General features: G+C 40.7%; 49 protein-coding genes and 1 pseudogene (1 of these 50 running past the window's edge). 36 read left to right on the forward strand and 14 right to left on the reverse strand.

All coding sequences use genetic code 11. The annotated features are described in order from the left end of the window. The coding region (locus ACOYVE_RS11965) for a PfkB family carbohydrate kinase (protein ID WP_422882164.1) at positions 1-233 on the forward strand (233 nt) is incomplete at its 5' end. 511 nt (positions 234-744) lie between these two features. After that, positions 745-1,092, forward strand: coding sequence for a GIY-YIG nuclease family protein (locus ACOYVE_RS11970; RefSeq protein WP_014856042.1), 348 nt, complete (start codon positions 745-747; stop codon positions 1,090-1,092). 43 nt (positions 1,093-1,135) lie between these two features. Here the strand turns inward: ACOYVE_RS11970 and pckA are convergent, their stop codons facing one another. The 3 genes from pckA to ACOYVE_RS11985 form a co-directional block, all read right to left on the reverse strand. Continuing rightward, positions 1,136-2,803, reverse strand: a complete 1,668-nt coding sequence (gene pckA / locus ACOYVE_RS11975; RefSeq protein WP_014856043.1) for a phosphoenolpyruvate carboxykinase (ATP) — start codon at positions 2,801-2,803, stop codon at positions 1,136-1,138. Beyond that, a complete protein-coding gene (locus ACOYVE_RS11980) occupies positions 2,800-4,017 on the reverse strand; it encodes a pyridoxal phosphate-dependent aminotransferase (protein WP_422882166.1) in 1,218 nt (405 codons plus the stop codon). Before ACOYVE_RS11980 ends, pckA begins: the two co-directional genes overlap by 4 nt. Before the next feature lie 277 nt (positions 4,018-4,294). Continuing rightward, a complete protein-coding gene (locus ACOYVE_RS11985; protein ID WP_014856045.1) occupies positions 4,295-4,924 on the reverse strand; it encodes a lipoprotein in 630 nt (209 codons plus the stop codon). A gap of 125 nt (positions 4,925-5,049) precedes the next feature. Between ACOYVE_RS11985 and ACOYVE_RS11990 the strand changes: the two genes are divergently transcribed. From ACOYVE_RS11990 to ACOYVE_RS12005, 4 genes are all read left to right on the forward strand, one after another. Then, a complete protein-coding gene (locus tag ACOYVE_RS11990) occupies positions 5,050-5,595 on the forward strand; it encodes a nitroreductase family protein (RefSeq protein WP_014856046.1) in 546 nt (181 codons plus the stop codon). An 89-nt stretch (positions 5,596-5,684) separates the two neighbouring features. Continuing rightward, positions 5,685-6,662: a sugar nucleotidyltransferase gene (locus ACOYVE_RS11995; RefSeq protein ID WP_014856047.1), complete on the forward strand. Its 978-nt coding sequence runs from the start codon at positions 5,685-5,687 to the stop codon at positions 6,660-6,662. A gap of 22 nt (positions 6,663-6,684) precedes the next feature. After that, positions 6,685-7,830 carry a methionine adenosyltransferase gene (metK, locus tag ACOYVE_RS12000; RefSeq protein ID WP_041355975.1) on the forward strand — a complete coding sequence of 382 codons (1,146 nt, stop codon included), beginning with the start codon at positions 6,685-6,687 and terminating at the stop codon, positions 7,828-7,830. Positions 7,831-7,842: 12 nt separating this feature from the next. Further along, on the forward strand, positions 7,843-9,120 hold the full coding sequence (locus tag ACOYVE_RS12005) for an adenosylhomocysteinase (protein WP_014856049.1): 1,278 nt from the start codon (positions 7,843-7,845) through the stop codon (positions 9,118-9,120). Positions 9,121-9,203: 83 nt separating this feature from the next. On the opposite strand, the gene ACOYVE_RS12010 is transcribed toward ACOYVE_RS12005, so the two are convergent. The 7 genes from ACOYVE_RS12010 to ACOYVE_RS12040 form a co-directional block, all read right to left on the reverse strand. Next, positions 9,204-9,635, reverse strand: coding sequence for a response regulator (locus tag ACOYVE_RS12010; RefSeq protein WP_014856050.1), 432 nt, complete (start codon positions 9,633-9,635; stop codon positions 9,204-9,206). Next, entirely contained in the window at positions 9,607-10,863 is a 1,257-nt protein-coding gene (locus ACOYVE_RS12015) for an ATP-binding protein (RefSeq protein WP_422882170.1), read from the reverse strand. Before ACOYVE_RS12015 ends, ACOYVE_RS12010 begins: the two co-directional genes overlap by 29 nt. Continuing rightward, entirely contained in the window at positions 10,805-11,383 is a 579-nt protein-coding gene (locus tag ACOYVE_RS12020; protein ID WP_422882172.1) for a hypothetical protein, read from the reverse strand. The genes ACOYVE_RS12015 and ACOYVE_RS12020 overlap by 59 nt, the downstream gene beginning before the upstream one ends. Positions 11,384-11,395: 12 nt before the next feature. Beyond that, complete coding sequence (locus ACOYVE_RS12025; protein WP_422882174.1) at positions 11,396-11,902, reverse strand: hypothetical protein; 507 nt, start codon at positions 11,900-11,902, stop codon at positions 11,396-11,398. An 84-nt stretch (positions 11,903-11,986) separates the two neighbouring features. Next, entirely contained in the window at positions 11,987-13,027 is a 1,041-nt protein-coding gene (gene amrS, locus ACOYVE_RS12030; protein WP_422882175.1) for an AmmeMemoRadiSam system radical SAM enzyme, read from the reverse strand. A 72-nt stretch (positions 13,028-13,099) separates the two neighbouring features. Then, the gene (gene pyk / locus ACOYVE_RS12035) at positions 13,100-14,524 is read right to left on the reverse strand and encodes a pyruvate kinase (RefSeq protein WP_422882177.1); all 1,425 of its coding nucleotides are present in this window, start codon (positions 14,522-14,524) and stop codon (positions 13,100-13,102) included. An 80-nt stretch (positions 14,525-14,604) separates the two neighbouring features. After that, positions 14,605-17,046: a Lon protease family protein gene (locus tag ACOYVE_RS12040; RefSeq protein WP_422882178.1), complete on the reverse strand. Its 2,442-nt coding sequence runs from the start codon at positions 17,044-17,046 to the stop codon at positions 14,605-14,607. A 110-nt stretch (positions 17,047-17,156) separates the two neighbouring features. Between ACOYVE_RS12040 and lgt the strand changes: the two genes are divergently transcribed. The 4 genes from lgt to ACOYVE_RS12060 are packed head-to-tail and all read left to right on the forward strand — an operon-like array spanning position 17,157 to position 20,953. Next, a complete protein-coding gene (gene lgt, locus ACOYVE_RS12045) occupies positions 17,157-17,954 on the forward strand; it encodes a prolipoprotein diacylglyceryl transferase (protein WP_157867541.1) in 798 nt (265 codons plus the stop codon). 10 nt (positions 17,955-17,964) lie between these two features. Next, positions 17,965-19,092, forward strand: a complete 1,128-nt coding sequence (locus ACOYVE_RS12050; RefSeq protein WP_014856058.1) for a TolB family protein — start codon at positions 17,965-17,967, stop codon at positions 19,090-19,092. A 2-nt stretch (positions 19,093-19,094) separates the two neighbouring features. Beyond that, entirely contained in the window at positions 19,095-19,520 is a 426-nt protein-coding gene (locus ACOYVE_RS12055; protein WP_014856059.1) for a hypothetical protein, read from the forward strand. A gap of 2 nt (positions 19,521-19,522) precedes the next feature. Continuing rightward, on the forward strand, positions 19,523-20,953 hold the full coding sequence (locus ACOYVE_RS12060) for an RsmB/NOP family class I SAM-dependent RNA methyltransferase (protein ID WP_014856060.1): 1,431 nt from the start codon (positions 19,523-19,525) through the stop codon (positions 20,951-20,953). Between the two features lie 4 nt (positions 20,954-20,957). Here the strand turns inward: ACOYVE_RS12060 and ACOYVE_RS12065 are convergent, their stop codons facing one another. Continuing rightward, positions 20,958-21,899, reverse strand: a complete 942-nt coding sequence (locus ACOYVE_RS12065; protein ID WP_014856061.1) for a hydrogen peroxide-inducible genes activator — start codon at positions 21,897-21,899, stop codon at positions 20,958-20,960. Between the two features lie 206 nt (positions 21,900-22,105). Here ACOYVE_RS12065 and katG point away from each other — a divergent pair, with 206 nt between their 5' ends. From katG to ACOYVE_RS12130, 13 genes are all read left to right on the forward strand, one after another. Beyond that, complete coding sequence (katG, locus tag ACOYVE_RS12070; RefSeq protein WP_014856062.1) at positions 22,106-24,298, forward strand: catalase/peroxidase HPI; 2,193 nt, start codon at positions 22,106-22,108, stop codon at positions 24,296-24,298. Between the two features lie 344 nt (positions 24,299-24,642). Further along, entirely contained in the window at positions 24,643-25,548 is a 906-nt protein-coding gene (locus ACOYVE_RS12075; protein WP_014856063.1) for a hypothetical protein, read from the forward strand. 84 nt (positions 25,549-25,632) lie between these two features. After that, the gene (locus ACOYVE_RS12080; RefSeq protein WP_014856064.1) at positions 25,633-26,415 is read left to right on the forward strand and encodes a DUF6090 family protein; all 783 of its coding nucleotides are present in this window, start codon (positions 25,633-25,635) and stop codon (positions 26,413-26,415) included. A 218-nt stretch (positions 26,416-26,633) separates the two neighbouring features. After that, complete coding sequence (locus tag ACOYVE_RS12085; RefSeq protein ID WP_157867332.1) at positions 26,634-27,335, forward strand: DUF6090 family protein; 702 nt, start codon at positions 26,634-26,636, stop codon at positions 27,333-27,335. Between the two features lie 63 nt (positions 27,336-27,398). Continuing rightward, the gene (locus ACOYVE_RS12090) at positions 27,399-27,749 is read left to right on the forward strand and encodes a DUF2200 domain-containing protein (protein ID WP_422882181.1); all 351 of its coding nucleotides are present in this window, start codon (positions 27,399-27,401) and stop codon (positions 27,747-27,749) included. Positions 27,750-27,854: 105 nt separating this feature from the next. After that, the gene (locus ACOYVE_RS12095) at positions 27,855-29,345 is read left to right on the forward strand and encodes a serine hydrolase domain-containing protein (RefSeq protein ID WP_422882183.1); all 1,491 of its coding nucleotides are present in this window, start codon (positions 27,855-27,857) and stop codon (positions 29,343-29,345) included. A 78-nt stretch (positions 29,346-29,423) separates the two neighbouring features. Beyond that, on the forward strand, positions 29,424-30,488 hold the full coding sequence (rsgA, locus tag ACOYVE_RS12100; RefSeq protein WP_014856068.1) for a ribosome small subunit-dependent GTPase A: 1,065 nt from the start codon (positions 29,424-29,426) through the stop codon (positions 30,486-30,488). A 188-nt stretch (positions 30,489-30,676) separates the two neighbouring features. Then, positions 30,677-31,519, forward strand: a complete 843-nt coding sequence (locus ACOYVE_RS12105) for a phytoene/squalene synthase family protein (protein ID WP_014856069.1) — start codon at positions 30,677-30,679, stop codon at positions 31,517-31,519. An 87-nt stretch (positions 31,520-31,606) separates the two neighbouring features. Continuing rightward, the gene (locus tag ACOYVE_RS12110) at positions 31,607-32,176 is read left to right on the forward strand and encodes a carotenoid biosynthesis protein (RefSeq protein ID WP_422882186.1); all 570 of its coding nucleotides are present in this window, start codon (positions 31,607-31,609) and stop codon (positions 32,174-32,176) included. A gap of 6 nt (positions 32,177-32,182) precedes the next feature. Further along, positions 32,183-32,800 (forward strand): lysophospholipid acyltransferase family protein, encoded by a 618-nt coding sequence (locus tag ACOYVE_RS12115; protein WP_422882188.1) that lies wholly within the window; start codon positions 32,183-32,185, stop codon positions 32,798-32,800. Further along, a complete protein-coding gene (locus ACOYVE_RS12120; RefSeq protein ID WP_422882189.1) occupies positions 32,797-33,882 on the forward strand; it encodes a glycosyltransferase in 1,086 nt (361 codons plus the stop codon). Before ACOYVE_RS12115 ends, ACOYVE_RS12120 begins: the two co-directional genes overlap by 4 nt. Further along, on the forward strand, positions 33,861-34,589 hold the full coding sequence (locus ACOYVE_RS12125) for a hypothetical protein (protein ID WP_422882191.1): 729 nt from the start codon (positions 33,861-33,863) through the stop codon (positions 34,587-34,589). The genes ACOYVE_RS12120 and ACOYVE_RS12125 overlap by 22 nt, the downstream gene beginning before the upstream one ends. Before the next feature lies 1 nt (position 34,590). After that, positions 34,591-36,069: a phytoene desaturase family protein gene (locus tag ACOYVE_RS12130; protein WP_422882193.1), complete on the forward strand. Its 1,479-nt coding sequence runs from the start codon at positions 34,591-34,593 to the stop codon at positions 36,067-36,069. A 65-nt stretch (positions 36,070-36,134) separates the two neighbouring features. Here the strand turns inward: ACOYVE_RS12130 and glnA are convergent, their stop codons facing one another. Together glnA and ACOYVE_RS12140 are read right to left on the reverse strand one after the other, a co-directional pair. Beyond that, a complete protein-coding gene (glnA, locus tag ACOYVE_RS12135) occupies positions 36,135-37,565 on the reverse strand; it encodes a type I glutamate--ammonia ligase (RefSeq protein WP_422882194.1) in 1,431 nt (476 codons plus the stop codon). A 9-nt stretch (positions 37,566-37,574) separates the two neighbouring features. Beyond that, a complete protein-coding gene (locus ACOYVE_RS12140) occupies positions 37,575-38,021 on the reverse strand; it encodes an Lrp/AsnC family transcriptional regulator (RefSeq protein ID WP_422882195.1) in 447 nt (148 codons plus the stop codon). Positions 38,022-38,211: 190 nt separating this feature from the next. Here ACOYVE_RS12140 and ACOYVE_RS12145 point away from each other — a divergent pair, with 190 nt between their 5' ends. The 10 genes and pseudogenes from ACOYVE_RS12145 to ACOYVE_RS12190 all read left to right on the forward strand — a co-directional run bounded on the left by ACOYVE_RS12145 (position 38,212) and on the right by ACOYVE_RS12190 (position 50,578). Beyond that, positions 38,212-38,736 carry a TIGR03546 family protein gene (locus tag ACOYVE_RS12145; protein ID WP_422882197.1) on the forward strand — a complete coding sequence of 175 codons (525 nt, stop codon included), beginning with the start codon at positions 38,212-38,214 and terminating at the stop codon, positions 38,734-38,736. Continuing rightward, positions 38,733-40,580: a TIGR03545 family protein gene (locus tag ACOYVE_RS12150; RefSeq protein WP_422882198.1), complete on the forward strand. Its 1,848-nt coding sequence runs from the start codon at positions 38,733-38,735 to the stop codon at positions 40,578-40,580. The genes ACOYVE_RS12145 and ACOYVE_RS12150 overlap by 4 nt, the downstream gene beginning before the upstream one ends. Positions 40,581-40,585: 5 nt before the next feature. Beyond that, positions 40,586-41,320 (forward strand): LytR/AlgR family response regulator transcription factor, encoded by a 735-nt coding sequence (locus ACOYVE_RS12155; protein WP_422882200.1) that lies wholly within the window; start codon positions 40,586-40,588, stop codon positions 41,318-41,320. Between the two features lie 153 nt (positions 41,321-41,473). Further along, positions 41,474-42,652 (forward strand): hypothetical protein, encoded by a 1,179-nt coding sequence (locus ACOYVE_RS12160; RefSeq protein WP_422882202.1) that lies wholly within the window; start codon positions 41,474-41,476, stop codon positions 42,650-42,652. Between the two features lie 26 nt (positions 42,653-42,678). Continuing rightward, the gene (locus tag ACOYVE_RS12165; protein ID WP_422882204.1) at positions 42,679-43,095 is read left to right on the forward strand and encodes a substrate-binding domain-containing protein; all 417 of its coding nucleotides are present in this window, start codon (positions 42,679-42,681) and stop codon (positions 43,093-43,095) included. A 14-nt stretch (positions 43,096-43,109) separates the two neighbouring features. Further along, on the forward strand, positions 43,110-44,924 hold the full coding sequence (locus tag ACOYVE_RS12170) for a methyl-accepting chemotaxis protein (RefSeq protein ID WP_422882206.1): 1,815 nt from the start codon (positions 43,110-43,112) through the stop codon (positions 44,922-44,924). Between the two features lie 176 nt (positions 44,925-45,100). Next, positions 45,101-45,883 (forward strand): transporter, encoded by a 783-nt coding sequence (locus tag ACOYVE_RS12175; RefSeq protein WP_422882207.1) that lies wholly within the window; start codon positions 45,101-45,103, stop codon positions 45,881-45,883. A 12-nt stretch (positions 45,884-45,895) separates the two neighbouring features. Continuing rightward, positions 45,896-47,323, forward strand: coding sequence for a HAMP domain-containing protein (locus ACOYVE_RS12180; RefSeq protein ID WP_422882209.1), 1,428 nt, complete (start codon positions 45,896-45,898; stop codon positions 47,321-47,323). 33 nt (positions 47,324-47,356) lie between these two features. Beyond that, positions 47,357-48,058 (forward strand): annotated as a pseudogene (locus ACOYVE_RS12185) (methyl-accepting chemotaxis protein); the annotation flags it as partial. A 318-nt stretch (positions 48,059-48,376) separates the two neighbouring features. Next, entirely contained in the window at positions 48,377-50,578 is a 2,202-nt protein-coding gene (locus ACOYVE_RS12190; protein ID WP_422882210.1) for an ATP-binding protein, read from the forward strand. 241 nt (positions 50,579-50,819) lie between these two features. On the opposite strand, the gene ACOYVE_RS12195 is transcribed toward ACOYVE_RS12190, so the two are convergent. Further along, a complete protein-coding gene (locus ACOYVE_RS12195; protein WP_422882212.1) occupies positions 50,820-53,042 on the reverse strand; it encodes an NADP-dependent isocitrate dehydrogenase in 2,223 nt (740 codons plus the stop codon). Between the two features lie 432 nt (positions 53,043-53,474). On the opposite strand from ACOYVE_RS12195, the gene ACOYVE_RS12200 reads away from it, so the two are divergent. The 3 genes from ACOYVE_RS12200 to ACOYVE_RS12210 all read left to right on the forward strand — a co-directional run. Beyond that, positions 53,475-54,593 carry a hypothetical protein gene (locus ACOYVE_RS12200; protein WP_157867334.1) on the forward strand — a complete coding sequence of 373 codons (1,119 nt, stop codon included), beginning with the start codon at positions 53,475-53,477 and terminating at the stop codon, positions 54,591-54,593. Between the two features lie 232 nt (positions 54,594-54,825). After that, positions 54,826-57,273, forward strand: coding sequence for a PAS domain S-box protein (locus tag ACOYVE_RS12205; protein ID WP_014856083.1), 2,448 nt, complete (start codon positions 54,826-54,828; stop codon positions 57,271-57,273). Positions 57,274-57,300: 27 nt separating this feature from the next. Beyond that, positions 57,301-57,671, forward strand: the 5' portion of a protein-coding gene (locus ACOYVE_RS12210; RefSeq protein WP_422882214.1) for a response regulator. It continues 25 nt past the right edge of the window; 371 of the gene's 396 nt are visible here — the first part of the coding sequence; it begins with the start codon at positions 57,301-57,303; its stop codon lies off the right edge, out of view.

Raw genomic sequence — 57,671 nt, forward strand, 5'->3', positions numbered from 1 at the left:
ACCGCTCGAGAAGATACGACATCGATATTGTCGACCGTGTGGGCGGCGGAGATTCGTTTGCAAGCGGTTTGATTTACGGTCTGCTTACAAAAGAAAACTCAAAGGAGGCTCTTGAATTTGCAGTCGCTGCCTCTTGTTTGAAACATACGATTCCGGGCGATTTTAATCTTGTAAGCGTCGACGAAGTGGAAAAATTAATTAAGAGCGGCGGCTCGGGCAGAGTGGAAAGATAATTCTATCAAATGAATACCAACAGATAGATCTATTATATATTGTGCTAGGAAGTATACATATAGCTCCGATTAATATCGGAGCTTGTACTAATTAAGTGAATTTTCATTGTTGCAGAAGCGATTATCTTATTCAGTGTTGTATAAATCAGACTAATGACTACATTAGGTTAATTGATATGAGTAAATTGGTTTTATTTTCGGAAACAACAAGATAGAAATTTATGACCTCTTGAATGTCGGATAAGATATCCAAAGCTGAAGTAGTTCTGCTAAAAAAATGCCCTAAAAATGCGCTACCACCTTATTAAAACAACTCAAAAACGCACTTTGGGGGCTTCGGATTTCCCTGCTACCCAGGAGGTCGTCCCGCCGGGGCAGGAAGTCTCGTCGGCCCAAAAAAGTCATTCATTGTTTTACTCGGAAAGGGAAAGGCTAATTCCCAGATAATTCTTAATTTTACCTGCCGCAATAAAATTTTTCATTTACAAACTTATACTACGGAGCAAAACTTATGGACAAATCCGCTTTGAAAAAAGCTTACAAGGAATCTAAAAAGCCGATGGGCGTTTATTCGATCAAAAATAATTATAATCATAAATTATACCTCGGCGCGTCGGTCGATCCGGAAGCCAGAATTAACCGGCATAAAGCGGAATTGAGATTCGGCAGCCATAGGAATGCAGAGCTTCAAAATGCCTGGAAAAACGGCGGCGAATCCGCTCTGGAATTCGAAATTCTCGATCTACTCGAACAGAAAGAAGAAGTGGAAAATAATATTGAAGAAGAATTGCGGCTTCTTACGGAGATGTGGATTCAAAAATTGAAAGACGGCGATTATGAGATAATTCTTATTAATTAAGTATGAAAAAGAGACTGCTTAATTTGAGCAGTCTCTTTTTAATTCATCCTTCCAAACCAGTCCTGTTTAACCTTCTCGGCCCGGCTTCAATTACTTCCTTCGAACAGAATTTTTCGTATAATTTAAAATTATCGATGAATCTTGCTGCAAGTGCGTCGTACTTTTTCCAGAATTCTTCTTTATTGCCCCATGAACTTTCGGGATTTAATATTTCCGAAGGCACTCCGGGACAGCTTGTGGGCACTTCGAACCCGAAGAGTTTATCCTTGCGGTAATTAACATTGTCGAGTATGCCGTCGAGAGCCGCATTCAGCAAGTTGCGGGTGTGACGAATCGAAATTCGTTTGCCGACGCCAAATCTGCCTCCGACCCAGCCGGTATTGATTAGCCACACTTTTGCGTTGTGTTTCAGCATTCTTTGCTTGAGCATTTGAGCGTATTCAAACGGATGCCGTACCATAAACGGAGCCCCGAAACACGCGCTGAACGTCAATTCGGGCTCGATTCCGAGTCCGATTTCAGTGCCGGCAATTTTCGAAGTGTAGCCGCTAATAAAATGATATTGCGCCTGTTCCGGAGAAAGTCTCGCTATGGGAGGCAGAACTCCCGTTGCGTCGCAAGTAAGAAATATGATATTCTTCGGATGGGCATGAACGTACCCTTCGGGTATTACATTTGGAATGAATTCTATCGGATACGAAGCGCGGGTGTTTTCCGTAATCGAATCGTCGTCGAGATCTATTGCTCTCGAGACAGGATCGAAAACTACGTTTTCAAGTATTGTGCCGTACCGGTGAGTTGTCGAATAAATCTCCGGTTCGTTTTCAGCAGAGAGTCGTATTACTTTTGCATAGCAGCCGCCTTCGAAATTGAACACGCCTTTTGAACTCCAGCCGTGTTCGTCGTCGCCAATCAATTTCCTGTTGGGGTCGGCGGACAGTGTGGTCTTGCCGGTTCCGCTCAATCCGAAAAACAACGCCGCGTCGTTTTCTTTGCCTACGTTTGCCGAACAATGCATCGGCAGAACATCCCGGAAAGTTAACAGGTAATTGAGCACCGTAAAGACCGATTTTTTAATTTCGCCCGCGTAGAGAGTGTTTGCGATAATCGCCATCTTGGCGCCGAAATTCAATATTATTCCCGTCTCCGATCTCGTTCCGTCGATTACGGGATTTAGTTTGAATCCGGGCACGGCTATAATTGTAAATTCCGGTACGAATTTTTTCAATTCGTCTTTATTATCGATTGTAATAAACATATTTCTTGCAAACAAACTATGCCATGCCTTCTCGGTTATTATTCTTACGGGCATTCGATATTCGGGATCCGCGCCGGCATATACATCCTGAACGAACAACTCTTCGCCCTGAGCCCATGCCTGCAGACGTCCAAACAGTTCGTTGAATTTAGCCTGACTGTATGGCCTGTTATAGATTCCCCACCAGATATTATTTCCCGTTGATTCTTCCTGAACAATATATTTATCCGCTGCGGCTCGCGCTGTGTGTTTTCCCGTATTTACGAGCAGCGGACCGCCTTTGATTATTTTGCCTTCGTTACGGAAGATTGCTTCTTCATAGAGAGCTTCTTCCGGCAAATTCCAGTATACTCTGTCGAGATACGTCAGTCCCTGATGTTTTAATCTGAAATCCGACGCTAATTCCATCGCTTCTTTCGAAGCGGGGGTATTGAATTCGAGGTATTTGCTCATAACCAGTCCCTCACTAATTTTCTGTCGCCGATATAAAGTTCGTTAGGAGCGTTCGGATCGATTGCCCATTTTATTCTTTCGACTCCTTCCTGAATTTCTTTCATCGAACCCGCAAAACTAAGACGAATAAATCCTTCCATTCCGAATTCAACTCCGGGCACGGTCAACACCATAACTTTGTCGACCAATAACTGAGAGAGTTTATGAGAGCTTTTTTCGTATGCGCTGAAATCGACAAAACAGTAAAATGTTCCATCGGGCACAAAAACTTTTGCGCCTTCCATTGAGCGCAGCAAGTCGACCATTACGTTGCGATTGTTTTCCAGAGTCGCTCTGAGATTTTCCACACTCGATTGAATTCCGTTCAGAGCTCCCACTGCGGCGCGCTGCAAAACAACAGATGGCCCTCCCGATTGGTGGCTCTGTATATTCGTCATTGCTTCGATAAGTTTTTTGTTTGCCACAGCCCAGCCTATCCGAAAACCCGTCATTGCATATTGTTTCGACACTCCGTTGATAATTATCATTTTCGAGTTTTCGTCTTTCTTTTTTGCATACATCCAGGGATTAATCGGTTTCCTGCCGTCGAAAATCAAACGATGATAAATATCGTCCATTATTAAATAGAGGTCGCGTCGCTCGCAAAAATCGACAATGTCGGCAATAAATTCTTCCGAGTAAACGGCTCCGGAAGGATTATTTGGACTGTTGATTATAATTGCTTTCGTATAACTGCCTACCTTCCTTTCGATATCCTGAATTCTGGGATAAAAAGCGCCGTCTTCGGGCGGAACGGGAACTCCGATGCCGCCGCACAATTTTGCCATTTCGGGATAACTTACCCAATAAGGCGCGGGATATAAAACTTCCTCCTGAGGATTGAGAATTGTTTGAAGCGCTACCATTATTGCCTGTTTTGCTCCGCCCGAAACAATTATGTTCTCGGGTTCGACTTTCCGGTCGTAGAATTCCTCGGTATAACGGATAATTGCCTTCTTCAAGTCGGGTATCCCGTCCGGAGGAGTATAACGAACCTCGCCGCTGTTGAGAATTTGAACTGCGGCTAGTATCGAATCGAGAGGCGCGCGGCTGCGCGGTTCGCCCACGCTGAAGTTGATTACCGGTTCCCCTTTCTGGCGCAGTATTTGCGCTTTTTCGTTTAAAGCTAATGTGGGGGACGCCGATATGCTTTTGGCTATTAGACTCAGACTCATATTAGTACCTTAATGATTGGTTTGATTGGATGGGATTTATATGAAATGAAAAAATATATTTGCGACTGCGCATTTAACACGCTCGTATTTTTAGAATTTTTGATTCTAATTTTTATGCGAAATTCTGTTTTGCAGATTCCGCAGACAATAAAGGGGATGTTTTGCATCCCCCGTCTTTTAATGCCAATTGTGCTTTTTTACACTGAGGAAAAATAATAAATAAAGCGAGAATGGCAAAGAATAACCGGAACGTGATTTTGCTTTTACGACAAACGGTTTATCGGATGAATTTAATCTCCCTGATTATGCCTTTGAACCAAGATTTTTTGTTTTGTCTTACTCCTATTGAAATCGTACCGTTGTCGCCGATCGGCTCGAAATCGATTTTCCCTCTCATCCCCTCTCGACCGTTAACAGAATGCTTCATAATACCTTTCGTGTAAGACAGCGCCGCTTTGTACCATTTGCCCGCTTCGTGCCAAATTGAAGTATCGATTAGCGTGCATTTCGAATCCCCGTTTTTAATAAAGGTGTCGAGCGTCCATCTGTTTTTCTTCAAACGGAGTTCGATTAAAATCCTTCTTGAATCGTCGCTGTTTTTGATATGGATAAAACGTTGTTCGTAATTAGAAATGTCCGACGACGAATCCGGCCGGAAAAAAACTTCGATCGTAAAACTGTCCGCATTGCCGAGCGGATTGGCGTTGACCAAGATTCCGTCGTCGACTCCGTCGAAAATGAGAGCCTCTCCGTATTCAGTGTTTATTACGGAAGGGCGATCTGTAAGATACGAAGTTTTGAAATTCCCGACAGTATCCGGATTATTAAGTTTCCAGACCAGAGTGTCCTGAGCAGGAATGAGCGTATAGCCCAAGAATAAAATTAGCAGGCAATAGTTTTTGTTCATTTTAATAAATAGCTAAGTTTAATGAACGCAAGATACTTTTTTTATTAAAAAAGCGCAGAGGCTTTCTTTGTTATGGAACTATTTCTACGTAATATGGATTTATACACTAAAAAAAGGGAATAAAGTTGAACATTGAATGCAGAACAAAAGTATCGGAATTGTTAGCCGAAAGATACAGTCCATACGATTTTTCCGGCGAAGAGGTCCCATCGGAAGATATAAAAGCGCTGCTCGAAGCTGCGCGCCTGGCTCCTTCGTCATACAATGAACAACCGTGGAAATTTTATGTCGGTTTCAAAGGCGATAACATATACAATTCCTTGCTCGACTCGCTTTTCGACAGCAATAAAACGTGGGCGGCAAAAGCTCCCGTTATGATTGGAGTTACGGGCAGAAGGAATCTTTCCCTCAACGGCAAGAAGAATAATTATACTGAATACGATGTCGGCCAGGCGGTCGCATTTTTAACGTTGGAAGCGATGGAACGCGATATCTACTTACATCAAATGGGAGGATTCGACAGGAATAAATTTGCTGAAAGTTTTAATCTCAATGAAGACGAAAAACCCGTCGTAGTTATTGCGCTCGGTTATAAAGACGAAAATAATCCGCGAAGAAAAGGCAGAAAAGAATTAAAAGAAATAGTCGCGACTGAAAGAAACATTTTTTGATTGCAATCATGTCAGCGCTAAATGCAAATAATATAGTTGATAAACGCTGCCTTATTAATTAAATTGACGCTTAAAAAAAAGGATGTTAATTGAGAGCTGTAATTCCGGCAGCGGGTTTCGGAACACGATTAAAACCTCACACGCATTCGCTTCCCAAAGTCATGCTCAATGTGGGCGGAAAGCCTATCATCGGGCATATCGTCGACAAACTGATTCAGGAAGGCATAAATAAAGCCACGTTTATTATCGGCTATATGGGCGAAAAAATAGTCGATTATATCAACGGCGAATATCCTCTGATCGACGCCAGATTTGTAGAACAGGAAGAATTGCTCGGACTCGGACACGCAATTTATGTAGCGCTGAAAGATCAGGGAGACGAAGATATTTTCATTATTCTGGGCGATACGATTTTCGATTTCGATTTGAAAAAAGGATTCGAGAAAAACACAACCGCGCTTGGAGTAAAGCAGGTCGAAGATCCTTCGCGTTTTGGCGTGGCGGTTTGTCAAAACGATACGATCGTTAAACTCATAGAAAAACCTCAAACGCCGATTTCGAAACTGGCTCTCGTCGGATTATACTATATTAAAAACACTCCTCTTCTGAAAAAATGTCTCGCCGAGTTAATCGATAAAAACATCCGCACACGCGGAGAATATCAATTGACTGACGCATTGCAATTGATGATCGACAAAGGCGAGGTTATTAAGACGTTCGATGTAGAAGGCTGGTATGACTGCGGCAAACCCGAAACACTTCTCGAGACCAATCGGTTTCTGCTGTCGAAAAACGGGACGCATAAAAAATTTGACAATGCGGTTGTCATCGAGCCGGTTTATATCGACGATAAAGCTGAAGTGATAAATTCCGTGATTGGTCCGTATGCCACTATTTCCAAAGGCTGTAAAATTACCGACTCGATAATCAGAAATTCGATTATCGGCGAAGGCGCCGTGATCGACAAAAGTATGCTCGAAAACTCAATAATTGGCAGCAATGCAGCGGTTAAAGGAAATTTCAAAAAATTGAATACCGGCGATTCATCCGAAATTGAATATTATTAATAAAAATAAAACAGAGGTATAAATGTCATACTTGTTCACATCCGAATCCGTCTCCGAAGGGCATCCGGATAAAGTGTGCGATGCAATATCGGACGGAGTATTAGACGCAGTAATGAAAAACGACCCGAACGGAAGGGTAGCGTGCGAAACTTTTGTTACGACCGGACTGGTAGTCGTCGGGGGAGAAATTACTACCGACGCATACATCGATATCGAAGACATTGTAAGAACGACAATAAGAAATATCGGTTATACAAAAGCCGAATATAAATTCGACGCGGAATCGTGCGGAGTAATCAATGCAATTCATTCGCAATCCCCGGATATCGCAATGGGAGTAAACAAAGGCGGCGCCGGCGACCAGGGAATAATGTTCGGATACGCCTGCGATCAAACTCCGGAGTTTATGCCGATGCCTTTGATGTTTGCTCATAAACTCGTTAAACGCCTTGCGGACGTCAGAAAAAACAGCCCCGATGAAATGCCTTATCTGAGACCCGATTCTAAATCGCAGGTGACTATCGAATTTGAAGACGACGGAACTCCTAAAAGAGTCGACGCGGTTGTGATTTCGACGCAGCACGATCCCGGCGTTAGCCAGAAAAAAATCAAAGCTGACGTAATTGATAATATCGTTAAAAAAGTTATTCCCGCCGAATTGCTCGACAAGAGAACCAAATATTATGTCAATCCTACGGGACGATTTGAAATCGGCGGACCACACGGCGACACCGGTTTGACCGGCAGAAAAATCATCGTGGATACTTACGGCGGATGGGCTCCTCACGGCGGGGGCGCTTTTTCAGGCAAAGACCCGTCGAAAGTAGACAGGAGCGCCACTTACGCCGCTCGACATATTGCAAAAAATGTTGTGGCTGCAGGTCTTGCAAAAGAATGTCTGTTCCAGATTGCATATGCCATCGGCGTTAAAGAACCCGTTTCGGTGTATGTAAATACGAACGGCACGGGCGTTATTCCGGATAAAGAACTGGCAAAACTAATAAAAAAAGAAATCGACCTTACGCCGAACGGCATAATCGAACGATTGAAACTGAGAAGACCGATTTATCAAAAGACAGCCGCTTACGGCCATTTCGGAAGAAACGAAAAAGAATTTACGTGGGAAAAACTCGATCTGGTATCAACACTAAAAAAACTCGTTAAATAAGGAGCAAAATTTATGGATTTCAAAGAAGGAAAGTATAAAGTACGCGATATTAAATTAGCCGCCGAAGGCAGAAAAAAAATCGAATGGGCGGAATCGAGAATGCCGGTGATGATGGAACTCCGAGAAAAGTATTCGAAGACAAAACCATTGAAAGGATTCAAGATTGCCGGGTGTCTTCACGTGACAAAAGAGACGGCAGTGCTCGTCGAAACGTTGAAAGCCGCCGGAGCTAAAGTCAGCTGGAGCGGCTGCAATCCGTTGTCGACACAGGACGAAATTGCCGCAGCGCTGGCAAAAAGCGGCATCGAAATTTATGCCTGGCACGGACAGAACGTTAAGGAATTCTACTGGTCGATTGAACAAACATTAAAAATGAAACCCAATCTTACGCTCGACGACGGCGCCGATTTGATTTTTACCGTTCATAATAAATATCCTGAACTGGCAAAGAATATTGTCGGCGGAACGGAAGAGACAACAACGGGAGTTCACAGACTGCGCGCAATGGCTGCCGCAAAGAAACTGCTCTATCCGGTTATTGCCGTTAACGACGCCGAAACGAAATGGGATTTCGACAATGTTTACGGAACGGGTCAATCTTCTATCGACGGTATATTAAGAGCCACTTCGGTTTTGCTTGCGGGCAAGAATTTCGTTGTCGCCGGATACGGTCATTGCGGACGAGGCGTAGCAATGAGAGCCGCCGGAATGGGCGCCAATGTGATCGTTACGGAAGTTAAACCGACCGCCGCTCTGAAAGCCGCGCTCGAAGGCTTCCGGGTTATGCCGATGGACGAAGCTGCAAAAATCGGAGATATATTTATAACTGCAACCGGAGTTAAGGATGTAATCGTTTCAAAGCATTTCAAGAGTATGAAAGACGGGGCGATTGTCTGCAATACCGGGCATTACGACTGCGAAATCAATATTCCGCATCTCGAAAAACTGAAGAAATCCAAAAGAACCGTGCGACCGAATAACGAAGAATACACGCTCAAAAACGGTAGACGTATCTATTTACTGGCGCAGGGCAGACTCGTAAACCTTGCAGCCGCCGAAGGACATCCTTCCGAAGTGATGGATATGTCGTTTGCAAATCAGTTTATGTCGCAGCTCCGCTTGGCGGAAGTTAAAATGAAAGGCATTAAACTTGAACCGGATGTAATCGATATTCCTGAAGAACAGGATCAGGAAATAGCAATGATCAAACTGAAAACGATGGGTTACAAAATAGACAAATTGACCAGAGAACAGGTTAAATACATCAACGATTACAGCGCCGGTACGTAATATGATTGATGGTTGAAGGTTTGTTAGTTTGATAAAGACTGGGAAATTGTATAAAAGCCCGCTTATTGCGGGCTTTTTATTTATCAGTATGCAAAGCCGTTGATTACGGGAGCGGTGAAATTTTTCCCTTTCTTCTTCAGTAGAGTAAAAAGGTAATAAAGAAGAGTTTTAATGTCCGTCGGTTTTGTAAGATACATATCGCAACCGGCATTGAGAGCGTTAATCCTGTCGCGGTTCATTGCAAATGTGGTATAGCATAAAATCGGTATTTGCGAATAAGCTTCGTTGTTCTTTAATTCCTGAATTAATTGAATACCGTCCTTGTTGCCTTTTAATGCGATGTCCATCAGTATTATGTCGTAATCGTTTTGCGAAAGGAGTTCATAGAGTCCCTCCGCGGAATCGCATGTGTCTGCCGAGAAATATTTTTTTAAATAGAGCGTCAGAAAATGTCTGTTGTCCTGGTCTCCCTCTGCAATTAAAATTCTAGGTTTTTTTACTTCTTGTTCTTCCATAACTGTTACCCTCAAAAATAACGGTGAATATCGAGCCGGTACCCAGCTCGCTCTTCACTTCTATTTTGGCGTTATTAATGTCCAAAAGATTTTTAACTAAAGCCAAACCCAAGCCGGTACCTTCGAAAGGCTTGGAGTATGACATGTTTGCCTGCGAAAACGGAGTGAATAATTTTTCAATATATTCGGGAGGCATTCCTATGCCGTTGTCTTTAACGTCGACATAGAAATAATTGTCGTCTCTGCGCAATATAATATCCACGTTTCCGTTTTCGGAATATTTGATGGCGTTGTCGATAAGGTGAGAAAAGATCTGATTTACGGAATAATGATCCGCCGTAATAAAAGTATCTTCGGTAAGCGGAACTACTTTTAATATAACCCGTTTCTCTTCAGCGTAGGTCGCAAATTCATTCGTCAAAGATTTTATTATCGGCAGCACGTCAATCCGTTCAAAACGCAAATTGAATGTGCCCGTTTGAATTTGCGACATATTCAACAGTAAGTCGAATGTACGGTAGAGTCGTTTGCTGTTGTTGATAATCGAAAGGTAGATTTCTTTCATATCGGGATCGTTGCTGCTTTTTGCTTCTTCGAACAGCATATTGGAAAATCCGATAATTACGTTCAAAGGCGAACGCACTTCGTGAGATATTTGGGAAAGGAAAAACTCTTTTAACTTTTGCGATTCTTCGGCTTTACGCAATGCGTCCTGCAATTCTTTTTCTGACCTTTTTAAGTCGGTAATGTCGCGTCCGTATATCTGGCAAATTTCGAGACTCGAAATGCCGCTTATCTTGAACTGGAAATAATTTTGATTGATCTGAGTCGTATAATTAATCGTAATATCCCGCTTTATCATTTCGTAGATGTCGAGGTCTTTCGTAAACGGGAGGACTTCCGATATTTTCGTGCCGAGAAGAACCTTGAAAGGAAAGACTTTATGAGCGGCGTCGTTTGCCAGAATTATATTGCTTGCTTTATCCACTCGGAATACCGGGTCGGGGGCAAGGCTCGCAAAGAGAGCCATCAATTCCGCCTGACGCAGCTGCATCGTTTTTTCTTCTTTCTCGTGACGCTTCCGCATCGGCAGAATTACGTACCAGAAAAACATGAAAGAAACCACGAGTATTACAGCTATCAGGAGAATGGCGTAAAAATACGGATTCTCAGCGCTGAATAACGACCCGGGCTCTATCTCCTCTAACGATCGAAAAGAAGAGTCCAAAGGAGATCTGGAAGATTGTTGTAATAATAAAGTAAGCGGTTGCATTTGTAAATCCGAAAGCCACGTTTAAGTATTTGAGTATGGTTGTGAATTCGTAAAAAATGACTATTAAAAGAAATATGTCGAGTTCGCTCTTGAACGAGAAACGTATAATAAATTCCTTGAGAAAAAGAAATACAATAAGAAAATGGAGAATCCCAACCGCAAGCTGGGATTGCTCCATTATTAATGCAAGTACAAAAGTAATAGCCGATACGGTTACCGTAACAGGAAAATAGATTTTTTCGTTTGACTTATCTTTCCTGTAAACTGAAAAAAACAACAATAATGATATAAACGGATAATAAAAATGTATATTACTGCTTAATACATAATTTTTCAAAAGCATAGATACCGGATCAGCTAATGCGAGTATCAGGAAAAAATAGAAGTATTTGGTTTTCCACTGACGTACAGGTGGGAAGAGCCAAATTACTATGCTTATATAAAATAATATTTTAAATAACTCTATATTCTTCATTCCAAATTACCTTTAGGGATCTACGCAATAAGGTGGACAATCAGCCGCAAATTCCAATGTGCTAACAGAGTTGCTTAGGGTCAGTATGGCGTTTGACGAGAAGGAGCCGGAAGCGCGTCTGCCGCCTCCCCATTCGGCGCCTCTAATTTCTATCTCGATGACGGAATCGTTTGTGCTGTTGAGGAATTCTTCAACAACTTCCTTGCTAAAGACGTAGCCTTTTTCGCCAGGGTCCAAAGTAACGTTATCGTCGAGCAGCGGTTTCCTTCTGCTGTTGAACAGTAACGGTCTTTTGCCTTTTATTGCAAAAAGGACATATTTATCCACACGAGAAAGAGCGGCTTTGAGAATATCTTTCTTGATTTTTACCGAAAAGACCACGTTACCGAAAAGCTGATTGGCTTCTTCTTTACCGAAGATTTTTCCGAAACGAACATTATTGTCCTGGGCAACGGTTAAAGAAGAGAATAAAATTACCATAAAGGAAATCATCAGTGTAATACTGAGAGTTTTTTTCATACATACCCCCTTTTTAAGGTTTTTCATTGTTACTCACAGATTATTGGAAAAATTCAATTAAAAATATTGATAAAGTTAGTAAATTCATAATAAAAAAAATCTTCCGTCGATTTTTGTCGAGCAATAGTTACACCGCCCTTCCGTAAGTGAAATTTCAAGAATTGAGTGCCAATCCCTTTTAATAACGGCATTTCCGCATTCGGGACAATATGTCGTTTGCCCTTCGATGTTGTGAACGTTGCCAGTATAGCAGTATTTTATTCCCATATTAAGCGCGATGTTACGGGCATGAACGAGTGTCGAAGCTGGCGTCGGAGGTTTGTTCCTCATTTTGAAATCGGGATGAAACGCCGTGAAATGTAACGGCGCTCGGTCGCTCAGATTTTTTAATATCCACTCGCACATTCTTTTAATTTCGTCGCCGGAGTCGTTTTCGCCCGGGATCAAAAGCGTCGTAATTTCGAACCAGACGTCAGTTTCGTTGTGAAGCCATTGAAGCGTATCGAGCACGGGTTGAAGATGCGAGAATGTCAATTTATGATAGAATTCTTCGGTAAAAGCTTTCAGATCCACGTTGGCTGCGTCGATGTATTGAAAGACTTCCTTGCGCGCTTCCTTGTCGATATATCCTGCGGTAACCATTACGGTTTTAATATTCCTTTCGCGGGCAAGTCTCGAAATGTCGATTACGTATTCGCCGAATATTACCGGATCGTTATAGGTAAAAGCAATCGAGGGAACATTATATTTCAAAGCGATATTTACCACGTCTTCGGGAGATGCTTCAACGGAATTTATTGCGTCGAGTTTTGCTTTGCTTATCGACCAGTTCTGGCAAAATTTACAACCGAGATTACATCCTGCCGTACCGAAACTGAGTATTTTGCTGCCTGGCATAAAATGAAACAGGGGTTTCTTTTCGATCGGGTCGATGGCAAATCCGGTCGGATGTCCGTACCCGAGCGTATAAAGTTTACCGTCTATATTCTGACGAATATAGCAAAAGCCGGCTTGATTGTTCCCGATTGTGCAGTAGCGCGGACAGAGCGTGCAGAGGATTTTGCCCTTATCGTTTAACGACCACCATCTGGCGGGTTTGTATTTTATGCCAGCCGTTCTATCCATTTTTTTATCTACTTTACCCCTTCTCTTTTAATTAAGAGAAAAATTCGGCTGGTAATATTTTTTATTAAAAAATTATACGATCGAATAACGGAGCCAACTGCGTCTTCCGTCGGTTAACGGTTGACCTGCGGCAAAAATAACCACATCTCCGTCTTTAATCAAGTTTTTTTCTTTCAGAAGGTTCATCGATTCTCTTATTGCCGAATCCTCGTCCCTGATGTGCGAAAGGTAAAAAGGTTTTATTCCCCAGTGGAGATTCAATGTGTTCAAAGTTTCGAACTTGTCCGAAATAGCAAAAATCGAGGCGTTCGGTCTGAATTTGGAAATGATATTTGCTTTCGATCCGAAATGGGTAAAAATTACAATTGCAGAGGCGTTCAGCTGGTCGGAAATATGAACTATTCCCGCTCCGGTTGCGTCGACCATATTTTCGAAAATGTTTTCGGGTTTTTCGTACTTTGTCTTTTTTCGCATACCGGGGTCGGATTCCGTAGTCAAAAGAATTTCGTTCATAATTCTAACGGCGTCGACCGGATATTTACCCACCGACGTTTCGCCGCTCAGCATAACAACGTCTGTCCCGTCCCAAACAGCATTTGCAATGTCGGAAGCTTCGGCTCTGGTGGGCACGGGATTGTGAATCATCGATTCGAGCATTTGAGTGGCGGTAATGACGAGTTTTCCGGCTTCGTTGCATCTTCTGATTATCTTTTTCTGTATTACCGGAACAAGATGCGGACCGAGTTCGACGCCGAGATCGCCTCTTGCAACCATAATGCCGTCGGATTCTTTCAGAATTTCTTCGAAGTTGTCGACCGCTTCCTGTTTTTCGATTTTAGCAATCAATGGGATTGTATAGCCTCTGTCTTTTAACCATTTGCGCAAACCCCTTATATCTTCGGCGCTGCGAACGAATGAAAGAGCGATAAAATCGACCCGGTACTGTAGAGCGAATTCGAGATTCTCGTAATCCTTTTCCGTTACCGAAGGAGCGCTCAATTTCATTCCCGGTAAGTTCATCCCTTTGCGAGGCTTTAATATTCCGCCTTCGAGGATTGTGCAGACAAGTCTGTTCTTTTTCTTTTCGGTAACTCTGAGTTTTATAAGTCCGTCGTCGATTAAAATCGTCTCGTCTTTTTTTGCATCTTTGATTAAGTCTTTATAACTGGTGGAAATTATCTCTTTTGTGCCGGGAATATCGTCGGTGGTTATTTCGATTATGTCGCCGGTATTAATTTCAATTTCCGGTTCGGTAAGCTCTCCGATTCTGATTTTGGGTCCCTGCAGATCGACTAAAATCGGAATCGGAAGCGATTTTTCCACGCAAATGTCGTGAATTAAATTGAATAGCCGTGTGAAATATTCTTTGTTTCCGTGTGAAAAATTAAGACGAATACCGTCCGTGCCAGCGTCGATTAATGCTTCAAGCCGCTCTCTGGAATCGGAAGCCGGTCCGAGTGTGGCTAATATTTTTGTCTTTGCAAATAACGGGTTCATGCAGTTAAAAGATTATTTTTGATTACGACAAAAATAATACAATTAACGGAAAGAAATTAATACGAAAGAGGGTAAAAGCATTATTTTTTTAGCTTTTTCCTGCTTTCCTGTTTCGACTTTTTCAGCATCGATTCAAGTTCTTTTTCAACTTTGTTGAAAAGTGTATTAATTTCGTGTTTTCCCGTTTTAAGCAAATTGCCGGCTTTTACTCCCGTCAAAATTTCGACTGCTTCTTCGACGGTTTTTACCGGATAGATGTGAAACCGTTTTGCGCTTACGGCATTTACTACTTCGTCTTTTAGCATCAAATCTTTTACGTTTTGATGTGGAATTACGACGCCTTGAGAGCCGTTAAGTCCGCGTTTTTTGCAGACGTCGAAAAATCCTTCGATTTTTTCGTTGACGCCGCCTATCGGTTGAATTTCGCCTTTTTGATTCACAGATCCGGTAATGGCAATCGACTGTTTAACGGGAACGCCCGAAATAGCCGAAAGGAGAGCGCAGATTTCGGCTGTCGACGCGCTGTCGCCGTCGATCATACTGTAGCCCTGCTCGAATACCAGACTGGCGCTGAAGGAAAGGTTCATATTTCGTCCGAACTTTTCTCTGAAATATCCGGAAATTATCAGCACCGCTTTATTATGCGTCTTGCCGCTCAGTCCGGCTTCTCTTTCCACATTGATTATGCTGCCGTTTCCCAGAGATACGGAAGCGGTTATTCTTGTGGGCTTACCGAATGAATATGCTCCGACATCGTAAACTGCGAGTCCGTTTACCGTTCCGACGCGCGCGCCTTCGGTATCGATTAAAATTGCTCCTTCTTCAATATACTCGGAAATTTTCGACTCGTACAAGCCGTGACGTTCGATATATGAATTGTACGCCTGGTCGACGTGATAAGAGTTTACAATCTTGCTGCCATTGTCTTTTGCCCAAAAATCGGCTTCCCTCACAAGGTCGGCTATATATGCGAACCGCGTGGTGAGTTTATTCTTTTCTCCGGCGTAACGCGCGCCGTATTCGATCAGCCTCGCAATAGCCGTTTTGTCGAATTCGTACAACTTTTCCGATTCTATTAATTTTTTAATCAGTCGGGCGTATTCGTTCAGCGCGCTTTCGGAACGTTTCATTACGTTGTCGAATTCGGCTTTTATCTTGAAAATTTTATTGAAGTCGTCTTCGTAATACGATAGTGACGAATAGACGTAATTATTTCCGATAAGAATTATTTTGGTGTCGATTTCGATCGGTTCGGGTTTCAGAATGGACGGGGAAAATTGATAAACGTTTGCGAAATCCTGAATTTCCAGTTTGCCGTAGAGCAAAGAGCGTTTGAGCGCTTTCCAAACGCCGGGTTCGCCGAGAGCGTCGAGCGCGTTTATAACGAGGAATCCGCCGTTGGCTCTTAATATCGACCCGGCTTTGATGCGCGTAAAATCGGCGTACCATCCGCCCCGTCCGTCGCTAACTTTTTCGATTGTGCCGAACAAATTTGTATATGTGGGAGTAGTCTCGATTATCACTGGAGCGGCTTTTGTAGTCGAATTATCGAGAATTATGTTGACTTCGTATTCTTTGAGGTAATCGATAACGACGCCGTCTTCCGATTCTTCCCGGACCGGATTTTGTCCTTTGAAAATTTCGATATTCAAAAGTATGTTTTCCGTCACCTGTTCAAGATAATGTTTAATCTTGCGCTCTCTGTATTTTTTCTTCAAATCATCTATCGTAACTTTTACTATTGACGAGACCGATTCGGTTTCGAGCTGATTTATCTTCTCCTGATACGATTGCGTAAGTTTAAGGCTTTCTACGAAAACCTGCTGAAGTTCTTCCTGATAAGAGGAATATTTGCTGATAATTTCATTGGCGTTTTCGGAAGAGATTTTGCCTTCGCGTACGAATTCCTGAATCTGCTGTACAAATACCGGTTTGTCGTCAATCAATGCGAGTATTTCGGGTCGAACCATTTCGCCCGATTTAACTTCGCCCAGAGTAAAATTATCTTTCCTTAGTTTTTCTTCGAAGCTTGTCATTAGAGAGCGCTGCTTTTTGCCGTATTCGGAAAGAAGTTGTTTCTTGCGGCTGACAAAGGGTTCGGAATTTAATACTTGAGGAATTCGTTCCTGAAGGAATCGAATCGAGCTTTTCAAATCTTTTCTGAATTTTTTAGCCTGGCCAGCCTTAAATCTCAGCAATACAGGTCTGTCGATATCTTTGAAATTATTTACGTAAGCGTAATCGTATAGTTTCCCGTTGTCCGTAGGCGCAATCGATTCTAACATCTTTTTGATTGTCGTCAATTTCCCGGTGCCGGAAAGTCCGGCAACGAATACATTGTATCCGGGGCTGCGGAGTTCAACTCCTATTTTCAGGGCTTTCAAAGCACGTTCCTGTCCGACAATTCCTTCGATCGGTTTCAGGCTTTTCGTATTTTCGAATTCGAAAACGGAAGTGTCGCAAGTCCATTTTAATTCCGAAGGGGAAAGTTCTTTGTGACGAGGGGCTTTTTTAAGAGGCATAATAAATCCTGTACGAATTTAACGGTTGCTTTAAAATAAACAAAAAAGATTTAAGTTAGGCTTCTAATCTTAATTTTATTAAATTTTAGGTGAACAATTTGAGGCAATGGTTGATTTACTGGGACGTCAATCCTGAAATATTTAAGCTCGGACCCTTCTCGATAAGATGGTACGGTCTGTTGTTTGCGCTCGGATTCATTATCGGATTTCAGATAATGTCGTACATCTTCCGGAAGGAAAAGAGAAACGAAGACGATCTTAACGATTTACTCTGGTATATGATTTTAGGAACCGTCATCGGCGCGCGTTTAGGTCATTGCCTTTTCTATAATCCTTCTTACTATCTTTCCAATCCGCTCGAAATTTTGCAGGTCTGGAAAGGAGGACTTGCCAGCCACGGCGCCGCAATCGGTATTCTTACGGCTATATATTTGTTTACGAAAAAATATAAAGAGTACTCATTCTTCTGGCTGATGGATAGATTGGTAATAACCGTTGCGCTCGGCGGCTCGTTCATCAGGCTGGGCAATCTTTTCAATTCCGAAATTATCGGAGTGCCGACTGGAAGCGACTGGGGATTTGTTTTTACGCACGTCGATAGTCTGCCGAGACATCCCGCTCAATTGTACGAATCGATCGCTTATCTTATCGTGTTTATATTCCTTTTTTCCTATTACAAAAAGAAAGAAGGAAGTTTCAAAGAAGGTCTTCTCTTCGGGTATTTTCTGATACTTGTTTTCACGTTCCGCTTCTTCGTCGAATTCGTTAAAGAAAATCAAACTTATTTCGAAGAAGGGATGATACTTAATATGGGGCAAATTTTGAGCGTCCCGTTAATTATTGCGGGAATTTATTTGCTTACAAGAAAGAACTCCAAATCCATCAAAATTAACCGACGCAATTCCTGAAAGGGCTAAAATGAAAAGAGCATTGGTTTTAATAAATCTGTTGTTTATATCTTCGTTGATTACGGCTCAGGAGTATAACCCGGACGCCGACACGCTCCGTTTCGAAGGAGAACATCATCTCAGAAATATCCGCCAGCTGACATTCGGCGGCAACAACGCCGAAGCTTATTGGAGTTTCGACAACAAAGAACTGATTTTTCAAAGCGACTGGGAAAAGATCAATCCGCAGGGCTGCGACCAGATTTTCAAAATGAAAGCCGACGTTAGCGATTATGAGGACGGTATAAAATATAAATTGATTTCTACGGGAAAGGGAAGAACGACCTGCGGCTATTTTCTTAAAGACGGCAGAATAATATATGCGTCAACTCACGAAGCCGACTCGCTTTGTCCGGAATCCAAAATGTTTGCCGCCGGCAGATACGTCTGGCCAATTTACGATTCGTATGATATTTACGTAGCTGATTCCGACGGCAGCGACACGAAATTATTAATCGGAGGGAAAGGCTACGACGCAGAAGCGACAGTTTCCCCCGACGGGAAATATATTGTCTTCACTTCCACCCGTTCGGGCGACCTGGAATTGTGGCGTTATGAAATCGGAACGGGCGAATTGGTTCAACTTACAGACCAGCTCGGTTACGACGGAGGCGCATTCTTTTCGCCGGATTCCAGATCGATCGTCTGGCGCGCCAGCCGGCCAACGGGCGAGGAAGCCGAAGTTTACAAACAACTTTTGAAAGAAGGTTACGTTGAACCGAAAGCTCTCAATATCTACGTATCTGATATCGACGGTAAAAACGTACGGCAGGTGACCGACCTCCCGGGCGCAAATTGGGCGCCGTTTTTTCATCCCGACGGAAAAAAGATTTTATTTTCTTCGAATCATCATTCGATCGACAAAGGCGGCAGACTGTTCGATATCTTTATGATCAACATCGACGGCACGGGACTTGAAAAAATTACAAATTCCGGTACGTTCGACGCTTTCCCGATGTTTTCTTTCGACGGAAAGAAATTTGTCTTTTGTTCCAACAGAAACGCCGAAAGAAAACCCTCGAGAGACACAAATGTTTTTGTAGCAGACTGGGTCGAAAATCCGGATGAACGGGACACAGGTTTCAAAGCGGTAAAATAGATATGAACGAAAAAGAATTTATTGTCGGGCGCATCGAACGGTTGAAACAATCGATGCGGTTTTTCCCGATCGATTTTATTACGGAAGCCGATACTGAATTGCTTAAAATGCCTCAATGCAATTTATTGTTGGCTCCGCCCCTTTTCGATACTTTCGAGCTAGTCGACGAAAAGGGAAACGTTCATTTTCATACGGATAACGTCTACAAGGCTAAATATATAATCTACGCAAATTCCAAAAAACCGAATACTATTGTAATTCCGAAAAATCCCGAAGAAATAGAGAGCGCAGTCAAAAAGTACGAAACCTATCTCGATAGTCTGCTCAGAGAAATCGAACGGGACTACAAAAAAGAATTTCCGGAATCCAAGAACTACGCCGCCGCTACAAACAAAATATTCAACTCTCTCAATTTAATCAGGCTTTGATTTTGATAGAAATAGGAAAGAACATAACCGAATATCTGCGTGAGAATTTCGGCGACGAATATATGAGTCGTTTTGTCGAATTCTATGATTCCGAGCCGAAGACGCACATTCGCATTTCGCCTCGAAGCGATAAGCAAAAATTATTCGAAGCATTGACGCATTACGGAATCGAGCTCAAAGGCGTGCAAGGAATTCCGAACGCTTATGAAGTTACTCGCGGCGTCGATATGGTCGGCAAAACAATCGACTACATCCTCGGCGCTTATTATATCCAAAGTCTTTCGTCAATGTTGCCGGCGCTCGTTCTTAATCCGTCCCCTAAGGATAAAACGCTCGATTTGTGCGCCGCGCCCGGTTCCAAAACAACTCAACTTTCGGAATTGATGAGCAACAGAGGCACTCTGGTTTCGAACGACATTTCGATCGACCGTCTGCGCGTATTGATGTATAATATCGATAAAATGAACGTAGTCAACGCCGGAGTATTAAATAAAAAAGGAGAATTGCTGTGCGGCTTTTTCGACGAGTATTTCGACAGAATCCTTGTCGACGCGCCGTGCAGCGCTCTCGGCATAATTCAGAAAAAAGGCGAGGTAAGCAACTGGTGGAACAGGAACAAAGTTTCCGGCATTGCCGAAATTCAATATAAATTGCTCGTAAGCGGAATCCGTATGCTAAAAGTCGGGGGAGAACTTGTGTATTCGACCTGTACGCTTACGCTCGAAGAAAACGAACTCGTCTTGAATAAAATTCTTGAAAAATATCCGGTTGAATTGGTCGATGTGGAATTGCCCGTCGAATCCAGAGAAGCATTTACAGATATCCGAGGAGTAAAGTTGAATCCCGGAATATCGAAAGCCAAAAGGATTGTTCCGTGGGAGGCCGGTTCGGAAGGTTTTTTTGTGGCGAAGTTAGTTAAGTCTGATAAAACCGATAAAAGAAACGCCGACAAGTCGCGGTTCAAAAACGATATTAAATTGTTGAACGCGAATTCGCGCGATATTAAAAATTATTTGTCGGAAATATCGGATTATTACGGAATCGAAAAATCGGTATTCGACGACTACCGTTTTATTCAAAGGAGCAAAGATATCTATTTCGTCGACGGCAGATGGGACTCGATTCATACGGGGTTGTTCAATCGCATCGGTTCGAAATTCGGCGCCGTCGATAAAAAAAACAGGGTGCAGCTTCACATGCTTGCCGCTCAAATTTTGGGTAAATACGTTGCGAAAAACAGAGCGGAACTCAAGAATAAATCCGAACTGGAAATCTATTTCAGAGGCGGCGTCATCAGGCGGCCTTTCGATTCCAAAGGGCAAAAAATTGTTTTCTATGATGATAAAATTCTCGGTACTGCGGTTGCGTCGGACGAAGGTTTGAAAAGTCAGTTCCCGCGGGCGTTCAGAACCCAGGAAATTGTAATACCTTGAATATTCATCTGATTATTAGCCCGTCTTTATTCGCTTTCAATTCTTCGGGAATGACATTGAGTATTTCTTCTTTGAGAGCGTCGAGCAAATGTTTTTTTATAAAAGTATTTGAATATACGAATCCGATTTCTCTTTTGGGTACGGGCTTTACGAACTCTTTTATCTGCTTTAATTTTTTCCTGTCTTTGATATACTGAAGCGAAAGATAGGGCAGTAAAGTCATTCCGAAGTTCTGTTCCACCAATTTAATCAACGTGTCGAGATTTCCGCTTTCGAAGACGACTTTAGAGCCTTTCGAAACCCAGTCGCTGTTGTCCGTTTTGCATACCGAAAGCGTTTGTTCCCTCAGGCAATGTCCTTCTTTTAATAGGAGAAAATCGCTTACGTTCAAGTCGTTTTGATTAAGTTTGCTTTTCCTTATCAATTTATGGTCGGGGGGCAAAAACGCAACGAACGGCTCGTAGTAAAGCGTCTCGGTAATTAGATTCCCGTTTGAAGACCGGAGCGCAATAATGCCGATGTCGAAATATCCTTTATGAAGTCCGCCGATAATTTCATCCGTAGTAACTTCGTCAATTATCAATTCAACATCCGGATAGTTTTTGATGAAATTACTCAGAAACATCGGCAAAAGATAAGACGAAACCGTGGGAATAACGGCTACTCTCAAGGCGCCGGTAAATTCGCCTTTTTCAATTTGCAAGAGTATATTAATTTTTTCTTTCTCTTTCAGAATTTGTTTTGCCTGGGCGATTATTTTTTCGCCGATTTTGGTAGGAGTTATAGGGTGTTTATCGCGCCTGTAAATTATTATGCCGAGCTCCTCTTCGAGCTTTTGAATTTGCATACTGAGGGTCGGCTGCGTAACGTAACAATTTTGGGCTGCTTCCGAAAAACTGCCGTATTTTTCTACCGCAATCAAATATTCGAGTTGTACCAGCGTCATATTTTATATATAGAATAAATCTATGCAAATATAAGAATTATTGATTTGATTTATAAGCTTAATTATGCGATTTTACACTTGTAATTATTTGAAATAAAATTTACTATATTTATAAACGGGCCAAAAATAACACCCCGCTTAATAACACAGTGTAGAAAATTGAAGAAACCAACAGAAATATTAAACAAAAAAAAGCGAGGACAATTATGAGTAACAATCCAAACGAAGGCGCAAAATGTCCCTTCCCGCACGGAGGCGGAGCTAAAGGAACCACAAACCAGGATTGGTGGCCGAATCGTTTACGACTCAATATTTTGAGACAACATTCGGAACTATCCAATCCGCAGGACAAAGATTTCAATTACAAAGAAGCATTCAAGAGTCTCGATTACGAAGCTCTCAAGAAGGACCTGAAAGATTTAATGAAGCAGTCGCAGGACTGGTGGCCTGCGGATTTCGGTCATTACGGACCGCTATTTATCAGAATGTCGTGGCATGCCGCGGGAACGTATCGAATAGGCGACGGAAGAGGAGGAGCCAACGGAGGCTTCCAGCGATTCGCGCCTTTGAACAGCTGGCCGGACAACGCCAATCTGGATAAAGCCCGCCGCCTGCTCTGGCCGATTAAGAAAAAATACGGCAATAAAATTTCGTGGGCAGATCTGCTCGTCCTGGCTGGCAACGTCGCCATGGAAGACATGGGCTTTAAAACATTCGGCATCGGTGCCGGCAGAGAAGACGCATGGGAACCGGACGAAAGCATTTACTGGGGCTCCGAAAAAGAATGGCTCTCCGACGAAACTCGTTATGAAGGCGAACGCAATCTGGAAAATCCTCTCGCCGCAGTCCAGATGGGATTGATTTACGTTAATCCCGAAGGACCCGGAGGCAAACCCGACCCGGTTGCGGCTGCCAAAGACATTCGGGAAACTTTCAGACGTATGGGAATGAACGACGAAGAAACGGTGGCGTTGATCGCAGGCGGTCACACTTTCGGAAAAGCTCACGGTCAGGGCGACCCGAAGTTGATGGGCCCGGAACCCGAAGCCGCCGATATCGAAGAGCAGGGACTCGGATGGAAATACAAATATAAATCAGGAAAAGGTCCCGATACATTGACGGGTGGTCCGGAATTAACCTGGACTACTACTCCGACCAAATGGGGACACGATTTCTTCAAACATCTTTTTGAATATGAGTGGGAATTGACAAAGAGTCCTGCAGGGGCATATCAATGGGTGGCAAAAAATGCGGAACCGACAGTTCCGGATGCCCATGACCCGAACAAAAAACATCGTCCCGGAATGCTGACTACCGACCTTTCATTGAGATTCGATCCTGAATACGAAAAGATATCGAGAAAATTTTATGAAAATCCCGAATTGTTCGCGGACGCCTATGCCCGCGCCTGGTTCAAATTATTGCACAGGGATATGGGGCCGAAGACGAGATATCTCGGTCCTGAAGTGCCCGAAGAAGATTTAATCTGGCAGGATCCTATTCCCCCGGTCGATTACAAACTGGTCGATAAAAACGATATTGTCGAATTGAAGAAAAAAATACTCGAGTCGGGACTTTCAATCTCGGAATTGGTTAAAGTTGCCTGGGGTTCGGCATTCACATATCGCAATTCGGATAAAAGAGGCGGAGCAAACGGCGCGCGCATCAGACTCGAACCTCAGAAAAACTGGGAAGTTAATAATCCCGCTGAATTGAAAAAGACGCTGGACGTTCTCGAAAAAATACAAAGCGAATTCAATTCGGCTCAGAAAGACGGCAAGAAAATTTCTCTGGCGGATTTGATTGTGCTTGCCGGCAGCGCCGCAGTTGAAAAAGCCGCTAAAGACGCGGGCTTCGATATCGAAGTTCCGTTTACTCCCGGCAGAAACGACACAACTCAGGACTTAACCGACGTTGAGTCGTTTGCCGTTCTGGAGCCGATTGCAGACGGGTTCCGTAATTATGCCAAAGAAAATGCCGCAGTATGCGCAGAGCATATCCTTGTAGACAAATCCCAATTGTTGACGCTTTCCGTGCCCGAAATGACCGTATTGGTAGGCGGTATGCGCGCTTTGAATGCCAACTTCGACAATTCCGATAACGGTATATTCACAGAAAGACCGGGTCAATTGACAAACGATTTCTTTGTCAATCTGCTCGATATGGGAGTCGAATGGAAAGCCGCAGACGAAATGAAAACCAAATTCGAGGGACACGATAGAAAAACAGGCAAGCCGAAATGGAAAGCTACGCGCGTCGATTTGATATTCGGACATAATTCGGAATTGCGCGCCGTAGCCGAGTTCTATGCATGCGACGACAATAAAGAAAAATTCGTAAGGGATTTTGTTAAAGCCTGGACGAAAGTGATGGAACTCGACAGATTCGATTTGAAATAAATAAGCGACGCTTTGAAGTCTTCTTTTACAAAAAGCCGCGGCAAATTGCTGCGGCTTTGTTTTAATAAAAAATTTGAAAGTGTGGCATTCATTGATAAATAGCTCGCCGTTCGATCATACCCGTAAATAGTTTAATTCTGCAGGACAAGAAATTTCGAGATTGCCGTATATGAAGAACAGCGGCAATATCAGTTAAACTATTTTTCATGTAAAAGTTATTTAAAGTCCGTAATGAATTTTATTTAGCCATTATATGTTGAAATGATAATTCCCTTTATTTACGATGAAGAAAATTTACCGAATGCGGAATAATTTTATATATATCCAAAAAAACGAAAGTGAATATGAAAATACATTTTTTAATCGCGTCACTTTTTTTATTTGTTTCAACCTATTCGTACGGACAGGGTTGCAGCGACGCGGGCGTCTGTACGATAAACGGTTTAAAACCTCATGGTCAGGAAAGCGCTAATTCTATAAACAATCAATTTAAAATAGGCGGATTCTTCGGAGTTGCCGACAATTCCGTAAACGTCTATGGTAATTACCTGGAGTATAACGGAAGAGTAACAGGTAAATACGGAGTGGATATAAAAATTACCTCGATAGCCCAAAGCGGCAACGATATATCGAAGCGGGGACTTTCGGATGTTTTTCTCAATCTGAATTATTTTGCGGCAGATAGGTTCGTGATTACCGCAGGCGCTAAAATTCCTTTGTCCGACGCCAATAGAAAATTAGACGGGCTTTCGTTACCGATGGATTATCAACCGACTTTAGGAACTCTCGATTTAATAATGGGAGCGGCATATGCAATTAATAACTTTCAGATAGTAGCTGCGATACAGCAGCCTTTAAGTCAAAACGGGAATGAATTTATTTCAGGGGATTATCCTGCAAATTCGCCATTGCGAAATTTCCAAACGACGAATAAATTCAAACGGAGCGGAGATGTACTGCTTAGAGTTTCCTATCCGATAAGGTTATACCGGGATCTTACGATAACTCCGAGTATATTGCCTATCTATCATCTTGCGAACGATAAATATACCGACGAATATGAAATTGAAAATGAAATTATCGGTTCTCGCGGTTTGACGCTCAACGGCAATATTTATCTGGATTATAAATTGAATGAGGAAAACAGTGTTCAATTAAACGTAGGAGCTCCGTTTATAGTTAGAGATTCCCGTCCGGATGGTTTAACGAGGAGTTTTATTGCAACATTGGAATACAAAATTACTTTTTGACATTTAATCTATATAATATATAAATCGGTTTTAAGAATGCGTTAAGCGCATAGCTATTGTATAAAAGCAGAGTACGGTATTAATTTGAAAAAAGAACTGAAGAAAAAAACGACTGCTATGATTAATTTTTTCAAGAAAGTAAGACTAAAACTTTTATTCGACGGAAAATTGCAAAATTATCTTAAATACGCGACAGGGGAAATAATACTTGTGGTTATCGGCATCTTGATAGCTCTTCAGATAAACGACTGGAACGAAAACCGGAAATTGAATGGTATTAGAAATATTTACTACCGACAGATTCTAATCGATTTGGACCGCGAAATTAAGAATGTTAATTCTCGAATTGACAGTCTGGAAAAGAGCGTTAATTCATATAATGCATATAAAGAATATGTTTCTTCGGAAAATCCGACGTTAGAGCAAACATCAATGGCTTTGAGCGGGGTTGATGAGACGTTTAATTACATGTCGTTTAATTCGAGCACAATCGAATCGCTCGAACTAACCGGAGATATTAAATTGATACCCAGGAATTTAAGAACGGAGTTAATAAACTTAAGACGAGCTCAGAAAATTATGACCACCGTGGCTACCGATAATGACAATGTTTATTTGTTTAATCTTCAGAAGGCGGGCAATCTGGGTTTTTATCAAATATTGAATGGCCGCGCTGTAAACGGACCAATTAAAAATAACGACATCGCAGATAAAATAAAGCGGAATTACGCCGATATCATTTTAATTGCCGATGCGGCTTATGCGCTGAAGAATTTTACCGAAAAACAAAAAATCTATGTATTCAAAACAATGTTAAAACGGATCGATACAATAAGAAAAATGATTCAACGGGAGCTGGACAAATAATTCCTCCGCAATAAAAGCGCAAGAATATTTATATAAATAGCGTAATACATCATTGTTGTTTTATTATTATTCGATTGATAGTTGATTGCGTATATCTCCGGTTCATTTAACGTCAAAGAATCAGTGAAAAAGTTTAGAAAATATCATTACAAAAAAGTAGCCGCTTTATGATAAAATTGTTTAGAAATATACGGCAAAAGCTTCTGTCGGAAGGGAAATTGCAGAAGTACCTTAAATACGCCGCGGGAGAAATTATACTCGTGGTTGTCGGAATTCTGGTTGCGCTTCAAATAAATAACTGGAGCGAATCGATTAAAAACCGGGAGCTGGAATCGGTTTACTTGAGGGAGATGCTGGAAGATTTCAAAAGCAATCTGCAAAAATCGGAAGACACAATCGAATGGATTAATGAAGTGATACCGGAGATGATTACGCTGCTCGAACAATCGTCGCTCGATAAACCCGATATCCCGGTCGATTCGCTCAACTACAATTTTTCGTCTCTCCTTACAATGCCCACATACAACAGCACCGACAGGGTCTACCAGAATTTAGTCGGGTCGGGCGATTTTAAAATTATTACTTCGCGGGATTTGAAAAACGATATTGCAAACTATTACAAAGCCGTCGATTTAATAGAACTCGTACAAAGAACTCACGAAATGGAGCTCGTAAATTCGATCCAGCCTTACATAATCGACAATATGGATTTTCAATCCGTCGGCGTTTATTTGCTGGACGACTGGGACATGCCGCCGGCGGACGATTATGAACGGATTCTAAAAGTTATGAAAAGCAGAGAGTTCAGAAATATTATCATGCTAAAGTTGTCTATACTGTCCGACCTGTTGGAGCAAAACGAGAACATTAAAGAAATCAACAAAAAGCTTGTGGCGTCAGTGGAAAAACATTTCGAGTAAATCCGGTTGACTAATAGCGGTCTTCGCTTTAATTTGAAGCGCCGATAAAAAAGGAGATTGCGCATGAAAAACACCAGGATATTCAAAATGCCCTTTGCAAGCGTTTATCCGCACTACGTTAGCAAGGCTGAAAAAAAAGGACGCACCAAAGACGAGGTGGATACTGTAATTTGCTGGCTTACGGGGTACGACAGGAAAGGTCTTCAAAAACAGATAGACAAAAAAGTCGATTTCGAAACTTTTTTTGCCGAAGCGCCGGCAATCAATCCGAACGTCTCAAAAATTACCGGAGTTATTTGCGGATACAGAGTTGAAGAGATAGAAGACCCGCTGATGAGGAATATCCGTTACATGGACAAACTCGTCGACGAACTTGCGAAAGGGAAATCTATGGAAAAGATTTTGAGGGAGTGAGTTTTATGACCCGGCGCTTGCTTCCTTGTCTGCGATTTACAAACCTACCCATGTAACTTGTAGAAAGATATTCCAGTCTTAAGATGTAAGAAAAATAGGATTAATATGAAGCGCTTAATCGGACTTCTTTATTTATGTTTATTATGGTTTCCCTTTGTTTCCTATCCTTTACCGGGAGATTGTGACGGCGGAAAAGATTGCGAGAAAAAACATGACTTCTTTTATAAAATTGAAAACAAAATAAAAACTGTGTTTAATGATTACGGATTGAGAGGCGATTTTCTGATAGCTGTAGTTGATGAATGCGGCGTGAATGGCTATGCCGTTATTAATCGTAATATTATTGAAGGCAGATACACGGATCTTAACATCGATTCTCCATTTTATATAGCGTCGCATACGAAGGCATTTACCGGCGCTTTAATGTGTATGCTCGATGAAGAAGGAACGCTGGACTTGAATAAATCTATTGCAGACTATTTACCGGAATTGAATTTTGGAGGCGGAATAAATACGGCTGACATTACGTTGAAAAGCCTTTTGAATCATACGCACGGCATATTCAGCGTCAGGCTAACATGGAAAACGGCTTTCCTGGGTTACAGCGGTTTAAACTCGGAAATTCTGGAAGACATTAATAATGATTTTATATATGATCCGTCGCATAAATTCCGATATTCGAATGTCGGCACGATTGTGGCGGCTATAATCGCAGAAAAAGTTACGGGAAAAAATTGGAAAGAATTAATGCGGGAAAAAATATTTGTGCCGTTGAAAATGGAACATACAAGTTGTAACGTTTCCGATTACAACGCCGATTTAATCCGACCTTCGGTTATCGTATCTCGGAATAATGAAATCATTTCCTCCGGCTTTTATAAAAAAGATATAACCATGCACGCTTCCGGCGGTATTATTTCAACGACAAAAGATTTATCGCTTTGGCTGGCGGCTAACATTAGACAGGATGAAATTTTAATGAATAAGAAAAGTTGGATTCTTTTGCACTCGCCGTCTGCGTTACAAAACAGAAAATATTTTACATACGATCGCTTTGGATACGGTTTGGGCTGGGATATTGCCGAATATAATGGAGATACAATATTAACCAGGTTCGGCGGCTATGCCGGCATCAGCTGCCATATATCTTTCATTCCGAAGAAAAAAATTGGCATAATTGCTTTCTCTACGGATAACCGAGCCTTTCTATTGCCGCATCTTATGGCGAATTATGTTTATAATTTGATGTCTGAACGGGATGCAGAAAGCATTATTGAAAATGAGCTTGCGTTTTTTAGGGAAGCATTTCTTAAACAAAATAATTTATCTTATCCGTCCGATTCTCTTTTGTTGCAAGCAAACAACAGAAACGATGCAATCACCGGAATATATCAAACCGATTCTTGGCCTTCGATTGAGATAAAAAAATCGGGGAACTATTATAACTTTATATGGGGAGTTCTAAAAGGCAAGATTTATTTGAAAGACGACTCGTCGTTTACGACTAATACCGGCGTAATTATCAGAGATTTCAAAATAAAAAACGATACTCTGTTTACAGGATCGTTAATCTTTATTAAAAATATGAAAAAATAGAAAATATTTTTTGCCTTAATTATTATATAAAGTTCGCTATATTTATTTGCTCCAAAACATAGAGTTAAACTAAAAGAAATGAATCTTGCGGATATCGGTTATACCGTATTTCTAGAAAAAAGCGAATTTCAGTCGCTCCCGGAGGGCTTACAAACAGGAAGAGTTGCCGCGGAACATAAAGAAAGGTACATTGTTCTTACTTCCGAAGGCGAATACGAAGCGGAAATTACAGGCAATATGCGTTTTTCAGCCGAGTCGAGAATGGACTTTCCTGCCGTAGGCGACTGGGTTCTGTTAACTGCTTATGCAAACGACTTCGCGGTAATCCATAAAATATTGCCGCGCTATTCGATTCTGGAAAGAAAAGCTGCGGGTAATTCGAGTGAAGCCCAAATAATTGCAACAAATGTCGACTATGCGTTTTTAATTCAATCCGTCGACAGGGACTTTAACGTCAACCGTATCGAACGTTATCTGACGCTTTGTTATTCTTCCGGCATTAGTCCCGTCGTCGTTCTGACGAAAATCGATCTGATTGACGCTGCGACGCTCGCTTCGATTAAATGTAGCGTGGAAAAAAGGATCATAAATGTTCCCGTTGTAACCGTAAGCAACATTACAAAAGAGGGCTTGAACGATCTGGAAAAGCTAATTGAGAAAGGAAAAACCTGCTGCTTGCTCGGTTCCTCCGGCGCCGGAAAATCGACTCTTATTAACAACCTAGCAGGTAAAGATATAATGCGAACGGACGTCGTCAGCGAAAGCACAAACAAAGGCAGGCATGTAACGACCCACAGGGAATTAATCGTTCTCGATAAAGGCGGAGTGTTGATCGATAATCCCGGCATGAGGGAAGTGGGAATTACCGATATGTCGACCGGACTGGAAAAGACTTTCGAGCTTATTTACGAACTTTCTACAGACTGCAAATTTAAAGACTGCACGCACACTAATGAACCGGGCTGCGCCGTATTGAAAGCAGTCGGCTCGGGTCAAATCGACAAGGCTTTGTACAAAAATTTTTTGAAACTCGAAAAAGAGAAAAATTACTATGAAATGTCAGCTCTGGAAAAACGGCAAAAAGACAAGAACTTCGGCAAGATGATAAAGAATTTTAAAAAAGAGATTAAGAAGAAGAAATAGAAAACATAATCAAGAAGCCTAGCTATTAGACCGCAGCAGTAAACAGCCCTGCCATTTTTAAATTGGATATAAATATCCCCTGAGTTATATTCACAATACAAATCATTAGTAAGTTATTTATTCCGACATGGAACTAATTCTTTTTTTTATATCGTTTAGAGCATAAATGCAATATTAATAAAGGGAATATGAGTTTTAAAATATATTTAGAGACTTCTTTTAAGACTTCGGAATTAATTACCAAACAATACAGCACATCATTTTCGTGGGCGACTTTCTTTCTCGAAAAGGATAAACGAAAAGCGATTTATGCCATTTACGGCTTTGTTCGTTTAGCAGACGAAATTGTGGATACTTTTCACGAGTACGATAAGTTATTCTTGCTAAATGAACTACGACAAGATCTTTATTATGCCCTCAATAATAAGATATCTATCAACCCGGTGTTAATGTCTTTCGCGGATACTGCTATTAAGTACGACATTAAAAAAGAACAAATAGAATCTTTTTTGAAAAGTATGGAAAGCGATTTGACAAAGAGCAATTATTATTATCAGGAAGAATTAAACGAATACGTTTACGGCTCTGCAGACGTTGTCGGTTTGATGTGCCTCAAAGTATTTTGTAATGGCAATACCGGTTTGTATAAAGAATTGGAATTGCCTGCCCGCAAATTGGGGTCTGCCTTTCAAAAAGTTAACTTCCTGCGAGATTTAAAAAACGACATAAATGAGTTGAATAGAAATTATTTTCCTGAAATTATTAATGGAGTATTTGATGTTGTTACGAAAGAAAAAATCGAAGCGGTTATAGACTCGGAATTCCGTGAAGCATATGAAGGACTGAAACGGCTGCCGGGCAAGTCTAAATTGGCTGTCGCTTTAGCTTATTTCTACTATATGGCATTGTTTAAGAAAATTAAAAAAGCAACGCCCGAAATGGTTCTTTCAAAAAGATTCAGAATCTCCAATTTCAGGAAATCGCTTATTATGTTCAAAGTGTTTCTTATGTATAAACTGAAAATCATATAAATAATAGTTATGAATTATTTTCCTAAGAATAAAATTAACGAATCTGAAATCAGAAGATTTGTTGTAATCTATTATATAGTAGGAGTAGTGGGCTTTATTCTACCATTCACTCGGGGATTATTTACCGCACTGATACCGATATCTCTTCTTATAAGCGTTTACTTAGTAATTTTGTATCATAATAATTATAATTTCTTTTCTGTAGCTGGCATGATATCTGTTTTTTTTCTTGGATATATTATCGAAGTGATAGGCGTTCAAACCGGGCAGATATTCGGGCGCTACATATACGGAAATGCTCTCGGCCCAAAGTTATTCAGAGTTCCTTTGATAATTGGGATTAATTGGCTTATCTTGTCCTATGCCTCAGTTTCTTTGTTAAACCAATTTAAGATACGAAAACCTTTAGCCTTATTCCTGGCGCCTTTGTTAATGGTTTTTTATGATTTCTTTCTTGAGCAGGTAGCCGGCAAACTGGATATGTGGTATTGGGAAAATTTAGATGCTCCTGTTAATAATTATATTGCATGGTATATTGCCGGTTTTGTCATGGTTCTAATTCTTTTAGTAGCCAGAGTTAATTTTAAAAATTCCGTGGCTCCTGTAATATTTAGTAGCCAGTTTGCTTTCTTTTTTTTATTGTCGTATTTAATTTGATTCGCCATGCTAAAAGCCAAACATCACTTTTTTATTTATCCTATGTTCAAATGTCTTACTAAAATACTTTTAAAAAGAAATTTTAATAAATGTATAATAAATGGCGAATTTGAAGATAATGGGAAATCTGTTCTTGTTATTTCAAACCATGTAAGCTGGTGGGACGGTTTTTGGATAATGCATCTGAATCTGAAGTTATTAAAACGCCGGTTTCATTTTATGATGCTTGAAGAACAACTTAATAAACATTGGTATTTTCAATACAGCGGCGGATTCTCCATAAAGAAAAAATCTCGTTCCATTTTGGAAACAATAGACTATACTGCAGAACTGTTATCGTCTAATGAAAATATGGTTCTTTTATTCCCGCAGGGTGAAATTAAATCGGTATATGACAGGAATATTAAGTTCGAAAAGGGGGTGGAACGCATTTTAATGAAATCTCCGTCAGAAACTCAAATTTTATTTGTTGTTAACCTTATTGATTATTTTTCACAAAAGAAGCCTGCTTTGTATATGTATATTAATACCCTGCATAAAACAATTAGAAGCGTTGATTTTCTAGAAAAAGAGTATATAAAATTCTATTCTGAGGCAATAAACAAACATATCGCCAACGTATGAAATATATCGCCTATATAACGTTCGTTTTTATAACAATACAATTGTTAAACTTAATTATAAATTTTCTTTTCCGTCAAAAATTAAAGTCGACTTATAAAACTAAGCAAGAAAAGATTTCCATTTTAATTCCGGCGCGCAACGAAGAGAAAAACATTGCCGGGCTCTTGAATAATTTAACAAAGATTAAAAATGCCAATCTCGAAATAATAGTATATAACGACGGCTCGAATGACAATACAGCAAAGATTGTCGAAGATTTTGTTGAGTCGGACGGTAGAATAAAATTGATAACCGGGGAGGCATTGCCGGATGGATGGCGAGGTAAAAATTTTGCATGCCACCAAATGTCGAAAATTGCTATGGGTGATTATTTCCTTTTTATTGACGCCGACGTACGGATAGAAGGTGATATTATCACTGATGCCGTTGCATATGTAAAAAAATATGGACTGGGGTTGTTGTCTCTATTCCCAAAGCAAATAATGGTTACATTCGGCGAAAAAATATCTGTGCCTGTCATGAATTATATATTGCTGACTTTACTCCCTCTGGTGCTTGTGCGGTTATCGCCTTTCAAATCTCACTCCGCGGCGAACGGTCAGTTTATGTTTTTTGATGCAAAGACGTATAAACGGTTTATGCCGCATAAAATGTTCAGGAATTCTTTGGTAGAAGATATAGAGATCGCAAGATACTTGAAATCAGAAAAGACGAAAATTGCTTGTGTCACCGGAGACGAAAGAGTCGTTTGCCGGATGTACAGTTCTTATGCAGAAGCGCTAAATGGATTTTCTAAAAACATATTGATGTTTTTCGGAAACAGTTTGACTGCAGCTTTGATATTCTGGACCTTTTCGGCATTGGGTTTTGTGCCCGTCCTTTTAAGTATGAGCGAATATTTTCATGTTTATTTAATAATATTCTTGTCGATACAGTTTTTGTATTCAAGTACAAGCAAAGAGAATATGGCGGAAAATTTGTTCCTTTTCCCTTTGCAGATGTTATTCATGCTTCATGCAATTTTAAATGCTGTGCTAATCAGAATAGGGAAGCCATATATATGGAAAGGAAGATATATATAATATTTCTTTTGCTAATTATTACGATCGGAAATTTATACTCCCAGAATAACAAATCGATTTATACAGCTTATGTCAGTAATCAAATGGATTTGTGGAAAACAGCCATGGATTCAATTGAATCGGGCGGCGAGCTTACGGATGCTCGCTATCTTGAGCTGCTAAATTATTATTACGGATATACTGCATGGTGTATCGATCAAAAAAATTATAAAGATGCGGAAAAATATATAGAAAAGTCGGAAGATATTATTGAGAAACTGGAAAAGAGAAATTACGAAATGTCGTCTCTCTATTCATATAAATCGGCTCTTATTGGTTATGAGATAGCTCTTTCTCAGTATAAAGCTCCGTTTATAGGAAAGAAAAGTATCAGATATGCAAATGAATCAGTAAAAACAGATTCCTCAAACCCGATGGGATATATTCAATTGGGTAATATAGAGTATTATACTCCGGGTTTATTCGGAGGCTCCAAAGAGGAAGCGTTGGTTTATTATATGCGTGCACTTGATTTAATGGAAAAAGACACTATCTGGTTGAGGAATAACTGGAATTATCTCAATCTGCTGGTAAACATTATAAATACCTATACGGAACTTGAAGAATATGACAAAGCGAAAGAATATTGTATCAAGGCGCTGCAAATAGAACCCGAATTCGATTGGGTCAAAAATAACCTATATCCAAATTTACACGGGAAGAGATAATATGAATAAAAAAGTATTAATAGTCGGAACCGGCATGGGCGGGCTGGCTACAGGAATGCGATTAACCGCTAAAGGTTATAAGGTGGTATTTGTCGAGAAAAATAACAAACCGGGCGGCAGACTTAATCAAATAAAAGAGGAAGGCTTTACTTTTGATACAGGTCCTAGTTTTTTCAGTATGCCTTACGAATTTGAAGAACTGATGGCCGACTGCGGAATTGAAATGCCGTTTGAATTTATCGAGCTTGATCCGCTCTATACTGTTCATTTTAAAAACAAAAATAAGCCGTTTTACCTGTTCAAAGACATTAAAAAATTGAGTGAACAATTCGAGAAATATGAGCCGGGATTCGAAAAAAAATTCGAGGCGTATTTGAAAAAGTGCGAACAATTGTATAAAGATACGGTGGATATTGTGATTAAACAAAATTTTGATTCGATATTTGAATTTATACTGGCGTTGATGAAGGTCAATCCTGTACATCTGCCTGTTCTCATTAAATCATTTTGGGAGCAAACCAATTTCTTTTTCGACTCAAAAGAAGTACGTCAGATAGTTTCTTTGATCGCATTCTTTTTGGGGCGTACGCCGTTCGATACAAATGCGGTATATACATTATTGTCCTATATAGAATTTAAACATACCGGGTATTACAACGTTAAAGGGGGAATGTATACGATTGTAAAAAGTCTGATAAAACACCTTGAAAAGATGGGCGTAGAATTTTATTACGAAACTGAAATTATAGATTATCAGGAAAAAAGTAATATGTTATCGTCTCTTATTGACAGTACTGGGAAAGAATGGACGGCTGATATATTTGTAATAAATTCCGATGCGGCTTTTTTTAGGGGGGCTGTATTCAAACGAAAAAAATTTACCGAAAAGAAACTTAACAAAATGAACTGGACTATGGGTTATCTGACAGCCTATATTGGAGTCAATTGCAAACTGCCGCAAGTAGAACACCATAATTATTTCCTGGGCGATAATTACGAGGAATATTCCCGTGATGTTATGCGCAACCCCGGAGTTTTGGAAAAACCGTATTATTATGTGAATCTACTCTCAAAATATAATAATGAATGCGCCCCTGAAGGGTGCGAAGCGCTTTTCTTCGTCTGCCCGGTTCCAAATCTGATTTATAAAAAAGACTGGTCAGACAAGGAGGCTATTACAGACAGTATTATATATGATTTCTCCGAAAGAATTGGACATGACATATCCAAAAATATAATATACAGGAAAGTCTTTACTCCGGAAGATTGGCAGGAAAAGTTTAATTTATATAAAGGTTCCGGTTTGGGTTTGGCTCATGATATAGGACAAGTCGGGGCTTTCCGACCAAAAAATTATGACGAGAAATTCAAAAATACTTTTTACGTAGGCGCATCGACAGTGCCGGGAGCCGGCCTGCCAATGGCTGTAATAAGTTCTTGTTTGACGGTAGAACGTATTTTAAGACTAGAATCAGTTTAACAAAAAAATCCCGGCTATGCATTCAAGCATAAACCGGGATAAAATAGATGAGGGAGGAAGTTCGTTTATACGTCGAAATATTGCTCGAATTCGAACGGATGAGGACGCAAAGCCAGCGGTTTGACTTCTCTGTCCATCTTGTAATTTATCCATGCGTTGATAACGTCTTCCGTAAATACGTTGCCTTTCAGTAAGTATTCGTGGTCGTCGGCCAAGGCTTTCAAAGCGGCGCCGAGCGATTCGGGAGTCGAAGGCACGCCTTTTAATTCTTCGGGCGACATATCGTAAATGTCTTTGTCGAGCGGATCGCCCGGATCGATGCGGTTCATTACGCCGTCCAATCCCGCCATCAATATTGCCGAGAATGCCAGATACGGGTTGCTCGACGGGTCGGGGCAGCGGAATTCGACTCTTTTAGCCTTCGGCGAATTAGAGTACATCGGTATGCGAATCGACGCGCTTCTGTTGCGCTGCGAATAAGCCAGATTGACCGGAGCTTCGAATCCGGGAACGAGTCGTTTGTACGAATTTGTAGTCGGATTTGTAAATGCCAACAACGAAGGAGCGTGTTTCAAAATACCGCCGATGAAATAGAGCGCCGTTTCGCTCAGTCCGGCATAACCGCCGCCTGCAAAGAGCGGTTTGTTTTTGAGCCACAAACTTACGTGAACGTGCATACCGCTGCCGTTATCGCCGAAAATCGGCTTGGGCATGTATGTAACTGTTTTCTTGTGTTTACGCGCTGTGTTTTTTACAATATATTTGAACATCAACAACTGGTCGGCAGCTCTGAGTAACGGCGCAAATTTCATGTCGATTTCGCACTGACCGCCGCTTGCCACTTCGTGGTGCTGAGCTTCGACGTCGATGCCGACTTTTATTAAATTCTGTACCATTTCGTTTCTCAGATCGACTAATTGGTCTGTAGGCGGAACCGGGAAATAACCTTCTTTGTAACGCGGCTTGTATCCGAGATTCGGATTCTCTTCGCGTCCGGAATTCCATTTGCCTTCGATCGAGTCGACCTGATAGAATGAAAAGTTGGGACCGGAATCGAAACGCACGTCGTCGAAAACAAAGAATTCTGCTTCGGGACCGAAATATGATGTGTCGGCGAGTCCTGTAGACTTCAGATACGCTTCCGCTTTTTGAGCGATGTTACGCGGGCAGCGGTCGTATTTTTCTTTGGTCGCCGGTTCGTAAACGTCGCAGATTAAAGAAATTGTCGGCGCATCGATAAACGGATCGACAAACATTGTGTTCGGATCCGGAATTATCAGCATGTCGCTTTCGTTGATTCTTTTCCAGCCTCTCATCGAGGAGCCGTCGAAGCCAAATCCGTCTTCGAAAGAAGATTCGTCGAAAACGCTTACCGGAACTGTAAAGTGTTGCCATTGTCCCGGAAAGTCCATGAATTTCATATCGACGAATTCGATATTGTTTTTCTTTATGAAGGAAAGAACTTTTTCGGCTGCTGATTCTTTTTCTTTGCCCATTTGTTACTCCTATAAATTGATACTTGTCGTTTCTTTGATTGTCGATAAAATAAAATTAGTCACAGTGCGGGTGACTCCGGGCCACGATTGAATCTTATTGAGCAGCTGTTCGAGGGATTTGGTGTCTTTTACTATTGCTTTGAGAATATGCGAACCTTCGCCCAGAACAGCATAGCATTCGAGAATCTCCGGAGTCTTTTTAACATGTTCGGCAAGTTTTTCGTAGTTCTTCGAGGAATCCATCATTACGATAATGAACGCCATAATATCGTAGCCGAACACATGACGATTTAGTTTGGCGTGATAACCTTCGATTATTCCGTGTTCTTCCAGCTTTTTGAGCCGTTCGCTGAGCGAAGGAAGGGATAAGCCGATCAATTCGGCAAGTTCGCTCCGTTTTGTTCTGCCGTTTTCCTGAAGTTTTTTCAGGATGGCAATATCTAAGTCGTCTAACATAACACACTCTTATTTATTTAGGTAAATATAAAATTATGGCTTAAAATATAAGGGATGCAGAAATTAGATGCAAACCTTTTTTTTATAATAGGAAATTTTTTACGATTATTAAGCAGCGTCTATTTTTTTATTAACAATAAAAGGGTTTTGTTATTTTAAATCAGCCGATTTAATAATACACAGGCAATTTATGTTCTGGCTTAAAATTATAAAAGATCTTATTAAAATTTTCAGGGAAGGGCAAACGCCCGCGCAAATTGCGGGCGGCTTTGCGCTTGGAATGGCAATCGGTTTGTCTCCTTCTTTTAATCTGCAGGGTTTGATTATATGGATATTGCTGTTGTCGCTCAACGTAAATCTGGCTGCGGCGCTCCTTGCAATTACTTTCTGTAACCTGCTGGCATATCTTTTCGATCCGTTTTTTCACTGGCTCGGGTATCAAATTCTTACACAAGTCGATTTTCTTAAAGGATTGTGGACGTATCTTTATAACGCTCCTCTGGCGCCTCTGACAAATTTCAACAACACGGTTGTTATGGGAAGTTTTATTACGGCTCTGATTTTGTTCCTGCCGGTTTATATCGGCATGAAAAAGTTGACCGTTCTCTATAGAAAAAAACTCTATTCGAAAATACAGAAACTTAAAATTTACGAAGCGCTCCGGAATAACGATATAATCAAGTGGTATATGAAAATCAGGGATATGCAGATATGAGAAAGGGATTTGTCTTTTTCCTGTTGTTTTTCATCCTCGCCGTAAGCGCGGTTGTTTATTTCTTTGCCGACAGATGGATCGAAAGCGCCATCGAATCTTCGATTGAATCGGTAACGGGAGCTAAGGCGGAAATCGACGATCTGCATCTGAGTTTTATCCCGCTCGAAATAACCTGGAAACGACTTCAAATTGCAAATCCCTATAATACAAAAACAAACGCTCTCGAAACCGGCGAGGTTAAATTCGGAGTCGACTTCAATCAACTTCTCAGAAAAAAGATTATTATAGAACGGATTGACGTAGACGGTTTACAGATACTTAGCAAAAGAGCAACCGACGGCGCATTGCCTGATGAAGAGAGAAAGAAATCGACTTTTTACAGAGCGGAAAAATCGTTTACTCAGTCGTACCGAAAAGCTTTCGACGAGTTGATGGAAAACGTCCCGCGTTTCGATCTGAAAGACATTAAAAGAAATTTCAACCCGGACAGTCTAATTAAACTGCTCGATCTTCAAACGTATTATTATGCGGATTCGCTCGGCAAAAAGGTCGCCGAAACCGCCGGACAATGGAATGACATCGTAAATCAATACGAAAGAAATAAAAATAAACTGATCGAACAGCTCGAAGAAATTAAGAAAATAGACCCGAAGAGTCTGAATAACGCTCAGAATATATTGGCGGCAATCGAAAAAGCCGACAAAGGATATAGGACATTAATGCAAATAAAAGCCGAGTATGAAGAACGATTCGATAAAATTAAACGAGAAGCGGAATACTACAAAAACGCGTTTGATACGCTGAGTAAAATTTCTTCGGAAGATTTTGAAAAACTGAAACGGATGGCGAGGCTACCCGACATAAAATCGCCGAAACTGGCGCCCGTAATTATCGGAAACGAAATTCAGGAACGCGCAATGAATTACATTGCATATGCAGAATTGATTAACGCAAGCGTTCAAAAATACAAACCAGAGCCCGACTACGAAAAACCTCCGCGCTTCGAAGGACAGAATATCGAATTCCCCGCCGAAGGCAGATACCCAGATCTCTGGATAAAGAAAATCAAAGTAAACGGCGGGAATCCAGGCAGCGGAATTTTTGTGGGCGTAGGTATAATTGAAAACGTATCCGACAATCAAAACTTGACCGGCGAGCCTATCACATTCAAACTCGAAGGCGAGTTGAGCAATAGCCGACGAGTATTAATTTCCGGAACAATCGAAAGAAGAAATTTTCGTAAAACAGATAAGTATACCGTTGAATTGCGGGGTGTGCCCGTAGGCAAAATAAAACTCGGCGCCAAGAAATTTCTGCCCGCCGAAATTAACGGCGCTTTATTGTCTACGAAAGCTGATATCTTTATCAATGAAAATAATCTGAACGTTATACTCGACAATACTTTTTCGAATATGATTCTCTTTTTCGAAAAGCAACCGGAATCGATAGTGGAAAGAATCGTCTACAATGCATTGAACAATATTAACAATTTAAATGCGACGCTCCGATTCTGGATTAACGGGGGAAAATACGATATATCGCTCGGCACAAATTTGGATGAAGAATTTGCCGCAGGAGTAAGAAAATCGATAGGACAGGAAGTGGAAAGATTGAAGAACACGCTGAAAGAACGATTCGACAAAATCGTGACAGCCAAACGAGCCGAACTTGAACAAATTTACAAGGAAAAAGTCGCCCCGATTGAAGAACAAATCAATAAGTACAAAGATTTATTGGAAAATTACGATAAGTCTATTGAAGAGAAGAAAAAGGAATTGAATAGAAGGCTTGAAGAAGAGAAAAAAGGATTCCTCGAAAAACAACTCAATAAATTCATTAAATAAAAGCTATGAAAAAAATCGTAGTGGTTGAAGACGATAAAGTTTTATGCGAAAATATAAAGTCCGCCCTGAGTCTGAGCGACTTTGAAGTGTTTATATCGCACGACGGACTCGAAGGTTTGAATCTAATAAAAGAAGTCAACCCCGACATTATACTCTGCGATATAATGATGCCTGAATACGACGGCTACTGGGTGCTCGAAAACGTCCGCCGGATCGATGAATTGAAAAATACACCCTTTATTTTTATAACGGCTAAATCGGAACGGGAAAATTTCCGGAGAGGGATGGAAATGGGCGCCGACGACTATCTTACCAAACCGTTCAGAATTTCGGAATTGACCAAAGCAGTAGAGGTGCAGCTTCAGAAGAAAGCCAATTTCGAATCCGCCGCCGGAAATAAATTAAATGCCGAGGATTTTCTGTTGGTCGATACGGGGAATAAAATCATTAAGGTTCCGGTTAAATCAATAATAATTATAGAAGCGGATAATGTTTACTCGGTGATTTCCACGCGCGAAGGCAAAACTTATGAAATAAGAAAATCCGTTTCGAATTGGGAGGAAATTTTACCGGAAAATTTCGTGCGCGTTCACAGAAGCGCAATTATCAATCTCGATTATGTTAAACAAATCGAAAAATTTTCAAATCAAACGATGCTGCTCCACCTCGATGGATACGACCGCCCCGTGCGAATGGGAAAAAGTTATTGGGCCGCTTTGAAAGATAAGGTTATAAAATAAAAAACTTACATTTTATTCCGTTCGCAGCTTCGTAGCGCCTGTTTGCAACAGCCACACGCCTTTCGCAACATAAATATTAACTGAATTAAGCTCCTTTCGATAATGGAGGTGTAATACAATATTTATTCTATAAAACAAATGGGAGCTGTTTTTATGAAAAAGAATATTCTGTTCATTGCGGCATTTACAATGCTCTTTAGTTTATCTTCCGGCATTTCTGCGCAGTCCGACCTTCAAATCTTCGGATTTTACCAGGTGCAAATTCAAAAAGTAAAAGGATTTTCAACGGTAAAAGGGGACGTGCCAACGCCCGCCGGCGTTATAAATATGACATTCCAGGACGAGCGCAACGACTATACTTCCTCGAATTTGCAGCAATTAAACGTATTCTTCAGAAAAGAAATTACATCCAAGCTGACTGCGTGGGTGAATTTTGAATATATCAATTCATTCTCGACCGAAAGGAAGTGGGGAGACCTGAATCTGGAAGAAGCCTGGGTTAACTACGATTTTAATCCGTATCTGAATATCAAAGCAGGTTATCTTATTCCAAAATTCAATTACATGAACGAAGTTAAAAACCGGATGCCTTTGCTGCCTTATATTGTTCGACCGCTTGTTTATGAAACGTCGCTTAAAAGCGTTATAAACTCAGGCGACTTTTTACCGGAAAGAGCTTTTTTACAACTCTCGGGTAAAGTCCTGAGCGGCGAAATGGAATTTAATTATTCCGCCTATATAGGACAGGCAGAACCCGAGTATGCATTATCCGGTGAAAATTATGGAGCTGCGGTAACGAGCACTGATACAACCAATTTCAAGTTATTCGGCGGCAGAGTAGGCTTTCAATACGATAATCTGAGACTCGGAGTTTCCGCTACGTTCGATAAAGACAATCAACAGGCAACTCTCAAAGAAGACGTCAACCGCACAAGGATCGGAGCCGATTTGGGCTTTACGTTTAACAGCGTGTTCATGGACGCAGAATATATTAAAGTAATGCTCGATTCTAAAAAATCCTCTGCTGATATGGATAAATTATTTTATTACGGAACGCTCGGTTACGACATCAACGACAAAGTGTTTTTGTATGCCACATACAGCTATCTGGAAGACAAGCAAGTTTCCTTCATGGCAAACGGTATGAAAGGAATCATGTTTGGAGCAGGTTTCAAACCTGTAAGCTCCGTTGTTCTGAAGCTTCAATACGCTTCTTATCAGGTTGAGGACGGTAAATTCCCGGTATTAATCGACTCCGCGCTGCCTCCTATTCAGGCGGATACCCAACTCGACTTTAAAGGTTATTTAATGGCGTTAAGTATAATGTTCTAATCCAATTCTAAACAATGGAGTGAAAAATGAAAAAGTTTATTTATCTCTTAATGGTTCTTTTTGCGGTCAACGGAGCTCTGATGGCTCAGGTTGCCGTGGTTGCGAATAAATCCGTCAAGGTCGACAAACTAGAATTAAGCGAAGTAGACAATATCTTCTCGCAAAAAGTATTGAAATGGACAGACGGACAAAAAATTGTTCTGATCGATCAAAGCGCAGACAGCGAAGCAAAAACCAAGTTCTATAATGTTTTGGGAAAAGAGCAAAGCGCACTGAAGAAAATATGGCTAAGAAAGCAATTAACAGGCGAAGCTTCGGCTCCTCAAAACGCAGGTTCGGATTCAGAAGTCATAAGCAAAGTATCTTCTACTCCGGGAGCAATCGGATACGTTAGCGAATCTTCCGTCAACGACAACGTAAAAGTGGTATTGATTATTAAATAAGTGAAGGATTTCCAATGCTGGCAAAAATTAAAAAATCGATAAAATATCAGGGAGTGGTAATATCAATGTTACCACTCCTGATTGTAATTCTCTTCTTCTCGATTTATTATCCGATGAAGCAGAGAAAGCTGGCGGAAAACAGTACTGAAACTCAAGCCCGAACGCTTTCCGAAATGCTGGCATTTTCTGTCGGCGCCGGACTGAACGACGGCAATTATGAATTGGTTCAGACGGCATTCGATTGGGCTAAGGACGATAAAAACGTCAGCTTTATTTCGATACTCGACGAAAACGGCGATCCGATTATCGAATATAATCCTTATAAATTCAATGTCGAAGAGATTTATAATGACAAGGAAATGTCGGCTACCAAAGACCTGTTGAAGAACACCGCCGATATTAAATATAAAAACAAGAATCTTGGAAAAATTGTTTTGTTATACGATTTGAAAAATCTTACATCCGAAATTAATAGCACGAGAACACTTACGATTATAGTGGCGGTTGTTATTTTACTCCTTGGCGCTCTCTACATATTCCTTTCATTCGGCAAATTTACTCGCAGCATTATCAGATTGCGAGACGCCGCTAAGTCGGCCAGCGAGGGAAATCTCAATGTGACAGTTGAAGACAAAAGGGAAGACGAAGTTGGCGATCTGATTGCTGCATTCAAAAAAATGATGGAAGATATCAAGGAATCGACCCAGGCGCTTGAAATCGAAAAGAAACAGGTCGAAAAGAAAGTCGAAGAAGCCGTTAGAGAAGCCGAAGAAAAGAGAATATATCTCACGGAGAAAATCAATTTAATACTCGAAAAGATGAATCAATTTTCTAGAGGCGATCTTTCGGTTCGTCTTGAAATCGAAAAAGACGACGAAATAGGACAACTTTTCAGCGGTTTTAATCAGGTCGTTGAAGACACGGGAAAAATAATTGCTTCGGTTTTCGAAATAGTGGAAACATTAACTTCAACTGCCAACGAAATATCTGCAAGTACAGAGGAAATGGCTGCCGGCGCTCAGGAACAAACGATGCAGACCAACGAAGTTGCCACCGCTATGGAGGAAATGACTTCTACCATAAGACAAACGACTCAAAATACGACAATAGCCGCGGATTATTCGAAAAAAGCCGGCGAGGCTGCGGAACGCGGCGGCAATGTTGTTAGAGAGACTGTGGAAGGAATGAACAAGATTGCCGAAGTTGTAAGTCAGGCTGCGCAAATTATTAAAGAGCTCGGCAACAGCAGCAATGAAATCGGAAACATCATTATGGTCATCGAAGAAATCGCAGACCAGACAAATCTGCTGGCGCTCAATGCCGCCATTGAAGCGGCGCGCGCCGGTGAACAGGGACGCGGTTTTGCAGTCGTTGCCGACGAAGTAAGAAAACTTGCCGAACGCACTACGAAAGCAACTAAAGAAATAGCCGCTATGATTAAGAACATTCAGAAAGATACCGATAATGCTATTTCTTCAATAAATCACGGTACTAAAGAAGTTGAAAGCGGCAAAGAAAAAGCTGGCAAAGCAATCGTGGCTCTTGAAGAAATTATTAACAGCACAAACCAAACGGTCGATATAGTTAATCAGGTTGCCGCAGCCAGCGAAGAACAATCGGCAACTTCCGAGGAAATCAGCCGCAGCATCGAAAACATCTCCAATGTCACGAGAGAATCTGCGATGGGAGTTCAGAAGATCGCTCATTCCGCCGAGGAACTCAATTCAATGGCTTACCGACTGAAAGATATAATTAGTCACTTCAAACTAGATTCCCGGCTTCAGCTTAAGACCGTAAAAAACGCCAAAATACTCACTACGAATAATTAAAAAAGAGCCCCCAAACGGGGGCTTTTTTATTAATATCAAAAGATAAATAATCCTTTTAACCTTTTTTACAACACCATTAATCCATTTACTACATCCACGCGCCGTTTACAACAAATCTGTTTAAATATTTCAATTTAATTCGATGATATAAGCGAAAATAAATTAGGGGAAATATTATGCGTCATAAAATACTGTTGACTTCCTCGGCAATTATACTTTTTTCGATAAAAATATTTGCTCAAGTATCGGGCATTTCCGGCGGCAAACTCTTTGTACCCGACGCCGCAACGCTCAGTGGAAACACTTTCGAGTTCGAGCCGGCCTTCAGCGTGCTCAACAGCAGCTCGTATTTTGAAAACGGGAGTAATTGCAAGGATATTAACGGCAGAATTATTAATTCATCGTTAGCTTTCAGAATTACAGCCGGAATTAGCGAAAATCTGGAAGCGGGAGTTTCATTCTCCAATTCGCTCGATGAAATAGCCTTAGGAACAAAATATTTTTTGAATCAATACGGCAAATTTGCTTACGGATTGACGGGGGGAGTAATTATTCCCGCAGGAGACAAATTCATACCGGACACTTTGGCAAATACGGAACATAATTACTCCGTCACACTGGGAACGGTGATATCGTATTCGATTTCCGAAAAATCGAGCGTCGACATGACGCTTTCTTACACCAATGTTTTGACTTCTGGAAGTTTCGATTACAAAATACATTACGGGGCCGGCTACGGCAGGATGATTAGCGAAAAAACACAAATAGTATTGGAAATAAACGGTTTCTATGCAAACTTCAATCGATCGGAAGAATATAAAATGTTTAGCGCCGGCGGAATAACTTATAGAGTAACCGAAAAGCTCCTGTTTGTATCAGGTTATCAATATGACTTAATCGGAAAAAACACATACAAAGAAAACGGCATTTTTGCGGCATTTACAATAACATTTAACTAATCAGAGGGAGTTATGCAATTAGTAAATAACGCATCGGTAAAACAAAAAGTAGCCTTTGGTTTCGGTTTAATAATGCTGCTGTCGCTGATATTTGCCGTTGGAATGTTTACTACATTACTTACATTAAAAAGCGGCGCTAATCAATTAGCGGAAGGCAACCCAAAAGTATCGCTGAGCAAATCCGCTCAATTAAATATTGTCAATATGTGGCAATATTTAACGGATGCGTCGCTTACTCAGGAGCAGGAAGCCTTAAACGAAGCGGCTTTGAACCTTCAAGAAGCAAAGGAAAATATTGACAGATTGATTGTTTTATATGATAATGGACAAGTCGCTGGGCTGAAAAAACTGAGAGACGAAGCGGAAGACGCTTACAAAAGCGGTGTGAGGATGTTTGAGGCTTACGGAGTGAGCAAAGAAGACGGCGACCTTGCCATGGAGGAGTTTGATTCAAAGAATGCCCGCTTGATCGAAGATATCTACAAATTAGCGGCGGAAACGGAAAAGCAAAGCGAGGAAAAAACAAGCTCGTTAATGTCCGTACTGTCTGGCGCCATTTGGAGCGTCGGTCTCTTTTCGGTTTTGTCTTTGATTTTGTGTTCAGTTGTGGTTTACAGGATTGTAGGTTGGATTAAGAGTGAGTTAAGCAAATTAAACGACGCAGCCCAACTAGTAGCGCAAGGTAAAACCGATATTATCCTCGAAGTAAGTTCCAAGGATGAATTCGGAAAATTAGCGGAAGTATTTAATATGATGGTGGAAAAAATTGAGCGGCAGATTAAATATCTGGAATATTTACCGACTCCCGTCATGACAATCGACAAAGAATTCAACGTTACTTATATGAATAAGAAAGGCGCCGAAGCGGTTGGAAAGACTCAGGAAGAATGTTTGAAAGCCAAATGTTACGATTTGTTTAAAACAGACCATTGCAAAACCAAAGAGTGTAGGCTCTACCAGGCAATGGAGGAGAGGGAGGTTCGAACAGGAGAAACGATTGCGCGTCCCAATAATAAAGAGCTCAGCATAATGTACACCGGCGCTCCGACAATCGACAGAAACGGAAATATTATCGGCGCATTGGAATACGTAACGGATATTTCGGAAATTAAAGGGATACAAAAATATCTGGAGCGCTCTACAAACCGGTTGCTCGAAGGTATGAACAGATTTGCTTCGGGGGATTTGACGGTTCGTCTGGAATCCGAAAGAAAAGGCGACGACATAGCGCGCTTGATCGACGGTTTTAACGACGTAGTTGAGCGAATTCGGGACATGATATTGAAACTGAAAGAAACGATTAGAGCTACGGTTGATTCGAGCAATCAAATTTCTTCCAGCACGGAAGAATTAGCCGCCGGAGCGCAGGAGCAGAGCAGCCAGGTATCCGAAATTGCAACCGCAATAAATCAGATGGCTGCCACGATTATACAAACCTAAAAACATACTACGGAAGCCGCCGAAAACGCAAATCTTGCCGGCAATTATGCAAAAGACGGAGGACGATCCGTTGAAGATACCATTCGCGGTATGAACAAAATTGCCGAAGTTGTTACGCGAACGGCAGCGGTCGTTAAAGACTTAGGAAAAGGCAGCGAACAAATCGGCGAAATTGTGAGAGTTATTGAAGAAATTGCCGACCAAACGAATCTGCTCGCTCTCAATGCCGCTATCGAAGCGGCGCGCGCAGGCGAACAGGGACGAGGCTTTGCGGTCGTAGCCGACGAAGTGCGTAAACTTGCCGAACGCACTACCAAAGCTACAAAAGAAATTTCAGATATGATTAAGACCATTCAACAGAATACTAATCAGGCGGTAGTGTCGATGGAAGAAGGCACTCATGAAGTGGAAGAAGGCATACAACTTGCTAATACTGCAGGTAGCGCTCTTAAAAACATAATCGACTCGTCTTCAAAAGTAGCCGATGTTGTCAATCAGGTAGCCGCATCGACGGAAGAACAATCATCAGCCGCGGAACAAGTTAGCCGCAACATCGAGTCGGTTACCGCCGTTATTCATCAATCGGCTGCGGGACTGCAGCAGATTGCCCAGGCTACGGAAAATCTTAACCGACTTGCTGAAAATCTGCAAAATATCACCGAACAATTCATTATTGAAGAAAGTAATGCTGAGAGGAGCGTTTCCGCGCGTCAATATAAATACATAAGCAACTAATTTATTGACGGACGATTACGGTTGGCCGCTTCCGAACTTATGGGGGCGGCTTTTTTTATATCTTAAAAAATATTGCGAGCCGTTAAATGTTATTCGCGTTATTTCGATAATAATATTATTATGATTTATTAATAAATAATATATATTGAGTATCATTATATTAAACGATAACTATTATTAATATCATTTTGGAATCGTAAACAAAGGTCAGATACAATCATAACCCTGTATCGAGTCTCCGGTAAATAGAAGTAATAATTTAGAAAGTTGCCGTTAGAATGTCTCTGAATTTATTAACCGTACAATAGAGCAAAATAAATGTTAAAGTCGCTTTTATTAAACGCTTCGCTTCTGATTGCAATCGGGACGTTGTTTAACCTGCTCTATAATTTTCGAAGGAAAAGCAAGCTTTTATTTGACGTCCTTGTGGGGATTTTATTTGGCGTTTCGGCTATAGCGGGAATGAATTTGCCGTATCGATACGCGCCTGGCATCTTTTACGACGGACGGTCGATAATTTTAACTGTTGCCGGATTATTCGGAGGACCGGTCAGCGCCGCCATAGCGGTAGTCGTTGCTTCGATCTACAGAATCACGCTCGGCGGTCCCGGCGTTATAGCGGGCGTAGCTTCGATTATTGGTCCGGCTTTAACGGGCTTATTGATACGCCGGTACTACAATAACAATCCGTTAAATTACTCCGTTGGCGTATTGTTTGTTGCCGGACTTCTGGGAAGCATTGTTATGTTGGCTTCCCAAACGTTGATAATACCGATACCTAGCGGATGGAATATTGTAAAACAAATATGGCTGCCGGTAATGACTGTTTTCCCCGTCGCCACGGTTTTGCTCGGATTAATTTTGTTAAATGAAGAAAAAAGGATTCATTCCGAACAATTATTGTCGCGCGAACGGGAAAAATTAAAACTGATTACCGATAACGTGACGGATGTGGTATGGCTTACCGATTTGAATTTTAGACCTACTTTTATAAGTCCTTCCGTGTCAAATCTTCTGGGATATTCCGTTGAAGAGTATTTGAAATTGAAGGCAGAAGACTTATATCCTTCCGAAATATTAATGCGTATAATTAAATGGTTGAACGAAGAGTTTGCCGAGGATAAAAGGGCGGATGCCGATAAAAACAGAAACAGGATTTATGAAATTCAACAATACAGAAAAGACGGAAGCCTGGTAGAACTGAGCGTCAACGTGAGATTTTTAAGGAACGAATACGGAGAACCGGTAGGATTGATCGGCGTTTCGAGAGACGTTACCGAGAAAAAGAAAAACGAAAAAGTTAAAGAAATACTCTACGACGTTTCCAGAATTTCAGCCGCCGAAATCGGCCTGGTTGAATTTGCGTCGCATATTCACAAGCAAATTAAAAGTATATTAAGAGCTGAGAATTTTTATATCGCGCTCTACGATAAAGAAACCGATCTTTACAAGTTTATTTATCACAAAGATGAATATGACGATTACGATGTTAACAAACCAATCAGTCTAAAGGGAGGTCTTACCGATTATGTTCGGCAAAATGCAAAAGCTAGTTTGATTTCCCGTTCCGAAGACGAAAAACTGAGAGAAAAAGGCGTAATTAATCTTGTAGGTCGCGAAGCCGTTATCTGGATGGGCGCTCCTATAATAAACTCTTCCAGCGGTGAAGTTATAGGAGTAATTGCGCTGCAGGATTATGAATCCGAAAATGCATACACCGAAGACGATTTGCGCACTCTCGAAATTATTGCCTCTCAGCTCGGTTTGTTTATCGATCGCGTTAAAATTCTGGAAGAACTGAAAATTGCCAAAGAAAAAGCAGAGCTTTCCGACAGACTCAAAACCGAATTTATGGCGCAGATGTCGCACGAAATTAGAACTCCCATCAATATCATTACAGGGAGTATGCAATTGATAAGGGATGAACTTCCCGACAAAAAAAATCCGGAAATCGAAGAGCTTTTCGACAGTATTAATATCGCCGCAGCGCGCATAATCAGAACCATCGATATGATACTCAATTATTCCGAACTTCAAACCGATTCGTACGAAACAAATATTAAGATTCTCGATCTGGAAGAAATGCTGAAGAAAAAATTAGTCGGGGAATTCAAAATTTCGGCGCAAAGCAAAGGCATAAATCTTAAATACGAGTGCGATGCAAAGAATACGAAAATCAGGGGAGACGAATACAGCGTGCATCAGATATTTGCCAATCTGATTGACAATGCACTCAAATATACTCACGAAGGGGAAGTAAAAATCACTGTGACGGAGACCGGGAATAAAGTAAAAGTAGAAATTTCGGATACGGGCATCGGCATGAGCGAAGATTTTTTGAAAAAATTATTTACGCCTTTTACACAGGAAGAAAGCGGTTATACCAGATTGTACGACGGCAATGGACTGGGATTGGCATTAGTAAAAAAATATTGTCAATTGAACAAAGCTGTAATCGACGTAAAGAGTAGAAAAGGCGAAGGTTCGGTTTTCTCAGTCCTGTTCGATAAAATAGGGTAGTTTGCTTTTGACGACTCTGTCCTTTTATTACAAAGTATTGTCGAAAAAAAATAAACAACGTTTAAGTTTACTATTCTGAGTTGCTCAATGCTTTTCGACAAAATTAAATAAAAGCCCGGACATTCCGGGCGCTTATTATTTGAAGTATCCTTTTCGGTAATCGATGGCTTCTGCAGCGTTGATTCAAAAAAACGGACAAGGATAAATTTCCCTGTCCGTTTAATTAACATTAGAAAATGTTCTACAGCTCGTCTATAATCTTATTCAATACGGCGCATGGTCTCATCACAGCCGAGGCTTTGATATCGTCGGGCAGGTAATACCCTCCGATGTCGACCGGTTTGCCCTGAATCGATATCAAGTCGTTCATTATTTTATCTTCGTTCGAAGAGAGTTCTTTGAATATTTTTTCGAATCTCTTTTTCAATTCGGCGTCTGCATCTTGATTTGCAAGTTCTTCCGCCCAATAGAGAGCCAGATAGAACGAACTGCCGCGGTTGTCGATTTCGCCGGCTTTGCGCGACGGCAACTTTCCGTTTTCCAAATATTTACCGATTGCTTTGTCCAGAGTTTCAGCCAAGACTTTCGCCTTGCTATTTTTGGTCTTTTCGTAAACCATTTCGAATGACGGAACCAAAGCGCAATACTCGCCGAGCGAATCCCAGCGTAAGTGGTTTTCTTTAAGGAGCTGTTCTACGTGTTTGGGAGCCGAGCCGCCTGCGCCTGTTTCGAACAGTCCGCCGCCTTTCAATAACGGCACAATCGAAAGCATTCTGGCGCTCGTGCCCAGTTCGAGTATCGGGAATAAATCCGTCAAATAATCCCTCAGTACGTTTCCCGTTACCGAAATAGTGTCCAATCCTTTACGCGTACGCTCGCACGTATATTTCATCGCTTCGACTGGTTTCATTATTTTAATGTCGAGCCCCGAGGTGTCGTGTTCCTGCAAATATTTATTTACCTTCGCAATAATTTCTCTGTCGTGAGCTCTGTTTTCGTCCAGCCAGAAGACGGCGGGAGTTGAAGAAGCCCTGGCTCTGTTTACGGCAAGTTTAACCCAGTCTTTAACGGCTTCGTCTTTGGTCTGGCACATTCTGAATATATCGCCGGCTTCGACTTTTTGCTCGAGCAAAATAGCGCCTTCGTTATCGACCACTCTTACGATTCCATCCGACTTCAATTCGAAAGTCTTGTCGTGCGATCCGTATTCTTCGGCTTTCTTAGCCATCAATCCCACATTCGAAACCGCGCCCATTGAAGCCGGGTCGAACTGTCCGTTTGCTTTAACGTCGTCGATCATCGCCTGGTACATTGTAGAGTAACTGCGGTCGGGTATCATTGCAATAGTATCCTGGAGTTCGTCGTTTTTGTTCCACATTTTTCCGCCGTCGCGGATTACAACTGGCATCGAAGCGTCGATTATCACGTCGTTAGGAACGTGCAAATTTGTTTTACCGATGCGCGAGTCGACCATCGCCAGATCGGGTCTGGTTTCGTAAACTTTGTTGATGTCATTCTCGATTTCAATTCGTTTTTCGTCGGGGAGTTTTTTCAATTTTTCGAGAACGTCCAACAGACCGTTATTTACGTTTGCTCCGATTTCTTTCAAAGTGTCGGCGTGTTTTTCGAGAGCGTCTTTGAAATAGACAGAAACGGCGTGTCCGAACATAATCGGGTCGGACACTTTCATCATCGTGGCTTTAAGATGGAGCGATAAAAGAACTCCGTCTTTCTTAGCTGCTTCAATCTGTTCTTCATAAAATTTTCTCAATTCCCTCACGCTCATAACGGCGGTGTCGATTATCTCTCCTTCCAATAATTCCAGCTTTTCTTTTAATGTTGTTGTATTGCCGTTTTTATCTACGAACTCAATTTTTACGACGTCGTTCTTGTCGAGAGTAAGAGATTTTTCCGAGCCGTAAAAATCTTTTTGATTCATGTGAGCCACCCGGGTTTTGGAATCTTTAGACCACGGCTTCATCATTTTGTGGGGATGTTTTTGAGCGAACTTTTTGACCGATGCGGCTGCCCTGCGGTCGGAATTGCCTTCTCTCAAAACGGGATTAACCGCGGAACCCAAAATTTTGGAGTACCTCTCGCGGATTTTTTTATCTTCATCCGAGCCGGGTTCATCCGGAAAGTCGGGCACTGAGTAACCTTTTTCCTGAAGTTCTTTAATTGCGGCTTTCAATTGCGGTATTGTTGCGCTGATATTCGGCAGTTTGATGATGTTTGCGTTCGGATCCTGAGTCAGTTTGCCGAGTTCGGCAAGATGGTCGTCGATTCTTTGTGCCTCGCTCAAATACTCAGGAAAAGCAGCCAATATCCTGCCGGCAAGCGAAATATCTTTTACTTCGAATTCGATTCCGGTTCCTTTTGTATACGACTGTAAGATCGGCAGCAGCGAATAACTTGCCAGCGCCGGCGCCTCGTCGGTTTTTGTCCACATTATTTTAAAACTCATAGTTTTTATTCCTCTTATGTTTCCGATTAGATTGATTATTTATCGCTTTAAAATACAGATTTAAGCGTAATTAATGAATAAAATTGAATACCGGGGCGCGGAATATTTTTTTGGTGGGGAAATTGTAATTGTGATTCATGCTGTTAATATGTATACGAAGATTTAATTAGTATATAAATTAGAAAAATATTTCTCAATTCCGGGGATTGAATTAAAGTCTCAGGCGAGTTTTTTAAAAGTTGTACTTAACTTGTCTGAGATCATTATGAAACGTAATAAATTTTGTTGATAATATATCGATATTTAATTAGCTTAATATTTGGTTACAGAATCTCGAGGGTTTTTTATGCGATTATTGGCAATATTTATTTAATTTCCAATGCAGAAATATTTTTCCAAAAAGGTCTTATGGAGTTATAATTAATGAGGAATATGTTCAAATATCTAATGGGGTTGTTTATTATCATAGCTCTTACTGCTTGCGAAAGGAAAATAATTAATGAGCCGCCGGTAGTTGAAGTAGTAGATTTGCTGCCGCTTGAGGAGGGTCAGTTTACAATTAATCATTTTAGAGTAGGTCTTACTAATACCGGTCTACTGTCTATTTCTGGTCTTACTTACGAAGCAGGATTGTGGATCGGAATGGAGAAAAACGGCGAGATAAGAGGAAATCTGGTACATACGCAACCGCCGTATTCAAATTATATTGCGGAACAGGCGGGCAGGAAAATCGGAGTATACGCGCTCGAAGCGGGAACTCTTTACAATGCGGACGGTTGGCCTAGTGATCTGGAAGCTCCGAGGGATAGAATCGGACCGAAAATTTACGGAGATAAAATGTTGTGGACGGCTCTTCTGTCGGACACTACAATATCGGAACCGCTTGTTTACGCATATCCGATAAAAGATTTGCTCGTTACAGCCGCTGTCTATGCTTTTAATTCCGAAGATTTGAAAGATGTTTTTTTTATAAAATACTGCATCAAAAACTTAAGCTATGAAACATGGGAAAATCTGCGAGCCGGCTTTTTTACCGATACAGACATTGGATTTTCGTTAAACAACAAAACGGCGTATGACTCGATCAGACAAATTTCCTATACTTACGATACCCTAGACTTTAATGTGGCGGGTTATAAATTTTTGGAAACTCCAAAAAATAGCGGCGTCTACAGTCATAGGATAATGAGGAAGAACAATTATATCAATCCCGAGTTTGGCGAGTACAGCTTCAAAAGACCCGAACAAATAATGTATGTATTAAAAGGGCTCTCGAACGACGGTCAGCCGATGATAAATCCTGTTACGAATAAAGAAACGCTCTTTGCATTTACTGGCGATCCGATTACGCGCACAGGCTGGCTCGATTCGCCAGTAGACGTACGCAGCTTTTTATCGACCGGCGAATTTACTTTGAAACCCCGGGAGAAAGCCTGGATGACCGTAGTGTTTGTCTATCACAAAGGCAATAACCTTATGAACTCGATTAAAGAAATGAAACTGAAAATAGAAAGAATTAAAGCAAATAAAAGTCTCTGGGATTTTAAATAAACAAATATATTCTGACAGTTAAGTTTATCTGGTTTAGGTTAGGATTAAGATACGTAATTGTATATAAAATATTCTTCATAGGGTGTTAAGTTTTTAATTTTATTATCAAAGTTTAAATATCTTGATATATGCTAAAAATATTTGGCACAGATATATTAAAAGACGAATAGTTGACACAATAAGCGTTGTAACATATATTTACATTATTTCTCTAAACTTCGATGTATGAATCATGCCGTTTCAACTGGCAGAAAATATTGTACTGTTATTAGCGCTCTCAACTCTCTATAATTTTTTTTATAACATTCATACCAAAGATGATAGACTCTTCAAAGTAATTTTAGGAATAGCCAGTGGCTTAATGACTATTATAAGCATGTATTTTACAGATAATTATACAAATACAATGCTGCTTGACTCAAGTCCTGTAATAATATCGATGGCAAGTTTATTCGGAGGCAGTTTTAGCGCTTCTATTTCTGTGTTAACAGCTTGTGTATATAAAATATATTTTAGTAACGAGAGTGTCATTGCTGGTGTTATTACAATTATTGGTGCAGCGGCTGTGGGATTGGCATTTCGAGTTAAATTTCGCAACAAACCTGAAGATATTACAACATTATCTCTATACCTTCTTGGATTTACTGTTCAAATTATATCATTGTCCTCTTACCTGTTTTTTCTGTCTTTAACTAAAGGAATGCATTTATTTTCGGTTGTATGGTTGACAGCAATCTTAATTTATCCGTTCGTATCCATACTCGTTGGACTGCAACTTCGAAGCGTAGGGAGGCTGCACCGTATTAAAATTGAGCTAAAGGAAAAAGAAGAAGATTTAAGAATCACGTTTAATTCTATTGGAGATGCAGTAATAGTTACAGACACAAATGGCAACGTTGTGCGCTTAAATCCAGTTGCAGAACAACTGACAGGTTACAGCGTCGAAGAAGCCGTTAATAAACATATCGAAGAGATCTTCAAAATTTACAATTCATCGACTAATGAAAAAGCGGATAACCCCGTAGAAAAGGTTATTTCTACGGGCAAAGTTGTGGGGCTTGCAAATAGCGCCAAGCTTATTTCCAAGACAGGCCAAGAATATCAAATTACGGACTCCGTGGCTCCCATATTTGACGAAACCGGAAAATTCAAAGGGGTAGTATTAGTGATCAGAGACGTTACTGATGAATACAGTATGAAAGAAGCTCTGATTAAAAGCGAGGAAAAATTCAGAAGAGTTTTTGAAAACAGTATTGTTCCGGTAGTTGTTAGTCGACTAAAGGATGGTAAATATGTAGCTGTTAATAGAGCCTTCCTCAGAATGATGAATTTTACAGAAGAAGAGGTTATCGGAAAAACATCGCTCGAATTAAATACATGGGCGAATCTTGATGACAGAAAAACATTTGTAGATAGCCTTATAGAAAAAGAGAGTGTTGAAAATTTTAAAGCCAAGTTTAGAACAAAAAACGGGGATTTCAAAATTGTTTTGATATCTGCTAATACATTCTTGTTTAATGGGGAGCCCCATATAATTAGTGTTATGAATGACATTACGGATCTTAAAGAATCAGAGAGGCAGCTTGAAATTTATCGCAAAATTTTAGAGAAGTCATTAAACGAAGTATATATTATTGACGCCGGCGCATTAAATTTTATACATGCTAATGATTCAGCTCTAAGAAACTTAGGATACAGCCTGGAAGAACTTAGGGAAATGACGCCTATTGACATAAAACCAGAATTCACAAAAGAATCATTTGAAAAATTAATTACACCACTAAGAAAAGGCGATAAAAATGAAATAAAATTTGAAACTGTCCATAAACGGAAGGATGGAAGTATTTACAATGTTGAAGTTCATCTGCAGCTTATAAGTGTCGAGGAAACGTCTTATTTCACTGCAATAATTCTTGACATAACTGATAAAAAAAAGTATGAAGAAGATTTAGTCAAAGCCAAAGAAAAAGCTGAGGAAATAAATAGGTTAAAATCTATATTCTTTGCTAATATGAGTCATGAATTGAGAACTCCGTTCGTTGGTATTATTGGTTACTCAGAACTTCTGTTGGATATTATAACTGATCCTGATGCACGGCAAATGGTTGAAGGTATACTGGAGTCTTCCAAAAGAATGAAAGATACTTTAACAAAAATTTTACAATTAACACAGATGGAATTTGAAGGTTATAGTATAAAAATCAGACCATTTGATATTAGGTCTATGATAAACGAAATAATAGCGAATTATAGAAGGGAAGCGCAGAAGAAAAATATTGTTATTTCTAGTAATATTAGTGTAAAAAATAATTTGATAATGTCCGACGAGCATTTACTCTATGAAATAATTTCAAATATACTTGATAACGCCATCAAGTATACCAATGAAGGAAGTGTCGATATTATTATAAATGATTTTAATAGAGATAATAAAGTGTATTTAAAAATCCTTATAAAAGATTCAGGAATAGGGATCGCTAAGGAAAAAATAGATGTGATTTGGGATGAGTTCCGGCAGTTGAGCGAAGGATACGGAAGAGAATATGAAGGAGTCGGATTAGGACTGTCTATAGTAAAAAAATATGTAAAATTACTTAACGGTGAAATATTCGTTGAAAGCCGTTTAGGAGAAGGGAGTGTGTTTAGCGTAGAGGTGCCAATTGAATATGATAAAGGGTAATTAGGTTAAATAGATTTAGGAGAATGGATGAAAATACTGCATGTAGAAGACAATAGGCAAACACTGGATATCGTTAAAAGAATATTATCGAGATTTTATACAGTTGATAATGCTGAAAATGCTGAAACTGCAATATCAAAGGTGAATGAAACTGAATACGATCTGTTAATCGTTGACATTCATTTAGGCAAGGGAATGAATGGTATAGAGTTAATACAAGAAATTAAAAAATTAAAAGGTTATGAACATGTGCCTTGTTTAGCTTTAACTGCTTATGCTTCAGAACGGGATCGGGAATACTTACTAAGTGAAGGATTTACGTATTTTCTGGCAAAACCATTTTCGATGAATGAGCTTGTCGATAAAATAAAAGAGATCGAAAAATGCAGTAAAAATGT

It is taken from the genome of Melioribacter sp., from assembly GCF_049325435.1.
GTDB lineage: Bacteria > Bacteroidota > Ignavibacteria > Ignavibacteriales > Melioribacteraceae > Melioribacter > Melioribacter roseus.

Bases quoted from the DNA above. Each gene is read 5' to 3' on its own strand.
- ACOYVE_RS11985 (WP_014856045.1), bottom strand. From the start codon at position 4,924: ATGAACAAAAACTATTGCCTGCTAATTTTATTCTTGGGCTATACGCTC.
- ACOYVE_RS12130 (WP_422882193.1), top strand. From the start codon at position 34,591: ATGAATAAAAAAGTATTAATAGTCGGAACCGGCATGGGCGGGCTGGCT.
- ACOYVE_RS12115 (WP_422882188.1), top strand. From the start codon at position 32,183: ATGCTAAAAGCCAAACATCACTTTTTTATTTATCCTATGTTCAAATGT.
- katG (WP_014856062.1), top strand. From the start codon at position 22,106: ATGAGTAACAATCCAAACGAAGGCGCAAAATGTCCCTTCCCGCACGGA.
- metK (WP_041355975.1), top strand. From the start codon at position 6,685: ATGTCATACTTGTTCACATCCGAATCCGTCTCCGAAGGGCATCCGGAT.
- ACOYVE_RS12095 (WP_422882183.1), top strand. From the start codon at position 27,855: ATGAAGCGCTTAATCGGACTTCTTTATTTATGTTTATTATGGTTTCCC.
- ACOYVE_RS12055 (WP_014856059.1), top strand. From the start codon at position 19,095: ATGAACGAAAAAGAATTTATTGTCGGGCGCATCGAACGGTTGAAACAA.
- ACOYVE_RS12150 (WP_422882198.1), top strand. From the start codon at position 38,733: ATGAGAAAGGGATTTGTCTTTTTCCTGTTGTTTTTCATCCTCGCCGTA.
- ACOYVE_RS12010 (WP_014856050.1), bottom strand. From the start codon at position 9,635: ATGGAAGAACAAGAAGTAAAAAAACCTAGAATTTTAATTGCAGAGGGA.
- pckA (WP_014856043.1), bottom strand. From the start codon at position 2,803: ATGAGCAAATACCTCGAATTCAATACCCCCGCTTCGAAAGAAGCGATG.
- ACOYVE_RS12090 (WP_422882181.1), top strand. From the start codon at position 27,399: ATGAAAAACACCAGGATATTCAAAATGCCCTTTGCAAGCGTTTATCCG.
- ACOYVE_RS12175 (WP_422882207.1), top strand. From the start codon at position 45,101: ATGCGTCATAAAATACTGTTGACTTCCTCGGCAATTATACTTTTTTCG.
- pyk (WP_422882177.1), bottom strand. From the start codon at position 14,524: ATGAACCCGTTATTTGCAAAGACAAAAATATTAGCCACACTCGGACCG.
- ACOYVE_RS12165 (WP_422882204.1), top strand. From the start codon at position 42,679: ATGAAAAAGTTTATTTATCTCTTAATGGTTCTTTTTGCGGTCAACGGA.
- amrS (WP_422882175.1), bottom strand. From the start codon at position 13,027: ATGGATAGAACGGCTGGCATAAAATACAAACCCGCCAGATGGTGGTCG.
- ACOYVE_RS11970 (WP_014856042.1), top strand. From the start codon at position 745: ATGGACAAATCCGCTTTGAAAAAAGCTTACAAGGAATCTAAAAAGCCG.
- rsgA (WP_014856068.1), top strand. From the start codon at position 29,424: ATGAATCTTGCGGATATCGGTTATACCGTATTTCTAGAAAAAAGCGAA.
- ACOYVE_RS12180 (WP_422882209.1), top strand. From the start codon at position 45,896: ATGCAATTAGTAAATAACGCATCGGTAAAACAAAAAGTAGCCTTTGGT.
- ACOYVE_RS12195 (WP_422882212.1), bottom strand. From the start codon at position 53,042: ATGAGTTTTAAAATAATGTGGACAAAAACCGACGAGGCGCCGGCGCTG.
- ACOYVE_RS12025 (WP_422882174.1), bottom strand. From the start codon at position 11,902: ATGAAAAAAACTCTCAGTATTACACTGATGATTTCCTTTATGGTAATT.
- ACOYVE_RS12075 (WP_014856063.1), top strand. From the start codon at position 24,643: ATGAAAATACATTTTTTAATCGCGTCACTTTTTTTATTTGTTTCAACC.
- ACOYVE_RS12155 (WP_422882200.1), top strand. From the start codon at position 40,586: ATGAAAAAAATCGTAGTGGTTGAAGACGATAAAGTTTTATGCGAAAAT.
- ACOYVE_RS12170 (WP_422882206.1), top strand. From the start codon at position 43,110: ATGCTGGCAAAAATTAAAAAATCGATAAAATATCAGGGAGTGGTAATA.
- ACOYVE_RS12125 (WP_422882191.1), top strand. From the start codon at position 33,861: ATGGAAAGGAAGATATATATAATATTTCTTTTGCTAATTATTACGATC.
- ACOYVE_RS12160 (WP_422882202.1), top strand. From the start codon at position 41,474: ATGAAAAAGAATATTCTGTTCATTGCGGCATTTACAATGCTCTTTAGT.
- ACOYVE_RS12205 (WP_014856083.1), top strand. From the start codon at position 54,826: ATGCCGTTTCAACTGGCAGAAAATATTGTACTGTTATTAGCGCTCTCA.
- ACOYVE_RS12050 (WP_014856058.1), top strand. From the start codon at position 17,965: ATGAAAAGAGCATTGGTTTTAATAAATCTGTTGTTTATATCTTCGTTG.
- ACOYVE_RS12065 (WP_014856061.1), bottom strand. From the start codon at position 21,899: ATGACGCTGGTACAACTCGAATATTTGATTGCGGTAGAAAAATACGGC.
- ACOYVE_RS12140 (WP_422882195.1), bottom strand. From the start codon at position 38,021: ATGTTAGACGACTTAGATATTGCCATCCTGAAAAAACTTCAGGAAAAC.
- ACOYVE_RS12020 (WP_422882172.1), bottom strand. From the start codon at position 11,383: ATGAAGAATATAGAGTTATTTAAAATATTATTTTATATAAGCATAGTA.
- ACOYVE_RS11980 (WP_422882166.1), bottom strand. From the start codon at position 4,017: ATGAGTCTGAGTCTAATAGCCAAAAGCATATCGGCGTCCCCCACATTA.
- ACOYVE_RS12120 (WP_422882189.1), top strand. From the start codon at position 32,797: ATGAAATATATCGCCTATATAACGTTCGTTTTTATAACAATACAATTG.
- glnA (WP_422882194.1), bottom strand. From the start codon at position 37,565: ATGGGCAAAGAAAAAGAATCAGCAGCCGAAAAAGTTCTTTCCTTCATA.
- ACOYVE_RS12005 (WP_014856049.1), top strand. From the start codon at position 7,843: ATGGATTTCAAAGAAGGAAAGTATAAAGTACGCGATATTAAATTAGCC.
- ACOYVE_RS12190 (WP_422882210.1), top strand. From the start codon at position 48,377: ATGTTAAAGTCGCTTTTATTAAACGCTTCGCTTCTGATTGCAATCGGG.
- ACOYVE_RS12145 (WP_422882197.1), top strand. From the start codon at position 38,212: ATGTTCTGGCTTAAAATTATAAAAGATCTTATTAAAATTTTCAGGGAA.
- ACOYVE_RS12040 (WP_422882178.1), bottom strand. From the start codon at position 17,046: ATGCCTCTTAAAAAAGCCCCTCGTCACAAAGAACTTTCCCCTTCGGAA.
- ACOYVE_RS12105 (WP_014856069.1), top strand. From the start codon at position 30,677: ATGAGTTTTAAAATATATTTAGAGACTTCTTTTAAGACTTCGGAATTA.
- ACOYVE_RS12200 (WP_157867334.1), top strand. From the start codon at position 53,475: ATGTTCAAATATCTAATGGGGTTGTTTATTATCATAGCTCTTACTGCT.